48 protein-coding genes, 3 tRNA genes and 4 pseudogenes (2 of these 55 cut by a window edge) are annotated in these 57,671 nt (G+C 65.1%); 18 read left to right on the top strand and 37 right to left on the bottom strand.

Annotated features, from left to right (window positions below; all coding sequences use genetic code 11):
- Both kdpA and kdpF read right to left on the bottom strand, forming a co-directional pair.
- Positions 1-172, bottom strand: partial view of a potassium-transporting ATPase subunit KdpA gene (kdpA, locus tag CFOUR_RS05225; RefSeq protein WP_085957875.1) — the 5' portion only. 1,466 nt of this gene lie to the left of the window's left edge; the window shows 172 of its 1,638 coding nt (coding positions 1-172); the start codon lies at positions 170-172; its stop codon lies off the left edge, out of view.
- A 7-nt stretch (positions 173-179) separates the two neighbouring features.
- On the bottom strand, positions 180-266 hold the full coding sequence (kdpF, locus tag CFOUR_RS11365; protein WP_085957874.1) for a K(+)-transporting ATPase subunit F: 87 nt from the start codon (positions 264-266) through the stop codon (positions 180-182).
- Positions 267-448: 182 nt separating this feature from the next.
- Here kdpF and CFOUR_RS05220 point away from each other — a divergent pair, with 182 nt between their 5' ends.
- From CFOUR_RS05220 to CFOUR_RS05195, 6 genes are all read left to right on the top strand, one after another.
- Positions 449-892, top strand: a complete 444-nt coding sequence (locus CFOUR_RS05220) for a MarR family winged helix-turn-helix transcriptional regulator (protein WP_085957873.1) — start codon at positions 449-451, stop codon at positions 890-892.
- A gap of 44 nt (positions 893-936) precedes the next feature.
- Positions 937-2,145 (top strand): MFS transporter, encoded by a 1,209-nt coding sequence (locus CFOUR_RS05215; RefSeq protein WP_230471835.1) that lies wholly within the window; start codon positions 937-939, stop codon positions 2,143-2,145.
- A 22-nt stretch (positions 2,146-2,167) separates the two neighbouring features.
- Positions 2,168-2,782: a hypothetical protein gene (locus CFOUR_RS05210; RefSeq protein ID WP_085957872.1), complete on the top strand. Its 615-nt coding sequence runs from the start codon at positions 2,168-2,170 to the stop codon at positions 2,780-2,782.
- A gap of 117 nt (positions 2,783-2,899) precedes the next feature.
- A complete protein-coding gene (locus CFOUR_RS05205; RefSeq protein WP_085957871.1) occupies positions 2,900-3,799 on the top strand; it encodes an ABC transporter substrate-binding protein in 900 nt (299 codons plus the stop codon).
- Positions 3,800-3,801: 2 nt separating this feature from the next.
- Entirely contained in the window at positions 3,802-4,767 is a 966-nt protein-coding gene (locus CFOUR_RS05200; protein ID WP_085957870.1) for an amino acid ABC transporter permease, read from the top strand.
- Positions 4,767-5,540: an amino acid ABC transporter ATP-binding protein gene (locus tag CFOUR_RS05195; protein ID WP_085957869.1), complete on the top strand. Its 774-nt coding sequence runs from the start codon at positions 4,767-4,769 to the stop codon at positions 5,538-5,540. The genes CFOUR_RS05200 and CFOUR_RS05195 overlap by 1 nt, the downstream gene beginning before the upstream one ends.
- A gap of 148 nt (positions 5,541-5,688) precedes the next feature.
- On the opposite strand, the gene CFOUR_RS05190 is transcribed toward CFOUR_RS05195, so the two are convergent.
- The 7 genes from CFOUR_RS05190 to CFOUR_RS05160 are packed head-to-tail and all read right to left on the bottom strand — an operon-like array spanning position 5,689 to position 12,763.
- Positions 5,689-6,426: a sulfite exporter TauE/SafE family protein gene (locus CFOUR_RS05190; RefSeq protein WP_085957868.1), complete on the bottom strand. Its 738-nt coding sequence runs from the start codon at positions 6,424-6,426 to the stop codon at positions 5,689-5,691.
- The gene (gene coaD, locus CFOUR_RS05185) at positions 6,426-6,902 is read right to left on the bottom strand and encodes a pantetheine-phosphate adenylyltransferase (RefSeq protein ID WP_085957867.1); all 477 of its coding nucleotides are present in this window, start codon (positions 6,900-6,902) and stop codon (positions 6,426-6,428) included. The genes CFOUR_RS05190 and coaD overlap by 1 nt, the downstream gene beginning before the upstream one ends.
- Entirely contained in the window at positions 6,903-7,481 is a 579-nt protein-coding gene (gene rsmD, locus CFOUR_RS05180; RefSeq protein ID WP_085957866.1) for a 16S rRNA (guanine(966)-N(2))-methyltransferase RsmD, read from the bottom strand.
- 18 nt (positions 7,482-7,499) lie between these two features.
- Positions 7,500-9,602, bottom strand: coding sequence for an ATP-dependent DNA helicase RecG (locus tag CFOUR_RS05175; RefSeq protein WP_085957865.1), 2,103 nt, complete (start codon positions 9,600-9,602; stop codon positions 7,500-7,502).
- A complete protein-coding gene (locus CFOUR_RS05170) occupies positions 9,603-11,135 on the bottom strand; it encodes a DAK2 domain-containing protein (protein ID WP_290180179.1) in 1,533 nt (510 codons plus the stop codon). It lies immediately after the preceding gene.
- A 24-nt stretch (positions 11,136-11,159) separates the two neighbouring features.
- The gene (locus CFOUR_RS05165; RefSeq protein WP_230471834.1) at positions 11,160-11,801 is read right to left on the bottom strand and encodes a uracil-DNA glycosylase; all 642 of its coding nucleotides are present in this window, start codon (positions 11,799-11,801) and stop codon (positions 11,160-11,162) included.
- Positions 11,801-12,763: a thiamine-phosphate kinase gene (locus CFOUR_RS05160; protein WP_290180176.1), complete on the bottom strand. Its 963-nt coding sequence runs from the start codon at positions 12,761-12,763 to the stop codon at positions 11,801-11,803. Before CFOUR_RS05160 ends, CFOUR_RS05165 begins: the two co-directional genes overlap by 1 nt.
- A 34-nt stretch (positions 12,764-12,797) precedes the next feature.
- On the opposite strand from CFOUR_RS05160, the gene CFOUR_RS05155 reads away from it, so the two are divergent.
- Positions 12,798-13,733 carry a DUF3515 domain-containing protein gene (locus CFOUR_RS05155; RefSeq protein ID WP_290180174.1) on the top strand — a complete coding sequence of 312 codons (936 nt, stop codon included), beginning with the start codon at positions 12,798-12,800 and terminating at the stop codon, positions 13,731-13,733.
- 9 nt (positions 13,734-13,742) lie between these two features.
- Here the strand turns inward: CFOUR_RS05155 and CFOUR_RS05150 are convergent, their stop codons facing one another.
- Together CFOUR_RS05150 and CFOUR_RS05145 are read right to left on the bottom strand one after the other, a co-directional pair.
- Complete coding sequence (locus tag CFOUR_RS05150; protein ID WP_230471905.1) at positions 13,743-14,753, bottom strand: D-alanine--D-alanine ligase family protein; 1,011 nt, start codon at positions 14,751-14,753, stop codon at positions 13,743-13,745.
- A 51-nt stretch (positions 14,754-14,804) separates the two neighbouring features.
- Entirely contained in the window at positions 14,805-15,803 is a 999-nt protein-coding gene (locus tag CFOUR_RS05145; RefSeq protein WP_085957860.1) for an NAD(P)H-dependent glycerol-3-phosphate dehydrogenase, read from the bottom strand.
- Positions 15,804-15,895: 92 nt separating this feature from the next.
- Here CFOUR_RS05145 and CFOUR_RS05140 point away from each other — a divergent pair, with 92 nt between their 5' ends.
- From CFOUR_RS05140 to CFOUR_RS05130, 3 genes are read left to right on the top strand one after another with little or no spacing between them, the layout of a single operon-like run.
- Positions 15,896-16,906, top strand: a complete 1,011-nt coding sequence (locus CFOUR_RS05140) for an NUDIX hydrolase (RefSeq protein ID WP_085957859.1) — start codon at positions 15,896-15,898, stop codon at positions 16,904-16,906.
- Positions 16,907-16,928: 22 nt separating this feature from the next.
- Complete coding sequence (locus CFOUR_RS05135) at positions 16,929-17,393, top strand: YbjN domain-containing protein (RefSeq protein WP_085957858.1); 465 nt, start codon at positions 16,929-16,931, stop codon at positions 17,391-17,393.
- 3 nt (positions 17,394-17,396) lie between these two features.
- Positions 17,397-17,861, top strand: coding sequence for a hypothetical protein (locus CFOUR_RS05130; protein WP_085957857.1), 465 nt, complete (start codon positions 17,397-17,399; stop codon positions 17,859-17,861).
- 4 nt (positions 17,862-17,865) lie between these two features.
- Here the strand turns inward: CFOUR_RS05130 and leuD are convergent, their stop codons facing one another.
- Together leuD and leuC are read right to left on the bottom strand one after the other, a co-directional pair.
- Positions 17,866-18,456, bottom strand: a complete 591-nt coding sequence (leuD, locus tag CFOUR_RS05125) for a 3-isopropylmalate dehydratase small subunit (protein ID WP_085957856.1) — start codon at positions 18,454-18,456, stop codon at positions 17,866-17,868.
- A gap of 13 nt (positions 18,457-18,469) precedes the next feature.
- Positions 18,470-19,891 (bottom strand): 3-isopropylmalate dehydratase large subunit, encoded by a 1,422-nt coding sequence (gene leuC / locus CFOUR_RS05120; protein ID WP_085957855.1) that lies wholly within the window; start codon positions 19,889-19,891, stop codon positions 18,470-18,472.
- Between the two features lie 59 nt (positions 19,892-19,950).
- On the opposite strand from leuC, the gene CFOUR_RS05115 reads away from it, so the two are divergent.
- Positions 19,951-20,649: an IclR family transcriptional regulator gene (locus CFOUR_RS05115; protein WP_179154839.1), complete on the top strand. Its 699-nt coding sequence runs from the start codon at positions 19,951-19,953 to the stop codon at positions 20,647-20,649.
- 37 nt (positions 20,650-20,686) lie between these two features.
- On the opposite strand, the pseudogene CFOUR_RS05110 reads toward CFOUR_RS05115, so the two are convergent.
- Both CFOUR_RS05110 and CFOUR_RS05105 read right to left on the bottom strand, forming a co-directional pair.
- Positions 20,687-21,835 (bottom strand): annotated as a pseudogene (locus CFOUR_RS05110) (type III PLP-dependent enzyme domain-containing protein); the annotation flags it as partial.
- A 1-nt stretch (position 21,836) separates the two neighbouring features.
- Positions 21,837-21,989 (bottom strand): annotated as a pseudogene (locus tag CFOUR_RS05105) (pyridoxal-phosphate dependent enzyme); the annotation flags it as partial.
- A gap of 40 nt (positions 21,990-22,029) precedes the next feature.
- On the opposite strand from CFOUR_RS05105, the gene CFOUR_RS05100 reads away from it, so the two are divergent.
- Both CFOUR_RS05100 and CFOUR_RS05095 read left to right on the top strand, forming a co-directional pair.
- On the top strand, positions 22,030-24,621 hold the full coding sequence (locus CFOUR_RS05100) for a YhgE/Pip domain-containing protein (RefSeq protein WP_290180170.1): 2,592 nt from the start codon (positions 22,030-22,032) through the stop codon (positions 24,619-24,621).
- Positions 24,618-26,807: a YhgE/Pip domain-containing protein gene (locus tag CFOUR_RS05095; protein ID WP_085957852.1), complete on the top strand. Its 2,190-nt coding sequence runs from the start codon at positions 24,618-24,620 to the stop codon at positions 26,805-26,807. The genes CFOUR_RS05100 and CFOUR_RS05095 overlap by 4 nt, the downstream gene beginning before the upstream one ends.
- Before the next feature lie 88 nt (positions 26,808-26,895).
- On the opposite strand, the gene CFOUR_RS05090 is transcribed toward CFOUR_RS05095, so the two are convergent.
- Positions 26,896-28,590 (bottom strand): alkaline phosphatase D family protein, encoded by a 1,695-nt coding sequence (locus tag CFOUR_RS05090; protein ID WP_290180168.1) that lies wholly within the window; start codon positions 28,588-28,590, stop codon positions 26,896-26,898.
- Positions 28,591-28,726: 136 nt separating this feature from the next.
- Between CFOUR_RS05090 and CFOUR_RS05085 the strand changes: the two genes are divergently transcribed.
- On the top strand, positions 28,727-30,637 hold the full coding sequence (locus CFOUR_RS05085; protein WP_290180166.1) for a fibronectin type III domain-containing protein: 1,911 nt from the start codon (positions 28,727-28,729) through the stop codon (positions 30,635-30,637).
- A gap of 52 nt (positions 30,638-30,689) precedes the next feature.
- On the opposite strand, the gene CFOUR_RS05080 is transcribed toward CFOUR_RS05085, so the two are convergent.
- From CFOUR_RS05080 to gltX, 12 genes and pseudogenes are all read right to left on the bottom strand, one after another.
- Complete coding sequence (locus CFOUR_RS05080; protein ID WP_230471832.1) at positions 30,690-33,392, bottom strand: diaminopimelate decarboxylase; 2,703 nt, start codon at positions 33,390-33,392, stop codon at positions 30,690-30,692.
- A 53-nt stretch (positions 33,393-33,445) separates the two neighbouring features.
- A complete protein-coding gene (locus tag CFOUR_RS05075; RefSeq protein WP_290180165.1) occupies positions 33,446-34,405 on the bottom strand; it encodes a pyridoxal-phosphate dependent enzyme in 960 nt (319 codons plus the stop codon).
- Positions 34,406-34,415: 10 nt separating this feature from the next.
- A pseudogene (locus CFOUR_RS05070) lies at positions 34,416-34,990 on the bottom strand (HD domain-containing protein).
- 83 nt (positions 34,991-35,073) lie between these two features.
- Positions 35,074-35,892: a PhzF family phenazine biosynthesis protein gene (locus CFOUR_RS05065; RefSeq protein ID WP_290180163.1), complete on the bottom strand. Its 819-nt coding sequence runs from the start codon at positions 35,890-35,892 to the stop codon at positions 35,074-35,076.
- 63 nt (positions 35,893-35,955) lie between these two features.
- A tRNA-Glu gene (locus CFOUR_RS05060) sits at positions 35,956-36,028 on the bottom strand.
- A 67-nt stretch (positions 36,029-36,095) separates the two neighbouring features.
- Positions 36,096-37,160, bottom strand: a complete 1,065-nt coding sequence (locus CFOUR_RS05055; RefSeq protein ID WP_085956557.1) for an ABC transporter ATP-binding protein — start codon at positions 37,158-37,160, stop codon at positions 36,096-36,098.
- On the bottom strand, positions 37,157-38,770 hold the full coding sequence (locus tag CFOUR_RS05050) for an ABC transporter permease (protein ID WP_101706418.1): 1,614 nt from the start codon (positions 38,768-38,770) through the stop codon (positions 37,157-37,159). The genes CFOUR_RS05055 and CFOUR_RS05050 overlap by 4 nt, the downstream gene beginning before the upstream one ends.
- Positions 38,771-38,776: 6 nt before the next feature.
- Positions 38,777-39,832 (bottom strand): ABC transporter substrate-binding protein, encoded by a 1,056-nt coding sequence (locus CFOUR_RS05045; protein ID WP_101706335.1) that lies wholly within the window; start codon positions 39,830-39,832, stop codon positions 38,777-38,779.
- A 244-nt stretch (positions 39,833-40,076) separates the two neighbouring features.
- Positions 40,077-41,321 (bottom strand): alpha/beta hydrolase, encoded by a 1,245-nt coding sequence (locus CFOUR_RS05040; RefSeq protein ID WP_230471715.1) that lies wholly within the window; start codon positions 41,319-41,321, stop codon positions 40,077-40,079.
- A gap of 100 nt (positions 41,322-41,421) precedes the next feature.
- Positions 41,422-41,494, bottom strand: a tRNA-Glu gene (locus CFOUR_RS05035).
- Between the two features lie 29 nt (positions 41,495-41,523).
- Positions 41,524-41,595: transfer RNA gene (locus CFOUR_RS05030), tRNA-Gln, on the bottom strand.
- A gap of 158 nt (positions 41,596-41,753) precedes the next feature.
- On the bottom strand, positions 41,754-43,247 hold the full coding sequence (gene gltX / locus CFOUR_RS05025; RefSeq protein WP_085956558.1) for a glutamate--tRNA ligase: 1,494 nt from the start codon (positions 43,245-43,247) through the stop codon (positions 41,754-41,756).
- 766 nt (positions 43,248-44,013) lie between these two features.
- Between gltX and CFOUR_RS05020 the strand changes: the two genes are divergently transcribed.
- From CFOUR_RS05020 to CFOUR_RS05010, 3 genes are all read left to right on the top strand, one after another.
- Positions 44,014-44,445 carry an alpha-amylase inhibitor gene (locus CFOUR_RS05020; RefSeq protein ID WP_230471716.1) on the top strand — a complete coding sequence of 144 codons (432 nt, stop codon included), beginning with the start codon at positions 44,014-44,016 and terminating at the stop codon, positions 44,443-44,445.
- Positions 44,446-44,830: 385 nt separating this feature from the next.
- Positions 44,831-45,259 (top strand): hypothetical protein, encoded by a 429-nt coding sequence (locus tag CFOUR_RS05015; RefSeq protein WP_230471717.1) that lies wholly within the window; start codon positions 44,831-44,833, stop codon positions 45,257-45,259.
- A gap of 47 nt (positions 45,260-45,306) precedes the next feature.
- Complete coding sequence (locus tag CFOUR_RS05010; RefSeq protein WP_290180159.1) at positions 45,307-46,164, top strand: hypothetical protein; 858 nt, start codon at positions 45,307-45,309, stop codon at positions 46,162-46,164.
- 43 nt (positions 46,165-46,207) lie between these two features.
- On the opposite strand, the gene CFOUR_RS05005 is transcribed toward CFOUR_RS05010, so the two are convergent.
- Positions 46,208-47,278: a CE1 family esterase gene (locus CFOUR_RS05005; protein WP_290180269.1), complete on the bottom strand. Its 1,071-nt coding sequence runs from the start codon at positions 47,276-47,278 to the stop codon at positions 46,208-46,210.
- A gap of 94 nt (positions 47,279-47,372) precedes the next feature.
- Here CFOUR_RS05005 and CFOUR_RS05000 point away from each other — a divergent pair, with 94 nt between their 5' ends.
- Entirely contained in the window at positions 47,373-48,488 is a 1,116-nt protein-coding gene (locus tag CFOUR_RS05000; RefSeq protein WP_085956564.1) for an isochorismate synthase, read from the top strand.
- On the opposite strand, the gene CFOUR_RS04995 is transcribed toward CFOUR_RS05000, so the two are convergent.
- The 8 genes and pseudogenes from CFOUR_RS04995 to CFOUR_RS04960 all read right to left on the bottom strand — a co-directional run.
- Positions 48,489-49,280: a fumarylacetoacetate hydrolase family protein gene (locus CFOUR_RS04995; protein ID WP_085956565.1), complete on the bottom strand. Its 792-nt coding sequence runs from the start codon at positions 49,278-49,280 to the stop codon at positions 48,489-48,491. It abuts the gene before it with no gap.
- A gap of 46 nt (positions 49,281-49,326) precedes the next feature.
- On the bottom strand, positions 49,327-49,884 hold the full coding sequence (locus tag CFOUR_RS04990; protein ID WP_085956566.1) for a 3'-5' exonuclease: 558 nt from the start codon (positions 49,882-49,884) through the stop codon (positions 49,327-49,329).
- Between the two features lie 3 nt (positions 49,885-49,887).
- Complete coding sequence (locus CFOUR_RS04985; protein WP_085956567.1) at positions 49,888-51,753, bottom strand: DUF294 nucleotidyltransferase-like domain-containing protein; 1,866 nt, start codon at positions 51,751-51,753, stop codon at positions 49,888-49,890.
- Positions 51,754-51,795: 42 nt separating this feature from the next.
- On the bottom strand, positions 51,796-53,256 hold the full coding sequence (locus tag CFOUR_RS04980; protein WP_290180155.1) for a dehydroquinate synthase/iron-containing alcohol dehydrogenase family protein: 1,461 nt from the start codon (positions 53,254-53,256) through the stop codon (positions 51,796-51,798).
- A gap of 10 nt (positions 53,257-53,266) precedes the next feature.
- Positions 53,267-54,283: a 3-isopropylmalate dehydrogenase gene (locus tag CFOUR_RS04975; protein ID WP_085956562.1), complete on the bottom strand. Its 1,017-nt coding sequence runs from the start codon at positions 54,281-54,283 to the stop codon at positions 53,267-53,269.
- Between the two features lie 53 nt (positions 54,284-54,336).
- Positions 54,337-55,278 (bottom strand): annotated as a pseudogene (locus CFOUR_RS04970) (hydroxyacid dehydrogenase); the annotation flags it as partial.
- A gap of 48 nt (positions 55,279-55,326) precedes the next feature.
- On the bottom strand, positions 55,327-56,181 hold the full coding sequence (locus CFOUR_RS04965) for a hypothetical protein (RefSeq protein ID WP_085956568.1): 855 nt from the start codon (positions 56,179-56,181) through the stop codon (positions 55,327-55,329).
- Positions 56,181-57,671: the 3' portion of a DUF262 domain-containing protein gene (locus tag CFOUR_RS04960; RefSeq protein ID WP_085956569.1), read on the bottom strand. Its footprint extends 291 nt past the window's final position; 1,491 of the gene's 1,782 nt are visible here — the last part of the coding sequence; its start codon lies beyond the right edge, outside the window — the gene reads right to left on this strand; its stop codon occupies positions 56,181-56,183. The genes CFOUR_RS04965 and CFOUR_RS04960 overlap by 1 nt, the downstream gene beginning before the upstream one ends.

The following is a 57,671-nucleotide window of genomic DNA, read 5'->3' as shown; positions in this document are numbered from 1 at the left end:
GCATTTCGTTGTCGGGGTTGACGCCGATGAGTTTGTAGACGACTTTCTCCGCGGCGTTGTGCTTTTTGTCTGTGAAGCACTTGTACATGTATATGCCTACAGGCACCCGGGCGACTGCCAGCAGAAGGGTGACGAGCAGCAGTGCGCAAATGGTTTGAATTGCAAGCGGCATGATGTCCTCAGAACTTCTCCGGATTGAGCAGGGCATACACCAGGTATGCGAGGACACCACCACTGAGTAAGAGACCTATGAAATCTTGAGCCATGCCCTTAAATCAACCACCCGAAGACGTGCTTTCGCGCCCGCCTGATCGATTCTTAAGGCCTCTTAACGGTGTTTTAACGCCTGGGCTTCATGCCCCCTCCGGCTTGCCCAGCCGGGAATCCCGGACTGGGCGGTTCCTAGGCTCATTTTCGAGAGTACATAGCCTTCCTATATAGTTTGCCTATGCACCACGACGAGGAACTTGCAGAGCTCGCAGTCAACCTGGTTGCCGCCAGCAGCCACTTCGCGCGGGCAGCCTTCCAAGCCTCCGAATTCACGCTGTCCTATGTATCGCTGCGCGTGCTCGCCACCCTCGACCGCGAACCGGGGCTGAGGGTTGGGGAACTCGCGATCCGCGAGGGCATTACACAGCCATCCATGAGCCAGGCGGTCAAACTGCTCGTCGACGGCGACCTGGTCAGACGCACCCCGTCTGCGGAGGACGCACGCGCGAGCGAGCTGACCGTCACGCCGACGGGCCATGAAGTGCTGAGCAACTACCGCGAGATCTCCGCCCGCGAAGTGGTGCCGACGTTCAAATCCTTACCGCCGAGCGACATTATGGCGCTCCAGCGGGCAGCCGAGCTGCTCCCGAAGCTGACGCAGGCCCTGCGGCGGCAACATTGAGAACCCAAGCGTAAATAACGACAACAAACCGAAGGAGGTCGCGCGTGACAGACGCGCCGCATACACCCGAAAACAATTCAATCCTGAAACAGCCCATCGCCGTGTGGGCCTTGGCCTTCGCCTGCGCCGTGTCGTTCATGGGCATCGGCTTGGTGGACCCGATCCTGCCCGCCATCAGCCGCGAGCTGGACGCCACCCCGACCCAGACGATGCTGCTGTTTACCAGCTACCTGCTCATTACGGCACTGGCTATGTTCTTCAGCGCGTTTATCTCCTCGCGCATCGGAGTCAAGACCATGCTTTTGATCGGGTTGGCACTGATCGTCGTCTTCGCGGCGTTGTCGGGCGCTGCGGGTTCGGTCGACGCGATCATCGGGTTCCGCGCTGGCTGGGGTCTGGGCAACGCGCTGTTTATCTCCACGGCGCTGGCGGCCATCGTCGGCGCGGCGTCGGGGCACGCGGGCCAGGCAGTGATCTTGTACGAAGCCGCGATCGGCGTCGGTATGGCCGTCGGCCCCCTCGCCGGCGGCGTGCTGGGTGAGATCAGCTGGCGCGCCCCCTTCTACGGCACGGCGGTGCTGATGGCGGCCGGTTTCATCGCGATTGCAACACTGCTGGCTAAGGCCGAGCGCAAACCGGAACCCGTCGCGTTGACGGCAGGTCTCGCCGCAGTCAAAGACCCGGCCCTCCTCACGCTCGGCTTGGTGGCGTTTTTCTACAACTTCGGGTTTTTCACCCTGCTCGCCTACTCGCCGTACCCCATCGAGGAAGCTGCCGCGCTGAGCGGGCGCAACTTCGGCGCGACTGAGCTGGGCTACGTCTTCTTCGGCTGGGGCCTGGCACTGGCCGTCTCTTCGGTGTTCATCGCACCCCGCCTGACCCGCGCCTTCGGCCTGATTCCGGTGGTGGTGACGGTGCTTCTCGGCTTCAGCGCGGTCCTAGCCGGCCTCGGCTTCGGCGCCCACCAGCTGGGAGTCGTAGTGGTCCTGGTCATCCTCGCGGGTTTCTTCAGCGGCGTGTTCAACACGGTGCTGACCGAGGCTGTCATGGAGGCGACGGAGATGCCGCGAAACGTGGCCTCGTCGAGCTATTCGGGTATGCGCTTCCTCGGCGGCGCGGTGGCGCCAGCCGTATCCGGTCCACTGGCTGCATCTCTGGGTGCTGGCGTGCCGTACTGGTTTGGCGCAGGTTCTCTCGTGGTGTCCCTGCTGATTCTCTTTGCCGGGCGCAAGACGCTGCATCGCATTCTCTAACGGATTGGTTAAGATACGCCCCATGCGTAAGTCTCTCATCGCCGGCTCTACCGCCGGAGCACTCGTCCTCGCAGGCTTGACGGTCCCTGCGGCAACCGCCGAAACGAAGCCCACGGGAGCAAATGCTGACACCGCTGCAGCCCTGAAGGACGCCGCGGATGCGTTTGAGAAGCTCTCCGCCCAGGAGAACTCCTCCAGCTCTTCCGATAAGGCCTCGAAGAAGAACAAGCCGCGGAAGCCGGGCGATCCGTCCCCTTCCCTGGAGTGGCTCGACCAGGACCCGGAGAATGACCCGCTCTACATCGACCCGGAGAAGAACCCGCTGAAGGAGGTTTCTTCCTCCGACATGTTCCTCGAGTGGACCGACGGCATGGAGGAAGGCGAAGGCAAAGAGGTCGTCCAGGCGTGGGCACGCAACTCCTCTGTTCCGGACACCGCTAACCCGGTTGAGCTGTGGAAGCAGGAAGCTCAAGGCTCGTCGATGATGTCTTCGGGCCTGTTCACCGGTGATTTCGCGCAGTCTTCCGCAGGCTCCAGCCAGGCGACGTCCGTGCTCATCCCGGTGTTTTTGGGTGTGTTCGTGCTGGGCTCCTTGATTGAGCTCGTCATGCGCGGCGTGCGCATGGCCTCGCAGTAGCAGAAAGCGTTTGCTTAGCGACGGCCCCAGGGATGACCTTGGGGCCGTCGATACGTATTTGCAGTCCGGTGTAATATACGATTCGTTGTAAATATTCATCGTGTATTTGGAGCCGGTATGCAACACACCACCTCCCTGCGCGTCGCCGCGTGCCTTGCCGCGACCACGCTGCTCGCGGGATGCGTGACCAACGAGGAGGGCGGCACTCCTGACGGCTGGGAACCTATCGTCCCGGACGCGGTGCCCGAGATCGCGGCGATGGTGCCGCCGGAAATCGCGGCGGACGGCGTGCTCAATGTAGGTACGAACCCGCCGTTCGCGCCCTTCGAGTTCAAGGATTCCCACGGCGAACTCATCGGCGTGGAACTCGACCTCGCCCGTGCCGCCGCGGGCGTAATGGGCATGGATTTCCAGGCGGAAGACATGGACTTCGCCATGATCCTGCCGGCTGTTTCGGCCGGAAGCCTCGACGCTGGCGCGGCCGGTTTCACCGACAACGAAGAACGCCGCCAGTCCTACGACTTTGTCAATTTCCTCTACGCGGGCGTGCAGTGGGCCGCACAACCGGGCTCGGGCGTGGACCCCAACGACCCTTGCGGCCTGACTGTGTCTGTGCAGCGCACCACCGTGTCCGAAACAGACGACGTGCGCCCCAAGTCTGAGGAGTGCGTCGCGCAGGGCAAAGACCCGATCACCGTGCTTGCGTTCGACACCGCGGATAACGCCGCGCTGGCCACGCTGGTCGGTCGTGCGGATGCGTACAGTGCGGACTCTCCTGTAACCGCCTGGGCGGTCGAGCGCTCCAAAGGCGAGATGGAGATGATCGGAGAGATGTTTGACGCAGCTCCTTACGGCTTCGCGGTTCCAAAAGGCTCACCGTTGGCGGACGCGATGGCGGCGGCGATGCAGCACCTCATCGACACCGGCGAATACGCCCGGATTCTGGATCAGTGGAACATCGACACCGGCCTGCTGGACCAGGCCATGATTAATGAACAACCTCTGGGAGGACAGTGAGCATGAGCACCCCCTATTCCAAGTACAAGGCGAAACAGGGCGAGCGCACCCGTCCGGAGCGCATTCAGGCAAAGCCGCTGCGCCACCCGGGTCGCTGGGTGCTCGCGGCACTGCTCGTGGCGCTGGTGGTGTGGTTTGTCGTCGGCGCGGCGCGTAACGACGCCTACGGTTGGGACACCTACTTCGACTACCTCCTCGATACCCGGATCGCCACCGCGGCGTTGCACACCATCGCCATTACGGTGCTGGCCATGCTCATCGGCCTCGCCGGCGGCGTGCTACTGGCGGTGATGCGCATGAGCCCGAACCCGGTGTTTAAATCCGTGGGATGGATCTTCCTGTGGATCTTCCGCGGCACCCCGGTCTACGTCCAGCTGATGTTCTGGGGCCTGATCGGCGCCATCTACGACACCATCAACCTGGGCTTCGCCGAGATCCCACTGGAGCCGTTTACCTCGTCAGCCTTCACGCTGGCCGTGGTGGGCCTGGGCTTAAACGAGGCCGCCTACATGGCGGAGATTGTCCGCTCCGGCGTCTCCGCGGTCCCGGAAGGCCAGGTGGAGGCATCTAAGGCGCTGGGCATGAGCTGGGGCCAGACCATGCGCCGTACGGTGTTGCCGCAGGCGATGCGCATCATCATCCCGCCCACCGGCAACGAGTTCATCTCGCTGCTGAAGACTTCCTCGCTCGTGGTGGCTATCCCCTACTCCTTGGAGCTGTACGGCCGTTCCATGGACATCGCCGCCGCGCTGTTCGAGCCGGTGCCGATGCTGCTGGTCGCCGCCACCTGGTATTTGGTGATCACGTCGCTGCTCATGGTGGCGCAGCACTACCTGGAGCGCTACTTCGACCGTGGCGCCACCCGCCAGCTCACCGCCCGCCAGCTGGCTAGCTTGGCCGACGCGGAGGGCACCATCCCCAACAACGTTGAAATCGTGGAAGAACCGCAGAAGAAGGGGCAGCGCTAATGACCGTCAAGCAGACTCCGATGATTCAGGCCGTGGATGTGTGGAAGTCCTTCGGCAACCTCGACGTGCTAAAGGGCATCGATTTGGAAGTGGCTCCCGGCGAGGTGGCGTGCCTCATCGGCCCCTCCGGCTCCGGCAAGTCCACGCTGCTGCGCTGCGTGAACCACTTGGAAAAGGTCAACGCGGGCCGTTTGTACGTCGACGGCGAGCTCATCGGCTACAAGGATCGCGGCGGTGTGCTGCACGAGATGAGTGCGAAGGAGGCCGCGAAGCAGCGCCGCGACATCGGCATGGTGTTCCAGAACTTCAACCTCTTCGGCCACCGCACGGTGCTGGACAACATCATCGAGGCGCCGGTGCATGTGAAGGGCCAATCCGTCGCGGAGGCGAAGGCGCGCGCTCACGAGCTGTTGGAAATGGTCGGTTTGGGCAACAAGGCGGATGTCTACCCCATCCAACTCTCCGGCGGCCAGCAGCAGCGCGTGGCCATCGCGCGTGCGGTGGCGATGGACCCGAAGCTGATGCTTTTCGACGAACCGACTTCCGCCCTGGACCCCGAACTCGTCGGCGAAGTCCTGCGCGTCATGCGCGATCTCGCCGATCAAGGCATGACCATGCTGGTGGTCACCCACGAGCTGGCGTTTGCGCGCGAGGTGGCGGACAAGGTCGCGTTCATGGACGGCGGGCAGGTCATCGAGTACGGCACCCCCGAACAAGTGCTGGACAACCCGCAGCACGAGCGCACCAAGGCGTTCGTGTCCACCCTGTTTTAATCAGGTTTTCGCCTGGCACCGGCATTCTCGGCGCGGGTCAAAACCGGCCGCTCGTAAAATCTGACGCGGCCGAAACTCGACCTGGGCAAACGGACCGCGGAAATAACCTGGTCGTCAACTTTTACGAGGCCAACCTACGCCACCGGCGCTAAGCCAATAGCCCGCGCGCGAGGGTCGTGGCCCCGCCGGCGAAAGCTAAGCCCAGCGCTATTGTGTGCGCGGTTGTCGCCGGCACCCGCGGTGCTAGCCGCTTGCCCAGCGCAATGCCCACCGCCAACGCGGCGAGGGTGGCAACCCACAGCTCAGCCTCGATTGCGGACACGTCCGCCGCGCCGGTGAAGTGCTTGACGGTAAACGACAGCGTCCCGGCGACGAGGAAGATCGGCTGCAACGTCGCTGCATAGACGCGCTGCGGCCACCTCGCAGCCTCCGCGTAGACCGTAATGGCCGGCCCCGCGACGCCGGCCAAGGTGTTCATGAACCCGCCGACCACGCCAGAAACCGCCGCCGGCACTACCCCTTGGACGCGAGGTACGTAGCGTTTGCCCAGCGTCACCACCGACAAGGCAAGCAGCAGCAGAGCCCCGACTGTGACGAGGAGGATGTTGGTCGGCGCGTGGGCCACCACCCAGGCGCCGGGAAGCACGCCGGCAAGAAGCGCTGCCGCAATCGGCGCGAACTTTCTCCAGTCCACGTCGGCGCGCATGCCCCATGTGTTCGTCGCCGCGTTGATTACGGCGAGCAGGTTGACCAGCAGCACGCCGTCGACAGGCCCGAGCAACAGCGAGAGCACCGGCGCGGCGATCAGCCCCACGCCCATCCCTGAGATGCGTTGCAGGGCCGCGCCCACCGCCACGGCGATGCCGACGCCGCAGACGACGAGCACTAGCGGAACTTCTCCTGCATCGCCTCGCGCACGATGTCCGGCACCAAACCTGTGACGTCGCCGCCGAACTTGGCCACTTCTTTGGTCAGCGAGGAAGAGATGTAGCCGTATTTTTCGTCGGTGAGCAGAAAGTACGTGTCCACGCCGGTCAGGCGGCGGTTCATCTGCGCCATGGGCAGCTCGTACTCGTAATCGAGCGAGGAACGCAGGCCCTTGACCAGCGCGGTGATGTGGTGTGCCGAGGTGTAGTCCACCAGCAACCCGCCCCAGCTATCCACGCGGACGCCGGGCAAGTGCCCGGTGGCCCGGCGGATCAGGTCAACGCGCTCATCAACAGAGAACAGCCCGGACGTCTTCGTCGGGTTGCCGGTGACCAGCACCACCACCTCGTCGAAGTGGCGCGAGGCCCGGGTGACAATGTCCAAATGCCCGTTGGTGATCGGGTCGAAAGAGCCGGGGCACACTGCAGTAGTCATCTAGTCCTCCACCTCTGGGTCTTCGTATACGGCCATGTCCATGCGCGCGATGCCGTACAGGCGCTTTTTCAGCTTCTGGCCCGTGGGCGTGAATTCTTTCGGCCACGCGGTCTCAGGGCTCTCGCGGTGGCGCTCCACGACGACCACTGCGCCGTGGCGGAGTGTGGGCTTGAGCGCCTCGACCATTTCAGCGACAGCCTCATCTGCGAGCTCGTACGGCGGGTCCGCGAGCACGATGTCGAAGTGGTTGCGCGGGGCGCGGGCGAGGTACGTCGACGCCTTCACCGGCTCGATGACGGTGTTGGGGTGGCCGACCACGTTGGCGTTGTACTCGATGACGCGGACAGCAGCCGGGTTGCTTTCCACCAGCACCACCTCTGCCGCGCCGCGGGAGGCGGCCTCAAGCCCGAGTGCGCCGGAACCGGCGAACAAGTCCAGCACGTTCATGTCCACGAAGCCGAAACGGACCTGGAGGGAAGAAAACAGGCCTTCGCGGGCGCGATCGGACGTGGGGCGCGTGCCCTCTGGCGGCACCTTGATCTTGCGGCCGCGGGCCTCGCCGGAAATGATGCGGTTCATGCGGACAACTCTAACGCGCTAGCTCTTGTCCAAATACTCGAAGTCCTCGGCAACGAAGTGCGAGGTTGCTGCACGCGCGTATTCGAGGTTGTCCGCCACCAGCCGCTCGGCGTCGTCGTAGGCGCGGCGAACCAGCTCGAAGTCCTCCACCAGGTTGAGCAGCTTCAAGGTACGGTGCCTGCCCGACTGCTGCCGGCCCAAAACGTCACCCTCGCGGCGATTTAAAAGGTCGAGCTCCGCCAAGGCGAAGCCGTCAGTGGTCGCGGCGACCTGGGACACTCTCTTGAACGACGGGGTGCCTTCCTCCGCCAGCGTGTGAAACAGGCACAGTGATTGGTTGCCGCCGCGGCCCACGCGACCGCGCAGCTGGTGCAGCTGGGAGACGCCGAAGTGCTCGGATTCGCGCACCATCATCACCGTCGCGTTGGGCACGTCCACACCGACCTCGATCACGGTGGTGGAAACGAGCACGTCCACCCCGCCGGCGGCGAAATCCGCCATCACCTCGTCTTTCTCCTCGCCTTTCATCCGCCCGTGCAGGACGGCCACGTTGAGGTCCTCAAACTCTGTGGCGGACAATTCGGCGAAGACTTCGAGCACGCCGCCTTCACCTTCGATGCGGGGGCACACCACGTAGGCCTGGTGGCCCGCGGCGACATCCTCCCGGATTTTCTCCCACGCCCGTGCGACCCAGCGCGGCTTGAATTCCGGCACCACGGCGGACTGGATCGGTTTGCGCCCGCCCGGCAGCTCGCGGAGGGTGGAGACGGCCAGATCGCCGAACACGGTCATGGCGATCGTGCGCGGGATGGGTGTCGCCGTCATCACCAGAAGATGCGGCGTGGTCTGCCCCGCTTTTGCGCGCAGCGCGTCGCGCTGCTCCACCCCGAAGCGGTGCTGCTCGTCCACCACCACTAGCCCCAACTGGAAAAACTCCACGCCGTCCTGGATCAGCGCGTGGGTGCCCACCACGATGTCGGCTTCGCCGGAGACGATCTTGAGCAGCGCCTCCTGCTTCTGCGCTGCGGTCATGGATCCGGTCAGCGCCACCACCCGCGTGGGCAGCCCCGCGTTCATGAGCACGCGGGTCATGGAGCGCGCGTGCTGCAACACCAGCACCTCCGTCGGGGCGAGGAAGGCGCACTGCGCGCCGTTGTCCACCGCCTGCAGCATGGCAATCAGCGCCACGATGGTTTTGCCTGAGCCCACCTCGCCCTGCAGCAGCCGGCTCATGGGCACGGTCTGCGCCATATCGCGCGTGATGTCGGCCACCACTTGGTCTTGCCCTGCGGTCAGCGGGAACGGCAGGCGCGAAACCAACAGGTCTTGGTCCCGTCCCACCACCCGTGGCAGGGCCGTCGCCGAACGCGCCTGTGCGTCTGCGCGGCGCACGCCCATGGCCAGCGCCACCGACAGCGCCTCGTCGTACTTCAGGCGCTGCAGCGCGCGCTCCGGCCCCTCCGGCCCCGGCTCGTGGATCTGGTGCACCGCCGAGTTGAGCGGGAGAAAACCGATGGGGGTAAAGCCGAGAGGCTCGTCGATAGGCGGCAGTGTCTGCAGCACCTTGTGCACCGCGCCCATGATGGTCCAGGTGCTAACGTTTTTCACCGCCGGGTAGAGCGGCAGCCACTCGCGCCCGCTCATGATCTGCTCAATGTCGCCGAAGTGGCCGAGCTGCTTCAGGGAGCCGGTGGCTTGCGTCGGGCCGTCCAGCAGCACGAAGTCCGGGTGCGTCAGCTGTGGCTGGTTGCGAAAGACGTCGTATTTGCCCGTGAGCATCACGCGCCTGCCCTCTTTGAGCACGCGCTGGGCGTAGTGGGAGCCGAAGAAGGTGGCCAGGAATACCTGGCGGCCGTCGTCGACGTGGACCTTATAGATGGGCCGCTTCGGCTGCTTGTCGTTGCGGTACTGCTGCGTGGCTGTGACGGTGCCGATGACGTTGAGGGTGTCGCCGGGCTGCACGCCCGCCAGATCTGCGCCCGTGCCGTAGTGCAGGTAGCGCCGCGGGTAGTGCCTCAGCAGCTCGCCGCAGGTGTGGATGTCGAGGTGCTTGCCTATCGCCTTCGCCTGCTTCAGCGGAATGACCAGGTTGAGCGGGCGGGTGTCCTCGAAACCCAGCATCTACTCCACCCCTATCTCCGCGCAGGCTTGCAGTCCGTCCGCAGGATAGACCATCACGTCCACCCCCAGGGTCCCCGCGAGTGCCTCGAGCGCCTCCGCGTCCAGCTCGCCGGGGTCGAAAAGGATGCTCACCTGTTCCCCGCCGTGCTCGAGCAGCCGGCGGCAGGCCCGCACGACCGCGTCCATGGGCTCGTCCGCGATGAGCAGCGTCTCTCCGCGCGCGGTGACCACCACATCGCCCTTGGCCACCGCCCCGCCCTGGGTCAGCGCGCCCTTTTCGGCGCGAAACGCCAGCGCGGTGCGCATCTCGCCGGCAGCCTCGGACATGGTGAAGGCAGCGGTGGCCAGCGGCTGCGCGGGATCGTGCACCGACAGCGCCGCGATGCCGGAGACCAAACGCACGGTCGGCAGGATGGTGATGGACTGCTCCACAGCGCGGGCGGCGTGCTCCACCTCGGCGAGTTCGGCGTTGCTGAGCTGGCCGTTGGGCAGCACGATCACTTCGTCGCTGCCGGAGCGGGTGATCGCGTCGAGCATCGCCGCCGCCACGTTCGGCCCCGGCGCTACCGTCACCGCGCCTGAGGCGGCGTAGAGGGAGGTCACGGACCCCGGCGGGGTGACCGCGATGATGAGGCGCTCCGGCTCCCCCGCCGCCGCGCTGCCGGGCAGCACCTCCAGGCGCAGGTCGCTGACGCCGCCGGCGGCGTACGCCGTCTCAATGACGTGGCCGGCTTCGCGCGAGTGGATGTGGACTTTGCCCTCACCCTCGTTCAAGGGCGCGACGATCAAGCTGTCGCCCAGCTCGCTCAGCTGGGCCTTGAGCGCGTCCAGGTCGCCGCGGAAGGTGAACATGACTTCCAGCTCGCCTGCAGCCCCGTGGCCTTCGGGCACTTGCTTGACTGCGTCCTCCGGGATCCCCTGCCCGGCCGCCGCGTCCGCCAGACTCTCCAGCACCACAACGAGTCCTGCGCCGCCTGCGTCCACCACTCCGGCCTGGCGAAGCTCCGGCAGTTGCGTCCGGGTCACCTGCAGCGCCTCGCGGGCGGCTGCGGTGGCGGCGGAAACGACGCGGTGAAGCGGGTGTTTCGCGTGCGGCTGCGCGGCCTCGGCGGCGGCCCGCAGCACGGAGATAATGGTGCCTTCCACCGGCTCCGAAATCGCGCGGCTGACAAACTCGACAGCGTCGTTCAGCGCGACGGCCAGCATCTCGCCCTCTGTCGCACCGTGCTGGGCCGCCTGCGCGAAACCGCGCATAATTTGGGAGAGCACGACGCCGGAGTTGCCGCGCGCGCCGCGCACCGCGCCGACGGCTAAGGCCTCGGCCACCTCGGTCAGGCTCGCGCCCGCAGGCAGCGCGGCGGCCTCCTCCACGGCGGCGGCCATGGTGTGCGCCATGTTCGAGCCGGTGTCCGCGTCGGGGACGGGGAAGACGTTGAGCTCGTTGATCTGGGCGCGGTTGCGGTCCAGCTCGCCCGAGGCGTGCTGTGCCCATGCGAGCAGGCGTGCGCCGTCGGAAAGCGGGGATGCAGACATGCTGAGAGAGTTTACAGGTTCTGCTTAGAGCGCCCAGTCCACCGGCTGAGCACCCATTGCTTCCAGCGCCTCGTTCGCGCGCGAAAACGGCCGGGAGCCGAAAAATCCCCGCGACGCCGACAGTGGCGAGGGGTGCGGCGATTCGATGCGCGGAGTATCTCCGAGGAACTTCGCCGCCGACTGGGCATCGCGGCCCCAGAGGATGGCCACCAGCGGAGCGTCGCGAAGCACGAGCGCCTCAATCGCGGCCTGCGTGATGTCCTCCCACCCCTTGCCGCGGTGCGATGCGGGCTTGCCCGGGCGAACGGTGAGCACTCTGTTGAGCAGGAGGATCCCCTGCCTCGACCAGGAGCTCAAGTCCCCGTCCGCGCGCGGCGGGACGCCCAGGTCCGCCTGCAGTTCTTTGTAGATGTTCACCAGCGAACGCGGCGGCGCCACCCCGGGCTGGGTGGAGAACGCCAAGCCCATCGGGTGGCCGGGTGTGGGGTATGGGTCTTGGCCGACAATGAGCACCCGCACGGCATCGAACGGGTCTGCAAAGGCGCGCAAGATGTCGTGGCCGCGCGGCAGGTAGTCGCCCTCTTTACGCAGGAAATCCCCCATCGCGTGGATCTTGTCTTCCACCGCGGCCAGCGGCTCTTGCCAGGATTCGTGCACCGGAAGCATCAAAAGCTCTCCCATCCATGTGTCGTGGCGGGCGCGGCGCCGTCGATGCGCACGCCCGGCTTGCGCGAGACTTTGCCGATGGACCGGAACCCCACCGGCGCCGAGCCCTCCGTGGTGCCCACGAGCGTGTGGTCCTCCCCACCGCCGAGCACCCAGTCCCACGGATCCACGCCGAGCAGCTCGCCTGCGGCAACAAGCAGCGCATCCGGCGACAACGCGTTGGAGGCCAGTTCGATGCCGACGCCGGACGCCTCCGCGAGCTGCGACAGATCGCGGATGAGACCGTCCGAGTTGTCCGTCATGGAGCACGCCTTCGCCGCGCGCGCCACCACCCCGCGCCCCGGGGTCAGCTCCGGCACCTGGTGCGCGTGGACGAGCGGCTCGAGCTCGCCCGGAATCTCCACCCCGGCCTGCAAGAGAGCGAGACCGGCGGCGGAGTAGCCGATGCGGCCGTGGGCGACCACGCGTTGGCCCGGGCGCGCGCCGTCCAGTGTCAGCGGCGGGCGGTTGCCGCCGAGCGCGCCGATCGCCGTGACGGTAACCACCAGGTATTCGCCCGCGGTGACGTCGCCACCGACGAGCTCGCAGGCGTAGTCCGCGGCCATTTCGCCCACGCCCCGGGCGAGCTCCTCGAGCACCCGGGCGGGCATGTCTGCGGGGGCGGACACGGCCATCAGCGCCGCGATCGGGCGCGCCCCCATCGCCTCGATGTCCGCGAAGTTCTGCACAGCCGCCTTCCGGCCCAAAAAGTACGGCGTGGTTGTCTGCTCCGTGAAATGGCGGCCCTGGACCAGCATGTCGGTGCTGGCCACCACCCGCGAGTTCGGCGCGGACTGCGCCAGCACGGCTGCGTCGTCGCCGTTGAGCGCGGACGGCGCCTGGGCGCGGATCAGCGAGATGACGTCGCGCTCGCCGAGTTCCCCCAGCGTCGGACCTCCGGTGGGAAAGCCTGTCTCGATCACGTCGTGGTGAGCCCTTTCACTACACTTTGCCGCCATGGGTTCCACGGCGCACGATGCACAGATTAACCGCACCACCATCTACATCAGCCTTGGGCTTGCGTTACTGCTCGTCCTCGGCGTCCTGGTGGGGGCGCGCACCTACTTCAACCGGGTGGCGTTGCAGCCGGTGGCCATGACGCAGCTGCCCGCGCCCGAGGCGGGTTCCCCGGAGTGCTCTTCGCTTCTCGACGCCCTGCCGGACCGCCTCGCCGGCCTTAAGCGCGCCGAGCTGGCCGATCCTGCTCCCGAAGGCGCCGCCGCGTGGCAGGCCTCGTCCACCGAGCGCATCACGCTGCGCTGCGGCGTCGACTCGCCGGCCCAGTTCACCCCCTACGCCGAGCCGCAGGATCTCGGCGGTGCGCGATGGCTGCGCGTGGACGACGCCACCCCCGGCTCTACCCTGGCCACGTGGTACCTGGTGGACCGCTCCCCCGTTCTCGCTGTCACCGCCGATGCGCAGCAGCTTGACGACGGCATCCCTCCGGTAGCCGACCTCGACACCGCAGCGCTGACCGGCCCTGCCCCGAAGACTCAGCCCGCGCCGCTTGCTGGCCTGGAGGCCGCTGGCACTGACACCTCTGCGAAGTGCGACGGACTGCTCGCCGCCTCCCCGGACGCCATCGCCGAGGGCTACTCCCGCGTCGACGCCGAAAGCCCGCAGACCGTGGCCTGGTCCGCACCGGGCCGCGACGCCATCGTGTTGCGCTGCGGCGTGGCTGCGCCGGAAAGCTACGGCCCGGGCGCGCGCCTGGACCAAGTCAACGGCGTGCCCTGGTTCGAAGACGTCAAGCTGGCCAACGGCACCACCGCGTCGACCTGGTATGCGATGGGGCGCGACGTGCAGGTAGCTGCCTCGCTGCCGCAGGCGCAGAGCAACGAGGCGATCACGAACCTGAGCAACCTGATCGCGGAGCACACCGCGCAGCAGTAAACGCCGCGACTAGCGCAGAGCGGTGCGGATCAGCGTGTCTAAAAGCTCCGGGTAGTCCAGTCCGCTCGCGGCCCACACCTGCGGGTACATCGAGATGGCGGTGAAGCCGGGCATGGTGTTGACCTCGTTGAGCACCGGACCGTCAGCCGTGACAAAAAAGTCCACCCGCGCCAGCGACTTGCAGTCCAGCGCCTTGAAGCACGTCACCGCCATCTCCTGCAGCTTGGCAACCAACTCCTCGGAGTACGGCGCCGGGATCGTGGCGGTGACATCGTGCTCGAGGTACTTCGTTTCAAACCCGTAGAAGCCCTCGGCGGAGTCTTCTGTGCCGTTGAGCTTGGCGGGCACGGACGCGGCGATGGTGCCGTCCGGCCGCTCCAGCACGCCGACTTCCACCTCGTCGCCGAACAGCTCCGCCTCGACGATGACCTTGCCGTCGGATTCCAGCGCCAGCTGCACCGCCGCGTCCAGCGCGTCCCAGCTAGTCACCTTGGACACGCCGATGGACGAGCCGCCGTTAGCCGGCTTCACAAACACCGGCAGCCCCAGGTACTCGCGCTCGGAGTCGGTCAGCTCGCGGGCGCCGTCCAGAATCACTTCCCGTGTGATGGGAATCCCGGCGGCCGCCACCAGCTTTTTGGTGTATTCCTTATCCATCCCGCAGGCCGACGCCAGCACACCCGGGCCCACGTACGGCACGCCTGCCAGCTCCAGCAGCCCCTGCACGGTGCCGTCCTCGCCGTACTTGCCGTGCAGCACCGGGAAGACGGCATCGACGGTGGTGAGGGTTTCGCCTGTGGCAACGTCGTAAAGCATTCCCCTGCGCTGCGGGTTCAAGGAAAGCGCCACTTCGCGCCCCTGCTTGACGACGGGCAGCTCCGCATCCTCCGCCGGGTTGGTCACTCCCTCAACCCACACGCCGTCTTGCGTGATGCCGATCGGGAACACCTCGTACTCGCTCGGCATGTGTGCCATGACCGAGTCGGCGGAAATGCAGGAAATGGAGTGCTCGGTGGACATGCCACCATACAAAACAGCAATGCGGATCACGGGAGGACAGCCTACCGCGCGCTACTCCGCTTTCTTGCTGCGACCCATCAGCGCGGCGATCGCGTCGGAGACCTTCATGCCTTCGTGGCACACCGCGTACACCGCCTGGGTCAGCGGCATCTCCACCGAGTTTTCCTCCGCGAGCTGGAAGATGCTGCGCGAAGACATCACGCCTTCCGCCACCTGCCCCTTGGTGGCCGCGCGGGCCTCGTCAATGGTCGCGCCTTTACCCAGCGCGGCGCCGAACGTGCGGTTGCGCGACAGCGGCGAGGCGCAGGTGGCCACCAGGTCGCCCATACCGGCCAGCCCGGCGAAGGTCCGCGCGTCAGCGCCCAGTGCGTCGCCGAGGCGGGTGGTCTCCGCGAGCCCACGGGTGATCAGCGTGGCCAGCGTGTTGTCGCCCAGGCCCTGGCCGGCCGCCATGCCGCAAGCGAGCGCGATGACGTTCTTGGTCGCGCCACCGATCTCGCACCCCACCACGTCCGTGTTGGTGTACGGGCGCAGGTAGCCGGTGGCGCAGGCGGCTTGCACCAACTTCGCGCGGTTTTCGTTCGTGCAGGCGATCACGGTCGCGGCAGGTTGCTCTTCCGCGATCTCGCGCGAGAGGTTCGGCCCGCTGAGCACCGCGATGCGTTCATCGTCCACCCCGGTGACCTCGGCGATGATCTCGCTCATGCGCATGTGCGTGCCGGACTCCACGCCTTTGGAGATGGACACCAGGGTCGCGTCCCCGGGCAGGTGCGGCGCCCACGCGGTGAGGTTGTCGCGCATGGTTTGGCTGGGCACGCCAAATACGGCGATGGCGGCGCCGTCGAGCGCCGCGGCGGCGTCGGAGGTGGCCTGGATGGATTCCGGCAGCGCGATGCCGGGCAGATACTCCGGGTTTTCGTGCGTGTCCTGGATCGTGCGCGCGAGCGTTTCCCTGCGCGCCCACAGCGTCACGGGGTTGCCCGCGTCCGCGAACACCTTGGCGAGGGTGGTCCCCCAAGACCCGGCGCCCAGTACTGCCACGTTGACCATCAGTGCGTCCTCCCAGCGTTTTTCAACCGCTACAACGTACCACCCCCGCCCGCACCTAGCGCGCCCGCCGAGTGTGCGACACAATGGACCCTATGCCTAATAACGACGGCCATCTGCATGAGCAGGACAAGGACACCCGCGGGGAGATGTTCCTCACCGGACGCCTGCAAGAGATCCCGAATGACCCGCAAGGTGAGTTCAAGCGCACGACGCTCGCCGCCGGCGCGGTGCTGTGGCGCGGAGATCTGTCGGCCCCCGATTCCTTGGAAGTGGCGTGCATCCACCGCCCGCACTACGACGACTGGTCCCTGGCGAAGGGCAAGCTCGACCCAGACGAGTCCCTGGTTCAGACCGCGGTGCGCGAGATCAAGGAAGAAACCGGTTTCGACGTCCGCCTGGGCAAGCTGTTGGGCAAGACCGTCTACCCGGTGAAAAAGACCACGAAGGTGGTCTACTACTGGACCGGCGAGGTCGTCGGCGGCGAGTTCACGCCCAACGACGAGGTGGACGAGATCCGCTGGCTGCCGATTGCCCAAGCGTGCGAGCTGATGACCTACGACTTGGACCGCCAGGTGCTGCGCAAGGCGAAGAAGCGCTTCGGCACCCCGGCGAATGCGCGCGTGCTCTACGTGCGCCACGCCCGCGCACACCAGCGCGAGAAGTGGTCCGGCGACGACAACCTGCGCCCGCTGGACAAGAAGGGCCGCCGCCAGTCTGAGATGCTGGTGCCGCTGCTCAGCGCGTTTTCGCCGGAGCGGATCTACTCCGCGGCTCCCGAGCGCTGCCAGTCCACCGTCGCGCCGCTGGCGGACGAGCTCGGCTTCGACGTCGCCGTGGACGAGCGCTTTGGCGACGACGCGTGGCTGACCGACATGGTGGGCGCCCAGCGCGCCTTCACCGAGGTGGTGGCCGAGGGCGGCACCTCGGTGGTCTGCGCCCAAGGCGACATCATCCCCGGCATGCTCGCCTGGCTCTCGGCCCAGGGCACGTTGCCCATTGACACGAAGATCAACGCGAAGAAGGGCTCGGTGTGGGTGCTGAGCTTCCACGACGGCCAGCTCACGGGCGCCGACTACATCCCGTCCGCACTGCCGGTGCTGTAGCAAAGAAAGGAACGGATTTTCAATGACCTCTCCAACCCCCACCGCGTTTCCGCCGGTGACACAGGAACGCATCGCCTCCACGCTTGAGTCCATGGATCTGAAGTACTTCCAGGAAGACGGCGGCGAAGTCCGCACCGCCTTCCCGGGCTTGGTGGTGTTTTTCGAGGTAGAGCGCGAGGGCTTCAAGGCCACGTCCAGGTGGATGGCGGTAGTGGACCAGCCGGAGGACGTGGAGAAGCTGCGCGAGATGGCAAACGTGCTCAACCGCTCCCTGCCGCTGGTGCGCGTGCACCCGGTACTGCGCGAGGACGGCACTGCCATCGCGATCATGGAGGCGCCGTTCTTCTCCGGCGACGGGTTTGCGGACCAGCAGCTGCGCGAGATGTGCGAGTACTTCTTCTCTGCCATCCACCACGTGGCGGGCAAGCTGCGCGAGGCCTTCCCGGGCCGCGAGGAATCTTTCACCGACGGCGCTGAGGAGGCGTAACCCATGAGCACCAACGACACTTTGAAGCCCCTGTCCCTGCAGCGCGTCAAGGACGTGTTTGCCAATCAGGGCTGGCAGTACGATGACGCAGGTGAGTTCGCCATTCGCTCTGGTTTCATGGGCATCGGACTGGAGATCTCCCACATCGAGCCGAACGTCAACATCATTTCTTCCGTGGCGGTGGATTCCATCGGCGTGGACCGCTACAACGACATCCGTACCTGGACCGAGCAGTACAACTACACCAAGGCCTACCCAACCGTGACCGCGCTGAAGGATGACGACCGCGGCATCGCGGCGCTGGGCGTGGCCTACAGCTTGCCGGGCCACTGGGAGTACACGGACGACCAGTTCGAGTCCCACATCCTCACCGGCATCCAGGGTGTGGTCTCTGCCTCCCGCGATTTCCTCGCCGAGTTTGCGCCGGAGATCACCCAGCGCATCGACGAAGCGGCGCGGGAGAACTAACCCCCTAGCGCACGGCCGGCTTGAACGCCGGCCGTTTCGCTTCGTATGCGTCGATGGCGTCCTCGTCGCGCAGGGTCAGGCCGATGTCGTCTAAGCCCTCCATCAGGCGCCAGCGGGTGTAGTCGTCCACCTCGAACACGAAGGTGTTGTCGCCGACGGTGACTGTGCGGTCCTCCAGCGAGACGGTGGCGGTATCGCCGGGGTGCTGCTCGAGGTGCTTCCAAATCAGCTCGATGTCGGATTCCGGCAGGATCGCGGCTAAGAGTCCGGCCTTGCCGGAGTTGCCGCGGAAGATGTCGGCGAAGCGGGGGCTGAACACGGCGCGGAAGCCGTAGTCCATCAGCGCCCACACGGCGTGCTCGCGGGAGGATCCGGTGCCGAAGTCGGGGCCGGCGAACAGTACGGAGCCGTTTTTGTATGCGTCCTGGTTGAGCACGAATCCGGGCTCGTTGTCGCGCCAGTTGGAAAACAGGCCGTCGTCGAAGCCGGTACGGGTCACCCGCTTGAGGTAGCGGGCGGGGATGATCTGGTCGGTGTCCACGTTTGAGCGCGTCAGCGGCACGGCGACACCGGTGTGGGTGGTGAATTTCTCCATCTGAGTGCTCCTTTTACAGGTCTGCGGGGCTGGCGAGGTGGCCGGCGACTGCGGTCGCCGCGGCGACGAGCGGGGAAACGAGGTGGGTGCGCCCGCCCGGGCCCTGGCGGCCTTCGAAGTTGCGGTTGCTTGTCGACGCGCTGCGTTCCCCCGGCTTGAGTTGGTCCGGATTCATGCCCAGGCACATGGAGCAGCCCGCGGTACGCCACTCGGCCCCGAAGTCAGTGAAGATCGTGTCCAGACCCTCCTCCTCCGCCTGCTGCTTGACCAGCGTGGAGCTGGGCACGACCAGCATGCGGGTGTGCTCGGCGATGGTGCGGCCCTTGACCACCTCGGCGGCGGCGCGCAGGTCCTCGATGCGGGCGTTGGTGCAGGAGCCGAGGAAGACGGTGTCTATGGCGATGTCGCGCAGCGGGGTACCCGGGGTCAGCCCCATGTAGTCGATTGCCTTGGCCGCGGCTTGCTTCGACGTCTCGTCGGTGAAGTCGTCCGGGTCCGGCACGTGTTCTCCCAGCGGCAGGCCCTGGCCGGGGTTAGTGCCCCAGGTGACAAACGGGGTCAGGCTCGCGCCGTCGATCTCGACGACGGTGTCGAACGTTGCGCCGTCGTCAGTCGGCAGCGTTTTCCAGTACTCCACCGCCGCGTCCCAGTTCGCGCCCTTCGGGGCGTATTCGCGCCCCTCGACGTAGTCGAACGTCTTTTGGTCCGGTGCGACCATGCCGGCTCGCGCACCGGCCTCGATGGACATGTTGCAGATGGTCATGCGCGCTTCCATGGACATCTTCTCGATGGCCTCGCCGCGGTACTCGATGATGTGGCCTTGTCCCCCGCCGGTGCCGATCTTGGCGATGATGGCCAGGATCACGTCCTTCGCCGTCACACCTTCCTGCAGCTCGCCGGTGACTTCGACGGCCATGGTCTTGAATGGCTTCAGCGGCAGGGTCTGGGTGGCCATGACGTGCTCGACCTCGGAGGTGCCGATGCCCATCGCAATCGAGCCGAACGCGCCGTGGGTTGAGGTGTGCGAGTCGCCGCACACGATGGTCATGCCCGGCTGGGTGATGCCCAGCTGCGGCCCGACGGTGTGCACGATGCCCTGTTTGACGTCGCCCATCGGGTGCAGCGTGACGCCGAACTCCTCGCAGTTCTTGCGCAGGGTGGCCACCTGGGTGCGCGAGGTCGGCTCCACAATCTCGGCCAGTGCGCCGATGTTGATGCCTTCAGTAGGCACGTTGTGGTCCTCGGTGGCAAGATGCAGCTCCGGGTGGCGCATCGTGCGGCCAGCCATGCGCAGCCCCTCGAAGGCCTGCGGCGAGGTGACTTCGTGCAACAGCTGGAAATCGATGAAGATGAGGTCGGGCTCGTCGTTGTCCCCCTTGCTCACCACATGGTCGCGCCACACTTTCTCCGCCAACGTCAGCGGTTTCTCCGCCATAGGAACCTCCTTCGCGCTTCTCCCCTATTCCCACATAATGAGATGGTAGGATTCGAACTGTGAGACAGTATAACGAAGGATCAGGCATCAAAGTGCTCGACCGCGCAGTGGCCATCGTGGCCGCCGTTGCCAGCGGCGACAAGTCGCTGGCCGAACTCAGCGACGCCACCGAGCTGCCCCGCGCCACCGCCCACCGCATCGCCACCGCCCTCGAGGTGCACCACGTGCTCGCCCGCACAGAACACGGCGAGTGGACACTCGGGCCGGCCCTGCCCAGCTACACCGGAGGCCCCTCGCCGAAGCTGCTCGGCGCGGCAGCACCTGTGCTGCGCGACCTGGTGGCAGTCACCGGCGAATCCGCCCAGCTCTACCAGCTCACCGGCTCCACACGCACCTGCATCGCCGCAGAGGAGCCGGAAAGCGGCCTGCACAACGTGGTGCCGGTGGGCTCCCACTTGACCCTCACCGCGGGCTCCGCCGCCCGCATCTTCGCCGCCTACAGCCCCGCACACACGCCTGTCGACGCACCCTTCAAGGACGCGGACCTCAAGCAGGTGCGTGACGACGGCTTCGCCGAATCCGTCGCAGAGCGCGAAGTCGGGCTCGCATCGGTGTCCACGCCGGTGTTCCAACCGGACGGCGTGCTGGTGGCTGTGCTGTCTATATCCGGTCCGGCCGAGCGGCTCGGACCGAGCCCCGCAGCCAAGTGGGGCGCCGCGCTCAAGGACGCCACCGCTCGGCTGAGCGCCGAGCTCTAGCCGAGCTCCGGCCTGACACTGGGGGCGCCAACGGGCGTCAGCGAACGCCGATGTTGTCCAAGCGCCCCGCTGGCCACACCACGTTCTTCGCCAGCGGGATCTGGTGCGACGCGCTCTCCAGGATGTGCATGAAGTACCCAGCGGTGTTCGGGATCGCGACGAGGTCTCCCGCCGCCACACCGCGGGGAAGCGGATCTTCCGCCGCAGAATCAGTTCGCCCTCAATGCAGTAGGCGCCGACCAAGAACGCCTCGATCTCCTCGCTCGGCGGGGTCCGCTTGACCAGCTAGGGGTCGATGAGGAAGTCATCCGAGGTCGTGCGGCACTGGGGTGCGGTTCATGGCTAGGCCCACCAAGGGCACGCCGTCGAAACGGGTCTTGGTGAAGGCGACTTCGGCAAGGGTTAGCCCGCAGCCGTCGACAAGCGAGCGCCCCGGCTCAAGATGCAGACGCAACCCGCGCTCGCGCAGCGCCTCTGCGACGCCGCCGGAGAGTACCTCGGTGAGCCACGCGCCGCGTGTCGGCTCCTGCCAGTACGGGTACGTGTTGCGCAATGGGTCGGACTTCCAGGTAAAGGGCTCGGCGTAACCGCTGCGCTGCAGCGCGATCGCGTCCTGGTACGCGCGCCATTGCGCCTCATCCGCCAGGTAGGACATGGGCACACCTCCCCCAATGTCCACGAACGCGGGCGCGTGGCCGGATGCAGCCAGCGCGTCAACAAGCCGCATACACTCGCGCAGCGCGGACGCGCGGTCCGCCGCCGCGTAGCCGTGCAGGTGCGCGTGGAATCCCACGACCCCGAGGTTTCGGCGCGGCGTGCGAAAGTACTCCGCCCAGGCGTCGAGGCGCTCGCCGAAGCGGGTCGGCGGCATCGTGCGCGGATCCGGGGCGAGCCGGGGCACGACCTTGGCCACCGCGCCGCGCGCGGTGGCGAGCCGAGCGATGCGCTCCGCCTCCGCGCGGCTGTCCGCAGAGATAACCACCGCGTTGTCGATGGCCAGGGCCAACAGCCGGTCGGGCTTGATCGCCGCGGAGCAGATGATCCGCTCCCCGGGCATCCCCCGCTCGAGCACTTGGCGCAGCTCGTTCTCGCTGGCGACGTCGACGCCGTGGCCCATCTCGCGCGCCTCGTCGGCGAATACCAGCGCCTTGTTGGCTTTGCGAGCGAAGAACACCTTCGTCCCCACGCAGAGCCACGCCCAGGTTTCTGGAGCTCGACTCCACAACGACGCTGCCCGGTCCGAGCACGCCCCGCTCGAGGGCGTCGGCGACGAGGGCGCGGGCTGCGCGGTTCTTGGCGCTGCCGCCGGGGTTGAAGGACTCGAGTTTGGTCCAGACCCGGGCGTTTCCCTAACCCTCCATTCGAGGGTACGCTCGCCACGTGAGAAAAAGCGGGCAGATTCTTGGACGGGACATTCGTCGCCTGCTGCGCGTTCCCCGGGCCTTCATCATCATCGTCGGCGTGCTCATCACCCCCGCGCTTTACGCGTGGTTCAACATCAACGCCTTCTGGGACCCCTACGCCCACACCCAGAACATCCGCATCGCGGTGGTCAACAACGACCGCGGCGCCTCCGCCGAGCGCGTCGGCGAGGTCGACGTCGGCGAACAGATCACCGAGCAGCTCAAGGGCAACGACAAGATCGGGTGGGTGTTCCTCCCCGAGGACGAGGCCCGCGACGGGCTCATGCGCGGCGACTACTACGCCATGTTCCTCATCCCACCTGAGTTCAGCGAGGACCTGCTGAGCCTGGTCAGCGGCACCTACACGCAGCCAGTGCTGGAGTATTACGTCAACGAGAAGAGCAACGGCGTCACCCCCTCGATCACCGACGCCGGCGCCTCCGCCGTCGACACGGCCGTGTCCGAGGCCTTCAAGAAGAAGGTCGGCGAGGCCGCGGCGACCGAACTGCGCAACACGGGGTTCGCGTCGCGCGATGACGCCGAGGAGGTCCGAGGCAAGGCCTCCGGGAGCTTCGGCCAAATCGCCGCCGACCTCGACGCCTCCCAGGGGCGGGTGGCCACGATGAAGCAGAGCATCAGCGGGGCGCGCCCGATCGTCGCCGAGCTGAACACCCTCGTCGGCTCCGTCGACGACACCCTCAGGTCCGTGGACTCCTCCCTCGGCGAGGCCGAGGGGATCATCGCCGATCTGCAGAAGTCCTCCGCCGGTTTCAGCGCCGACACGTCGACCGCGCTCGTCGAGTCCACCAACGCGCTCAGCCGCGGCGCCGCCTCCGCCAACGCCTCCATCGCGGAGGCGACGGGCCAGCTCGGCACCGCCCAAGGGCGGGTGCGCTCCGCCGTCGGCGAGGTCGACGGCGTGGTCAAGCAGGGCGAATCCGTCGCCGCGCAGCTGCGCGCCATGTCGGCCGGGGCCGCCCTATCGCCCGAGGTCCGCGCTCAGCTCGACGCCGCGGCCAGCGCGCTGGAAGAGCGTACCGCCGCCTCCCGCGCCGTCCTCGACGGCCTGAACAACGTGGACCGCAGCGCGGGCGCCGCGCTGGCGTCGATAGGCGAGCTCGGTGACTCCCTCGGGGCCGCGACCGCCGACTCCAACGCCGCAGCGCGCGACGCGAGCAAGCAGCTCGGCGAGTCCGTGCCCGCGATCAACGCCTCGCTCGCGCAGGCCTCCGGCAGCGTCGCCTCCGTGCGCGGCGCGCTGAGCAGCCAGCGTGCCCTGCGCGAGGAAACGACCTCCCTGCTCGCCGGGGTGGACAACCAGCTCGCGGCCAGCCTCGGCATCCTCGACGAGGTCTCGGGCAACCTCGGCACGCTTGCCGACGGCGCCCGCTCCGCCCAGTCCGACATCAACGCCCTCCTGGCCACCTCCGACTCGGAGGCCCTCAACACTGTCACGAACCTCAACTCCGCGAAGATCGGCGAGTACATCTCCTCGCCCGTCACCGTCGAGCAGCAGGCTGTATTCCCCACGGAGAACTACGGCAGCTCCATGGCCTCCTTCTTCACCAACCTGGCCCTGTGGATCGGCGCGTTCGTGCTGACGATCATCTTCCGCGTCGAGGTCGACACCGAGGGCTTCCGCCGCCTCACCGTCGGCCAGGCCTACCTCGGCCGCTTCCTCCTCTTCGCCACGCTCTCGGTGCTCCAGGCCGTCGTGGTGACGCTCGGCAACGTGGCCTTCGGGGTACAGATGCAGTCCGTCACGGCCTTTCTCGCCACCGCAATCGCCATCGGGGTCGCCTACACGGGGATCATCTACTCCATCGTCTCCGCGCTCGGCCACATTGGCCGCGGCATCGCCGTCTTCCTCGTCGTCATCCAGATCCCGGGCGCGTCGGGCCTCTACCCCATCGAGCTCATGCCCGACTTCTTCCGCCGCATCTACCCCTTCCTCCCCTTCCGCTACGGCATCGACGCGATGCGCGAGACCATCGCCGGGTTCTACGGCCATCACTACCTCCGCTTTTTGGCGATGCTTCTCGCCATGTCCGCCGCGGCCTTCGCCCTGGGGTGGCTGTTCCGACTCACCTCCTCGCACGCCAACCTCCTGTTCAACCGCCAGCTGGCGCGCACGAACCTGATCACGAACGAGAAGGTGGAGGTCATGGGCTCGCCCTACCGCGCGTCCGACATCATGGCCGCCCTGTCGGACCGGGATGAGTTCCGCGGGGGCGTCGAGAAGCGGGCGCGGATGCTGCGGGAGAACTACCGCACCCTCATCTTCGGCGGGATCGGCGCGGGCGTTGTCGGCATCGCCATCATCACCCTGCTCACCATGCTCCTGCCCACCGACAAGACGATCATGCTGGCCATCGTCGCCGCCTGGTCGCTGCTGGTCGTCCTCTACCTCGGCGCGGTGGAGTACTTCACGCAGAGCCTCGTCGACGCCGAACAGGTCTCGCGCCTCGGCGAGGCCGAGCTGCGCGACGCCGTGATCCACCGCCACGACTCCGCCGGCACCAGCATCACCATCGGGCCCGCGGATGCCGAAAGCGAGGACACCAAATGAGGACCGTCTTCTCCATCGCCTACAACGACCTGCGCCGGCTCTACACCAACGTCATGGCAGGCATCGTCATGGTCGGCCTGATCGCCATCCCCTGCCTCTTCGCCTGGTTCAACGTGCTGGCCACGTGGGACCCATTCGGCAATACCGAGCGCCTCGAAGTGGCGGTGGCCAACACCGACCGCGGCCACACGAGCGATCTCACCCCGCTGGCCGTCAACGTCGGCGACATGGTCCTCTCCCAGCTCTACCGCGACGACTCTATGGACTGGGTCATCACCGATGCCGACGACGCCATCGAGGGCGCGAAGTCCGGTGAGTACTACGCCGCCATCGTCTTGCCGCCCACGCTGAGCGACGACATGTTCACCTTCTACGCCGACGACGCCGAACCCAGCCGGATCGACCTTTACGTCAACGAGAAGAAGAACCCCATCTCCCCGCTGCTCATCGCCAACGGCACGCAGGGCGTCACCGCCCAGATCAGCGCGTCGTTCACCAGGGCCCTCTCCGAGGTGTCATTCGGGGTGATCGAGACGGCCTCGGACTACTTCAACGAGGCGGAGACCCAGCAGGCGCTCGACTCCATCGAGACGCGCACCGCCAGCGCCCGCGACCAGCTGCTCTCCAGCGCCCGCACCGTCGACGCGCTCGCCTCGCTCACAGAGTCGAGCGTGCCGCTCGTCGACAGCGCCGAGCGGATCTCCGGGGCGCTGGGCGACTCTCTCGGGCAGGTCCACCCCGTCGACCTCGGGGTCACCGGGGCGAGCCTCGGCGGAGACGGCGCGGCGCTTGCGGCGGCGCTGGGGGCGACGTCGGTGAGCTTCGCCGCCGTGAGCGAACGTGTCGACCAGCTGCTGGCGGACTCCTCCGCCACCTCCCAGGCCACCGCCGCGAACCTGACGGACATCGCCGCGCGCGTCGACGTCCAGGTGAAGCAGTACACGGCCCTGCGCGACACCATCAACGGGCATGTCGCCCCGGCGCTTCCCCCCGACGCCCAGCCGGGGGTGCGCGCGGTTGTCGGCGACCTCAACGACGCCATCGCCCGCCAGACGGCCGTGCGCGACCGACTCAACGACGCCGCCGCGCACCTCACCGCCGGGCAGGGCGGCCGGGACGGGAAGAACGCGGACCGGCAGGAGATCGAGGACTCGATCGCCCGGGCCCGCGAGGCGATGGACTCGGCCAAGAATTCCTACGACGCCGGGATCCGCGCGCGCCTCGAGGCGCTGTCGGGCTCGCTGGACAACGTCCGGGCGAACGTCGACAAGGCCCGCTCGGACATGGACGGCGTCTCCTCGGCCCTGGCCAACCGGCCCGGCTCGCTGCGCGACACCCTCGCAGCCTCCGGTTCGGACCTGCGCGACACGGCGGAATCCCTGCGCGCCAACGCGGCGAGGATGCAGGAGGCGCAGCGGTCGATCGCGCAGGCGCGCTCGAATGGGGACCTGACGAAGCTGGCCGACCTCGTCTCCAGCCACCCGGAAGTGCTCGCCGACGCCCTCGTCGACCCAGTCAAGGTGGAGCGCAAGGAGATCTTCCCCCGCGTCAGCTTCGGCGCCGGCATGGCCCCGCTCTACACGGTGCTCGCCCTGTGGGTGGGCGCCCTGTTGACGTCGGTGGCCGTGCGCACGGACGACCGCTCCATCGAACAGAACGTGGTCGATCCCGGCCGCCTCACCGCGGGCCAGAAGTACTTCGGCCGCTACCTGACGTTCGTGACCACCGGCCTGGCCCAATCCACGCTCCTCATGGCGGGGCTCATCGTCTACGTGGGCATCGAGCCCGCGCACCCCTTCCTCCTCTTCATGGCGGGGTGGGTCTCGAGCCTGGTCTTCCACCTGATCTGCTACACGCTGGTGCTCTCCCTGAGCAACGCCGGCAAGGCCGTGGGCGTGCTCATCCTGGTGCTCCAGGTCTCGGCGGCGGGCGGCGCCTACCCGCTGCAGCTGCTGCCGGGCTGGGCGCAGGCGATCAGCCCCTGGCTGCCCGCGACCTACTCGATCCGCGCTATGCGCGCCGCGGTCTTCGGCACCTACGGCTGGGACTTCTGGCGAGCCCTCGGCAGCCTCGTCCTCTTCGTGCTGCCTTTCCTCTTCCTCGGCCTCTGGCTGCGCCACCGGCTGCGCCACGCGATCGGCCGCATGGACGAGGCGGTCGCCCAGACCAAGGTGATGATGACGTAGGCCGCCCGCCTACAGCTCGATGGTGCCGCGCACGCGCGCGGTGACCAGCCCGCCCACCCAGATGTCGCGGCCGTCGTCGATAAGCAGATTATGCCTCGACGAACCCCTCGCCCATGCGCCACTGGCGCTTCTCGCCCAAGCTGACAGAAGCGTCCGGGTCCTCCACGTCCGAGACGCGGTAGTAGAGCATGTCGACATAATCGCGGTGGATGCTCGCCACGCCGTAGCCGTGCGCGTCAAAATCGATGTGGCTGACCCACGGGTTGGCATCCCGAATCGTCTGCTCCACCAGCAGCGACGTGGGGTTGTCCTCCTCGTGGTACGTGCCGAACGCGCTGGTGAGGATCTCATCCACGTTGGGCGCGGAGATTGAGGTTGTGACCATCTCGCATCCGATCTCGCCGAAGCCGGACGGCGAGGCGATCGAGTTCGCCCACTCCGAGTGAATGTCGCCGGTGAGAAACAGCGCGTTCGACTCCTGCTCGTCCAACATGGTGAGCAGGCGGTCGCGCTCCGCGGCGTAGCCGTCCCACTGATCCGAGTTCACCGCGATGCCCGTCGCACGCTCCTTCATGTAGCCGGCAGCGATGTTGGCCTTCTCATTGTCCGGAATGGTGACAAAGCGCATCGGCGAGACCATCACCGAATTGCCCAGCACGTCCCAGCGGGCGGTGGACTCCTGCAGCTGCTGCGCCACCCAATCGAACTGCTTCTTACCCAGCATCGTGCGGTCGTCGTTGGCGAAGTTCGCACCGGTGGTTTCCGCGTCGCGGTAAGTGCGCAAATCCATCATGGTCAGCTGCGCCAAGTCGCCGAACGTGAAGCTGCGGTAAAGCAGCCGCTCCTCGCCCGCGGACTGCGCGCGCACCGGCAGCCACTCAAAGTAGGCCTGCTTCGCGGCACTCAAGCGTTCCGGCCACTCGCCCTCCACACGGCCGTCGGTGTGGTTCTCAGCGCCCTCGAACCAGCTGTTGTTCGCCGTTTCGTGGTCGTCCCAGATGACAATCCACGGGCACGCCGTGTGCGCGGCCTGCAGGTTCAGGTCCGTGCGGTAGCGGCCGTGGCGCTGGCGGTAGTCCTCCAGCGTGGAGATCTCCCATTCTGGGTGGTGCATGCGCGCGACACCGCTTTTACCTGCGTACTCGCCGGTCGGGTACTCGTAGATGTAGTCGCCCAGAAAGACCACGTGGTCGATCTCGCCCGACCGGGCGCGCTGGGCCATGTCCCCGTAGGCGGCAAAGAAGCCGGATTCCCAGTTCGCGCACGACGCGATGGCGAGGTTGAGCTGATCCAGCTCAGCGCTCTGCTCCGGCGCAGTGAGGGTGCGCCCCACCGGAGAGGTGGCGCCGGCGTGTTCGCCGCTTTTCACGATGAAGCGGTAGAAGTACTCGGTAGCCGGCTTCAGCCCGGTCGGGTCCACGTGGACGGTGTGGTCCGAATCCGCCGACGTCGTCACCGTGCCGGTCTGCGGGCGCGAAAAGTCCTCGGAATCAGCAATTTGCCATTCCAGCTCCACATCCTCGCCGAGCCCAGAGCCGGGCAGCGCCTCGCGCGAGGGGGTCACGCGAGTCCACAAAATCACGCGGTCCGGCAGCGGGTCGCCGGAAGCGACGCCGTGGAGGAACGGAAGGTCCCACTGCTGCGCGGGCGTGGGCACCTCCGGCGTGGAAACCGTGCCCCGGCGGGCGGCGTAGGCACCGCCGGTACCGATCGCGGTCGCGGCTGCGGCCGCTGCGACAGTTTGCAGGAAAATTCGTCGATTAACACGGAACTTTGCGCTCATGCAGCCTACTTTCAACTGGGGATGAGACCACCGCAAGAATTGCAGCGCGATGTCAGGCAAAATTCACCTCCAATTCACCAAGGTGTCCCCACGCTGGTAACCGGCTGTTCAATCCTGGTCATTTAAGTAGGCGGGCATGACCATCTTGCGCACACGTCCTTCGAAGCCGCTGCGCCGCAGCGCTGTCGCCACCGCTGTAGTTATCTCCCTGTTCGCCCCCGTGACCACCGCAGTCGCAGCCGACGCACCGGCGGGCGCGGTCAACACCAAGATCAGCCGGGTCGTGCTCGGCATCGGCTCGGACGCCACCGAAGCCAACGTTGCGTGGCAGTCCAAGACCAGCGAGCTGCAGTACTTGGAGTACTGGCCGGCGGATAACCCGAAGGACGTGACCAGCGTCGAGTCCCCGAAGGGGCCGTACAACGCTGCCATCTTCTACCCCCACGAGGCCACGATGACCGGTCTTTCCCCGGAGACCGAGTACGTCTACCGGGTGGGCAACGACGAGCGCGGCTGGAGCGAGCAGCGCACCTTCACCACCGGCGCCGATACCGATACGTGGAGCTTTTTGGCCATGGCTGACGCGCAGATCGGCGTGGACGCAAAGATAAGCGAGCAGGCCGCCGCGTGGAACAAGGCAGTCGACGTCGCTACCGGCGAGCACCCGGACTCCGCCTTCCTCATGCACCTGGGCGACCAGGCTGAGGGCTGGGGTGCGCCGGTGAAGCAGCTGGAGGCCTTCACCGCTCCGGAGCAGCTGCAGAAGTACCGCCTGGCTGTGCTCAAGGGCAACCACGAAACCTACGCCTCGGACAGCCACTTCCAGGACACCTACTTCCTGCCCAACGAGGTGGACGACACCGCAAACTACTTCTTCAACTACAACAACGTCCTGTTTATCGGCCTCGATGGCAACCGCTCGAGCGCCGCCGACATCGACACCCACGCACAGTTCGTCAACGACACCATCGCCGCACACGGCGCAGACGCAGACTGGGTCATCGTGGGCATCCACCAGGCGCCGTTTTCCCAGGGCACCCACTACACCGACAGCGACGTGGTGGCGCTGCGGGAAAACCTCACCCCGAAGCTGTCCGAGGCCGGCGTGGACATGGTGCTCAGCGGCCACGACCACATCTACACCCGCTCTCACCTGATGAACGGTGTGGACCCCGTCATCCCGGAGGGCGCCTCCAAGTCCGGCGACGTGCTGATCCCGGAGGACGGCGAGGTCCTCTACGTCACCTCCACCACCGCCACGGGCGGCAAGTACTACGACTTCCAGGACGAGTCTGGCGAGAAGCACCCGTACATCCGCGAGGAGCGCGCCCACGATCTGGCGCACAAGTCCACCGCCCGCTGGCGCCAGGATTACAACCCGGATTACACCAGCATCGACGTCTCCCCGACAGAGCTGAAGCTGACCACCTACAACATCAACACTCCGTACGTGGTGGATCAGGTCACGCTGCAGAAGAAGGACGCTGACAAGCCGACCACTTCCACCACGCCGTCCGCCGCGGAAAGCTCCACCCCGGCGACCACCACCGAAGCCCCGGCAACTTCCACCCAGGCCGACAAGCCCGACGCGGAGACCATCACCACGACGAAGACTTCCGAGAAGGTGGTCACCTCCACCGAAACCTCGGTGGGCACCGCTACGTTGACGGAGACCTCCACGCAGACTTCCCCGGTGACGAAGGTTGTGGAGAAGACGAAGACGGTCCCCACCACGGTGCGAGAGACTGTGACCAAGACCGAGCAGGTCACTGTTCCGACTACCGTCACGAAGCACGCGGACCCGAAGGCCACGGATCCGAAGACCACCGAGCCGAAGGCCACGGATCCGGAAACCACCGAACCGAAGCCCACCGATACCAAGCAGGCTGAAGGCAGCTCCGAGCAGAGCTCCGGCGGCAGCAGCACCGCCGGCATCATCCTGTCGGTGCTGGCAATCCTGGTTGGGCTGCTGGCTGCGGTCTTCGCGGTCCTGTCCCACGTGAACCCGCAGTGGGTTCAGGAGCTGCGCGACCGGTTCAACATCTAACCCCACGCGAACACCCCGCCCCCGCACTCGCGGCGGCGGGGTGTTCGAGTTTTTAGGCGCGGTCGATTGCGTCGAGCTCCCCTGCCGGCCACACCACGTTCTTGGCCAGGGGGATCTGGTGGGAGGCGCTTTCCAGGATGTGCATGAAGTACCCTGCCGCATTCGGGATGGCCACGATGTCGCCGGCGGCAACACCGCGCGGGAAGCGGATCTTACGGCGCAGGATCAGCTCGTCTTCGATGCAGTACGCGCCCACCAGGTACGCTTCCAGCGGCGAAGAGTCGGGTGTGCGTTTCACCAGCACCGGATCCGTCAGATAGTCGTCCGAGGTGGTGCGACACTGCGTGCGGTTCATCTCCAGGCCCACCAGCGACAAGCCGTCCGAGCGGGTTTTCACAAACGCGACCCGTGCAAGGATCACGCCGCAGCCGTCCAGCAGCGAGCGCCCCGGCTCCAGATGCAGCCGCAGGCCCCGCTCGCGCAGGCCCTCGGCCACGCCGTCTCTAAGCACCTGCTCAAGCCATGTCCCGCGCGTCGGTTCTTGCCAATACGGGTACGTGTTTTCCAGCGGGTCGGCTTTCCACGTCATCGGCTCGGCATAGCCAGCGCGCTGTTGTCCGATGGCGTCTTGCCAGTCGCGCCACTGCTGCTCGTGCTCGAGGTAGCGCATGGGCACGCCGCCTCCGATGTCAATGAACTCGGGGTTGTGGCCGGCGTCCGTGATGGCGTCGATAAGCACCATGCACTCGCGCAGCGCTGCGGAGCGGTCTGCGGCCGCGTAGCCGTGGAGGTGGGCGTGGACACCGACGATGCGAATGCTTTTCGACGGCTCACGCACATGCCCCACCCAGTCCCCCAGCCGCTCGCCGAATCGCGTCGGCGGCATCGTGTCCGGGTCCGGAGCCAGGCGCGGTGCGACGCGGGCGGTGAGACCGGACGCGGCAGCGAGCGCATCGATCCGGTCGTACTCCGCGCGGTTGTCCACGGAGATGACCACGCCGTTGTCGATGGCCAGCTGCAGCAGCCGGTCTGGTTTGATGGCGGCGGAGAGGATGATGCGCTCGCCTGGCACATCGTGGGCGAGCACCTGGCGCAGCTCGTTTTCGCTGGCGACGTCCACGCCGTTGCCGGTGTCGCGTGCGGTGTCGGCGAAGACGAGGGCCTTGTTGGCTTTACGGGCATAGAACACCTTGGTTAACACGCCCGCGCGCCGGCCGGCTTGAACGAGCTCGTCGATGTTGGTCTGCATGGGGGCGGGGTTGAGCACGTTGACGGGGCTGCCGAACTGCTCCAGCAGCTGGTGGCAGCGCTCCGGGTCTGCCAGCAACGCGTCCGACCAGTCGAAGTGCTTCGGCTCCAGCGGCGGCAGGCCGTGCACGCGCTCCGGGTTTTCCATCGCACGGGCGCTGACGCGGTCCGCCCAGCGCGGTATGACGTCCTGCTTGGTGCGCTTGAATGTGTCGTGGCCGAGGATGAGCCCCTCGTTCATCCGCCCTGCCGCGGCGAGGTGGGTTTGCCCGACCAGCGTACCGTCTGCTGCTACGTGCAGGGCGCGCGTGTCGCCGTAGCGTTGCCCGATGCCCTGCTCCACCAGTGTGCCGACCAGCGTGCCGTCGACCACCCCGGGCGGGGCGAGCACCGCGTCGATGACTGCGGTGGCGCCGACCTGACCGGCGAGCTGTTTGAGGTCTTCCTCCCCACGCGCGATCAGTTCGGTGCCGATGCGGCCCTTTGCAATCATGTCCACGATCACCTCCGCGGACTCGACCGGCGGGCCGAACGCGACGCGCTCCATCGTGGAGGTGAAGGAGTCGAAGTCCCTGCCCCCGAGGGTGTCGCGGCCGCCGAAGGAGGCACGGTCGATCAACGCGTCGTAGGTGTCCCGGAACGCAAGCGCCACGGCAAGAGCTGGTGTCCAGGGGCGCTGGCCGCGCGCGGCTGCTATCGACGTGCGCAGCTCTGCCACCGGGTCCCCAGTGAAGTCCTCGCCGCGCAGCACCGCGCGGATGTCCTCCGCGCTGCCCTCGCCGCTGGCGATCCGCAGGATGTGCTCCGCGCATTCTGCGAGGATGCCGGTCAGCTCGTCCAGGCCGGCGCACTGCAGAATCTTTTGCGACGCAAGCTCGATGTAAGGCTCCGCCGTTGTCTTCGCTTCCCCTTCGAGGTAGGCCTTGACCTCCATGAACCGGCCGGAGCGCGTGACCGGGTAGAACACTTTCGCGTCGGCATACTTCACTACGTCGATAAACGTCAGCGCGGCGCCGCGGACGAGTGCGACGTCGTCTTTTCCTACAACGTCCAGGTTGGACGCGGGGTACACCGGCGCCACCACGGTGAGATCGCCGAAGTCCTCGTGGGCCAGCGAGCCGGGCCAGTCGTGCGCGTGGCCGGTGGCGATGAGGGCTTCGTCGAAGTGCTCGCCTTGGACGATTACGCCGTCGGCAGAAGGTTCGACTGCCTCGACTTCTTCTATGCGGTGGGTGAGGCTACAGCGCGGCGGCAGGTGCCGCGCCACCGCGTGCCACGAGGCAAGCAGGTGCTCGCCCACACAACCACGGCTGGGAAATTCGCCTGCGATCTCGTCGTGCGGATCCAGAGGCCCGAGCTGCGTTTCCACAATGCTCTTCGGCGCGTTGAGGATCCAGGCGTCTGGCACGCTCTCGCCGAACGCGCCTGGTGCGGATGCCTCCGCAATCGGCCGGTCGTTGAACACGGTCAACTCGATCGCCGCACCGCGCTGCCGAGCGCGTTCCATCAGTGCCTCCGCAGCCCAAAGTCCACGAGGGCCGGCCCCGATTACCGCTACCTTCACTTCGCGTCTCCGATCTGCGCGTCTGCCCACTCGTCGTTGTAGACGGTGTCGAGGTAGGCACGGCCGTCGTCGTGGAAGACGGCGACGACTTCTTCTGCCGCTCCCTCTTCGAGCAGCTGCGACACCGCCCACGCCACCGCGCCACCAGACGCGCCCGGCGCAAAGCCTGTGGAGCGCGCCAGCGAACGCGCGGCGTGCACCGCATCCGCCGCCTCGACCTGCACCACCCGGTCCGGCGCCACCTCCTTGGACAGCTCCGTCACCACGCCCGCGCCGTAACCGGGGAGGATGCGCTCACCGCGCGCGCCGCCGAACAGCACGGAGCCTGCTGCGTCGACCGCCACGACCTTGGTGTCGTAGCCGTGCTCCCTGATGTGCTGGAGACAGCCACCGACGGTGCCGGTGGTACTCACCGCCACCGCCAGCATTTCCGGCGCGTGCCCGAGCTGCTCGACGATCTCGCGCATGGTGCCCTGATCATGCGCGTCGAAGGCCGCGCGGTTGGAGTATTGGTCCAGGTTCACCGCGCCGAGCGAGTCTTTCAGCTGCGCGACAAGGTTGCGCCGCGCCGTGAGCCAGTCTCCCGTGTCCGGGTCCGGCTCGGTCACCGGGTGCAGCACCGCCCCGAGCGCGGCGATCATCGAAAGCGTCGCCTGGTTCGTGCGCGGGTCCACCACGCAGTGGAACTCCCATCCGCCGACGACAGCTTCGCGCGCTAGTGCGATTCCCAGGTTGCCGCTGCTGGATTCCACGGCCACCGCTCCGGGGTACAACAGCCCCTTCGCGGTAGCGTCCAACACCATCGCGCGCGCCGTGCGGTCCTTGGCACTCCCGCCCGGATTGAATGATTCAAGCTTGCCCCACACCCGGGATTGGTCGGAGAATCCGGCGGACATGTCCACAAGGGGTGTGTTGCCGATAGCGGAGAGAAGGTCAGAATCAGAGGACGCATTCATGCGTTCCACCTTATGCGCTCCGGCTCTCCAACCGAGCTACCTGCTTGGATAGTTCTTCGGCCAGCGGGTTACCTGGCAATCGTTGTTGTACAACCTCAGCCACAGAGCGGTACCACCACAACTGGCGTTCCTTACCGGAGTTGAACCGCTCCCATAACTCGTCCCCAATGTCGTCGAGGTCGGCGTGAATGGACAACAGGTTGTGCAGCTTGTCCGCAGCTGACACCAGCACGCTGCCATCTTCAGCCCGACGCAGGTGGGCAAGGTACGCGTCTGAGCGCTCCTGCCAGCTGGACAGCGTGCTGTTTTTGTCACACCGCGCACAAGGTCCACGACACGCTCTCCGAATTCGTCCGCCATCCGCTCCGCGCTGTACGCCTCTGGTACGTCCTCGATGATGTCGTGGAACAGCGCCGCAATGAGCACGTCCTCATCGTCGGTGGCCTGGGACACTAAGTGCATAACGCCGAAAACGTGAGAGACGTAGGGAATGTCGGTGCCTTTGCGCACGTGGCCGCGATGCGCCCATGCTGCGGTGTTGATTGCTCGAATAAGTCGCGGGGACGCGACAACGTTAGTGCTCATAGATGAACCCTTTCTGCCTGGAACATCTCTCACCGTACAAACACCGCCGACGCCACCCATTCCGCTATAGAACAAGTGTTTTACTACACCTTTAGGGTGCCCCGCACCCGCACCACCGCGCGGCCGCCCACCCAGATCTCCTCGCCGTCGTCGACGATCTCGACCCGCCCGTCGCGCCCCAGCGCCGTGCCCTGCGAAACCGTGTAGCGCTGCGGCACGTCCCCGCGTCCGCGCAGCCACTGCGCCATTGCGCCGTTGGCGCTGCCGGTCACCGGGTCCTCAAATGCCGGGTTGAAAGCGCGCAGCTCGTAAGCCGGGTCTTCAGTACCGGTCAGCGCCGCAAACGCCACCTTCAAGTCGCTTCCCTCCGGCCGCTCGAGTGCCCGCAGCGTGTCCACCGAATCCAGCAGCGCCAGCTTCCAGCCGGGGCCGTTGTCGCCGTAGGAAGCGTCGATAAGCATGTGCTTGGCGACGCCAAAGGCCTCACGCACTTGCGCCTTTTCCTCCTCACTGAGAGGGTCGGACCGCTTGAGCGGCGGGGTGGCGAAAGCGAGTGTGTCGCCGGTGATGCGCACCTCGACGTTTCCTACCCCACACTCCTGAATCACGCGGCCCTCGCTGCACGTCTGGTTGCCCTGCTCTAGCCAGGCCCGCGCGGTGCCGAGCGTGGGGTGGCCGGCGAAGTCGTACTCTTGTGTGGGCGTGAAGATGCGCACTCGGTAGTCGGCTTCGGCGTTGGTGGGTGCGAGCAGAAACGTGGTCTCGGAAAAGTTCGTCCACGACGCAATGGCCTGCATTTGTTCACCGCTCAAACCATCCGCGCCGCAGATCACCGCGAGCGGGTTGCCAGTAAACGCGCCGGTAGCGAACACATCAATTTCGAAGAAATCCAAGGAAGTCACCCGCCCCACGCTACCAACGCAAAACCCTCCGACCCGGAAGTCCGGATCGGAGGTTTCACCTTGTACCCCGTACGGGATTTGAACCCGTGTTACCGCCGTGAGAGGGCGACGTCCTAGGCCGCTAGACGAACGGGGCGCGCTCGCTTGTTTGCGACTTGTTAAAGATAAAGCACGCTACCGTTTACCTACAAATCGCCTGGTAATCAGTCATTTTTTGCGGGATAGACTATCGGCGATCGCACTACGACACCGACCGCGTCGCCAACCGCCGGGACGTTACGAGCTGATGCCCTTCCCCGGAACTCGACGCCGTCGACGTCAATGGTGAGCGAGTAGCCGGAGATCTCAAACAGGGCCGATGTGACTCGGCCTGCCCGAGCTCCTTTCTCCCCCGGCGACGTGATTTCGACCGACTCCGGCAAGACCGCGACGGTGACATCGCCTGCTGCCTCGCCGCCGTGGTCGCCGACCAGCTCCACATCCGCGAGTGCCCACTCCAGCGACGCTGTGTCGGTCACAACTCGCCCCCTGACGCAGCGCCCGTTAAGCAGCGTCGCGTCAGCGATGAAGGAGGCCACCCACGGCGTAGCTGGGTGTGCGATAACCTGCTGCGGCGTTGCAAACTGTTCGAGTTTGCCGTCTCGCAACAACGCTATGCGGTCCGCGATTGCGAGCGCTTCTTTGCGGTCGTGGGTGACGTGCACCGTGGTGAGCGACGACTGTTTGGTCAGAGAGACAAGCTCCCTGCGGAGGCTGTCCCGCAGAGGTTCGTCCAGGGCCGACAAGGCTTCGTCGAGAAGCAGTACGCGCGGGGTGGACACAATCGCACGCGCGAGAGCGACACGTTGCTGTTGCCCACCGGACAATGTCGACGGCTTCCTGTCGCCGTACCCGTTCAGGCCCACAGTATTAAGCGTTTCCTCTACGCGCTTGTGCTGCTCCTGCCTTCCCACCCCTGTGCGCTTGAGCGGGTACGCGACATTGTCTCTCACGCTCATATGCGGCCACACCGCGTGCTGCTGGAACACCATCCCCATCTGTCGCTTCTCTGGTGGCATGCGAGTCACATCCGCCCCGTCAAGCGAAACCGTGCCGGTTGACGGCGCCACAAACCCCGCCAACGTACGGAGCAACGTAGTTTTTCCTGATCCGGATGGGCCAACCAACGCCACGAACTCACCACTTTCGATGTGGAGGTTAATGTCGTCCAAACCAACAGCGCCGTCTGGGAAAACTACGCCCAGCTTCTCTATCGAGATGTCGCTCATCGGGACTCCTTTGTGGGGTTACGAACGGTCAAAGCAAGGGCGACAACACCGATGACCGCAAACATCAGTGCGAGCGCTGACGCCTGGTTGTAGTTTCCGGACTGCTGCAAGTTGAATAGCTGCACGCCGATCGTGGTAGTACCCGGTGCCACCAACAGGATCGAGACCGTCAATTCACGAACCGCGGTAACGGCGACAAGTACTGCGCCTGAAATTGCTGCCGGCACAGCCATCCGACCGGAGGTGTCCGCGATTGAGCGCACTTTTCCTGCTCCGGAGATGCGCGCCGCTTCCTCTACAGCGACCGGGATTTTGCTCATCGGCGCACGCACGGACTGCAGCACCAATGCGGTAAACGCGCAGATGTAGGCAAGCAGGATTACCCAACGGGTGTTGTAGAGACCGGTGTACCTGCCAACGATCAGCCACCCGACACCGATGATCAGGCCAGGCAAAGCGGCCGGCAGTAACGTGACGAGGGACAACGGAGTGTTTGTCCGTGCACGGGTCCGGGTAACGAGGATGCCGATTGCCCAACCGAGCAGCCCGCAAAGCAGCGCTGCGCCGACCGCGAGAACCACGGAGTTGGCAAATCCGTCGATGACTCGCGGGTTGCTCAACGTCCGGCGAAAATTCTCCAACGAGATGGTTTCGAACGTCAACGGCACACCGGGTGCGGGCAAAAGCGCCCGGTACGCTAGGCCGAGAATCGGCCCGAGAGTAATGGCGAGCGCCACCGCCCAAGACACCGCCGTCACCGGCACCTTGGCAGCACCCAACGAAAGTTTAGTTGTATCGGAGCCGCTCACACTCGAAGAAGCTCGGCGCGCTACCGCGTAATCTGCCACTACAGCGATGATGCCCAGCAGCATCAGTACGGCACCCACAGTGGAAACCACTTGCAACGGGTTGCTCACCGTGCCGGATTCCATGAATCGGTAACACATTGTCGCAAGCGTTTCGAACCGCACCGGGGACCCTAGAATCGACGGGATACCAAAATCTGCCAGGTTCGACACTGCCGTGAGTGTGAAGGCACTCAGAAGAGCTGGGCCCAGCAGCGGGATTGTCACCGTCCGCAGAACCGTTGCACTGCCCGCGCCGCTTACGCGCGCTGCAAGCTCAAGGTCCGAAGGGATCTGTCGGAGCGCCGCGGCAATGATCACAAACACCACGGGGTACGAGTGCAGCGTCATCAAAAAGACGATGCCGTCGGCACCATACAAATCCCACAGCGGGCGATCGAACAATGCGTTGAGCCCTTGGTTTCTGCCGAAAAGTTGCAGCCACGAAATTGCGCCGACAAACGGTGGGACAAGAAGCGGAGACAACAAAAGCAGGCGCAGTCCTGTCGCTCCCCCAACATCGGTGCGTTCCAGGATAATCGCGATAGTTCCGCCGATGAGCACCGCGCCTAGCGAGGACATGACGGTCGTAAACACCGAGTTCCACGTCGCCCGCGCAAGGCCTTGCTCAATAAGTACCGGGAATTGGTTCCCACCGAAAGCCAGTGAGACCACCAGCGCAAGCGGGACGATGAAAATCGCCGCGGCCACCATCCATACCCCAATTCGGGCGAGGTTGAGCCCCGGCGAAGCGGAACGCTGCATTGCCACCTAGTTCATTGCGTTCTGGAAGAACTCCACAGAACGCGCGCGATCGTCGGTCAGCGTTTTCAGACCTGCGTCCATAAGCGCGATGTCATCGAGCTCCGGGGCATCGCCTGGCGTGCCCACTCCTTCGATGATCGGCAAGTAGTTTTGCTCCACAGCGAGCTCCTGCCCCTTCTTGGACAGCACGAAATTGATGAACAGTTCAGCTGCAGATTGGTGTTCCGAATCTGCGAACACTGCGATCGGTTCGGTGATGTACGGAGAGCCCTCGGAGGCGTATACCTCCTTCACAGGAGAACCCTGCGCTGCAAGATCGCGCACGAGGTAGTCGACGACCACGCCCACCGGGTGGCCGCCTCCAGCGATTTCTTGGGAAGTCGGACCGTTGGACGCTGCGATCATCGGTGCGTTTCCGCCCAGCGCAGTAACCCAATCCTCTCCGAGCTTGTCGTTGTTCATCCACACCGTGGCGTTGTAGGCAGCGGCGCCGGAAACGGCAGGATCCGGCATGACAATCTTGTCGCGGAACCGCTCATCCGTCAGGTCCGTCCACGACTGCGGTGCATCAGCTTCGTTGATGACCGAGGTGTTGTAGGCGATCACTGTCGGGATTATGCGGGTGCCTACGTAGTAGCCCTCCGGATCGGCTGCGCCGTCGAGAACCTCATCAGTTTCGACATCATTGAATTTCGCGAGCAGATCATCCGCTTTGAAAGCTTCAAAAGTCGGCGCGTCCGCAGCCCAGATAAGGTCTGCTTCTACGGAGCCGGATGTCTTTTCCGCTTCGATGCGCGCTTTCAAATCCCCTGTACCTGCACGGTAGACCTGCACGTCCACCTCCGGGTGTTCCTCGTTGAATGCGGCGACGATCTGGTCGACTTTTTCCTCCGGCTCAGAGGTGTAAATCGTCAACGAGTCCGAAGCAGAGTCCTTGGCTGCCTCGCCGGTAGTTTCGGTGCTGGAAGCAGCGTCTTCCGTCGGCTCGGAGCAGCCAACGAGGGAAAGAGCGACCACTCCGAGCGCGGCTGCTACAGACACAGACTTTCGTGTGAATTGCATGAGGAACTCCTTCGGACACGGTAAAAACCGCGCCTACTTTAACACCGCCGTGGGGCGCTCGCTGGGTGAACAATCTCAGCAATCCTGGATCGCTAAGCGCAGGAAATTGATACTTCTCGACGAACCCAAGGTCGCCGCCGTTTCCCTCTGCGGACGCTGGAGCGATGACAAGCGGACCAGCGGTGGTAGCCACCGAGCGCAGAGCGCCACCGCGCATCAATGTTGCGGTCACGTACAGTGTGGATCACTCGCTTGATCCGGAAGATCCCTTTTCAGAGCCTCCCACCGGCTGCGGCGCCTCTTCCGGAAGGGGCGCCTTGGTCACCGGAGTCTCCCGCTCGAACGGTTGGACGTCGAGCGCGGGTCCGATCACACCCCAGCTCTTGCGCATGGACTTCTCAAACAGCCCCCAACTGTGCGTGCCTTCCACCTGCGGGTACCACTCCACGTCCAGGCCCGCGCGCTGCGCTTGGTCTACAAAGTAGTCGGAGCAGGCGTAGGAGGCCGCCTCAATCGCGACGGGCGGCCCGATCCGCTCCGAGGAAGTTTTCGTGTCATCGATCTCACCCGGCACGCCTTGCGCCGCCGAGACGAACAGTTTCGTGTCCTCCAGCGCGCCGAGGTGCAGCACCGGCGAGTGCGCCTCCCACGCGGGGTTGCTGGACAGACCCCACATCTTGGTCGCGTCCGCGCCGTTGAGTTTGAGCGCCTGGCGCACGTAGGTATCGCCCAGCACACCGGAGGTTGCCGGGCAGCCAGAGTAGGACGCGGCAGCGCGGAACCGTTCCGTATCCAACGACGCGATGTGCAAAGCGGGCCCGCCGGACATTGAGATACCTGCGATCGCGTCGCGCCCGTTGCCGTGGAAATACTCGTCCATTAGCGGCGGCAGCTCTTTGGTGAAGTAGGTCAGCCACTTGTTGCGGCCAGTCGCCTCGTCCTCGCGGTACCAATCGGCCTGCATGGAGGACACGGAGCCAATCGGGGTGACCACGTTGACCAGTTTGTCTTGGAAGAAATCCTGGTAGTCCGACGAGTTGCGCCACGACCACCCGTTCGCCGCTCCGTCTGCGCCCATGAGCAGGTAGAACGTGGGCCGCGAGGTATCGTTGTCCGGACCGCCGGGCAGGATGACCTCGTTTTTGACCTCTCGGCCCATGGCGTGGGAGTAGACCACGACCTCGTACACGTCGTTTTCGATGTGCGTGACCGATTTCAGCGTCGCCGGGCGCGCGTCGGGGTCAGGGAAAGTTTCGCTGACATTGCTTAGCGACGACCCATTGCTGCTCGCCCCCTCATACATCGAAGAGCCGAACACTCCCCCGCCAAGGGTGGCCAGAAACAGCGCCGGCACTGCCAGGATCGGGATTGCGGAAAACAGACTCGATGCCGCTGCGGGGACACTGGAAGCGTCGATAAGGCTCGAACCGCTCTGCTGAATCCGTCCGCTCAATAGCGACGACAACGACCACACCATGCGATTAACCATAGTTCGCGAAAGCATGTCCACGGGGCGGTGGAATCTTCTGAGAGGCAACCCGCACAACAAAAACCTCCGATCCAGCAGGTGGATCGGAGGTTTACTCTTGTACCCCGTACGGGATTTGAACCCGTGTTACCGCCGTGAGAGGGCGACGTCCTAGGCCGCTAGACGAACGGGGCATTAGGACACAGAACTTAAAGCTCTGCAGCTGGCCTACCAGGACTCGAACCTAGAATGACGGTACCAGAAACCGTTGTGTTGCCAATTACACCATAGGCCATCGTTTTTCAGTTCTGACCTGCGCTTTCCCTTTCGGTCCTGCGCCTGTCCGGCTGAACAACGTGGATTACTATAACCATGAAACGTTAAAGCAACCAAATCCCCAGGCCACCGCGCAAAAAGCGGTGGCCTAAAAGGGGTAGAACAACAGCGCTGTAACTACTGCGCGACCTGGTACGGGGTCACGGCCCGGGCAGCGCGCAGGCGCTTGAGGGTGGACTCGCGGCCGAGCAGCTCCATGGACTCAAACAGCGGCGGGGACACGGCAGCGCCGGTGGCACCCACGCGCAGGGCACCGAAAGCGACGCGCGGCTTCAACCCGAGGTCGTCGATAAGCGCCTTGTTCAACGCGGCCTCGATGTTGGCCGTGGTCCACTCCCCTTCGCCGATGGCTTCCAGGGCGACAATGCCAGCGTCGAGCGGCTCGATCGCGGTGTCTTTGAGGTTCTTCTTCGCGCTCTTTTCATCCAGCTCGAGGTCCTCATCCGCGATGACCAGGAACTTCAGCAGGTTCCATGCGTCGGACAGCACCTTGATGCGCGTTTGCACCAGATCTGCCGCGACGGCGAACTTGTCCGCCGGGTAATCGTCCGGGAACTCGGTGTACTCGGTCAGGTATGCGCGCAGGCGGTCGCGGAAGTCCTCCGGGGCCAGCAGTCGGATGTGGTCGGCGTTGATGGCCTCCAGCTTCTTCTGGTCGAAGCGCGCGGGGTTGCCCAGCACGTCGGAGACGTCGAACGCCTCCACCATTTCCTCGACCGTGAAGATGTCCTGGTCTGCGGACAGCGACCACCCCAGAAGCGCCAGGTAATTGATCATGCCTTCCGGGATGATGCCGTTGTCGCGGTGGTTGAACAGGTTGGATTCCGGGTCACGCTTGGACAGTTTCTTGTTGCCCTGCCCCATCACGAACGGCAGGTGGCCGAACTCGGGGGTGAACTCGGCAACGCCGACGCGCTTGAGCGCCTCGTACAACGCCAACTGACGCGGCGTCGAGGAAAGCAGGTCCTCGCCGCGAAGGACGTGGGTGATGCCCATCAGCGCGTCGTCGACCGGGTTCACCAGCGTGTACAGCGGAGCACCGTTGGAGCGGGCAACCACGTAGTCCGGCTGAGTCTCGGACTTGAAGGTCACCTCGCCGCGCACCAAGTCGTTCCAGGTCCAGTCCCGGTCCGGCATGCGCAGGCGCCACACCGGCTTACGGCCTTCCGCCTCGAACGCGTCGATCTGCTCTTGCGTCAGGTCGCGGTCGAAGTTGTCGTAGCCCAGCTGCGGGTCGCGGCCGGCAGCCTTGTGACGCTCCTGGACCTCTTCGTTGGTGGAGTACGCCGGGTATACCTCGCCAGCCTCGATGAGCTTGTTCAAAACGTCCGCGTAGATCTCAGAACGCTGGGACTGGCGATAAGGCTCATGCGGGCCGCCCACGTTGATACCTTCATCCCAGGTCAAGCCCAGCCACTCCAGCGACTCGATGATCGCCTGGTAGCTCTCCTCCGAGTCACGCGCGGCATCCGTGTCCTCGATGCGGAAGACAAAGGTGCCTCCAGAGTGGCGGGCTTGCGCCCAGTTGAACAGTGCCGTGCGTGCCATGCCCACGTGCGGGGTTCCGGTAGGTGACGGGCAAAAACGTACGCGCATTGAAGAGTCAGTCATGTGCGCAATCGTAGCGCGCAGAGCCCATTGCCTATCGACGTCCTCCGGTGCACCACCGAAAGGAGCATGGCAATAACCGCTGCACCGCCTATCCTCCCGGCAACGTATTTGAAAGTTCAACTGGCTCGAGCCCCCGAGAGGGTGTCCGATTGGACAAGTCAACTCAACTAGATCCTCTTGCGTCCAAACTGACCCTGCCAACGACGCCCAATACGGCGACGCCTCATTCTCTAGGGCGTGCCCCACCGCAACTGGTGCCGCTACCGCAACCACAAGAGCCTGTCACGGACGATCGATGTGGCGGTGCCGAAACTCCGTCACGGCCCATCCTTCCCTTACTACTCGAGCGCCGATCACGCGCAAAGAGCACGCAATCGACTCCGATTCGGCGGCCAGCCTGTCAGAATCCAAAGCCCTGCGAATGCCGAAAGAACTCGACGAGATGGTCACCGTTTCGAAAAATGCCCGCTCGATATCTACGGTTTCGGCTACCCGTCCCGTAACATGCTCAGCTTGAAATAGGCGCGGGCGACCCGATAGTTGTCGCTGGAGCTATTCTCTTTTCTGTACAAACCTGAGATGGGAATGGTGCCAGCACGAGTTGCAAATGGATATAACGAGGGAGACCCTCCGGAAAACTGGCGAGCAATGAAACATACATTGTCTACATTTATCTATCCTCCCCTCTACATTACCCTCGGACACGCTTCTAGTTCAGGTGGCCGGATAGAGACGACCACGCCCCGAAATCGGAAGGAGATCTAGATTGAACCCGATTCGTTCAGCTGCAATATTCGCCCTAACCCTAGCGACTACGCTCGCAATTCCTGCGAATGCGCAGGCCAACGATAGACCCACTTCACTATCAACGAATGCAGCTACGGAAACGGACCTGGCCCCGGGTGAAAGCATCTCTTTTCAAAAGGGTGATGTAGCCAAAGTTGAATTTATTCCAAACGGCCTGCCGGAGAAGGGGCAAGCTAGGGCGGCCGGTTTAACAACTGCACCGAACTGCATTGTCGCGAAAGCAGAAAAGGGATTTGTTCAAGTGGAAAACAATTGCGGCGGCGATGAACCGCAACGCGTGAAAGTGACTCTGGCTTTTGGCCCTGACAAAACTTGTAAATCAATCGAACCTGGCTCACGTACTAATCTTGGCCCTGCCATCGGACGAATCGATGGGGTCTATCTCTGCTAGAGAACAAGAGAAGGAGAAAGCATAAAGATGTCGCGCCGTAGATTCTGTTCAGCAGCGGTAGTAGCTCTCACCGTTTCCGCCATTCACGTCCCTCACGCAGACGCTCTAGGCAAAGATGATCCTCGTTACAGAGATAGTATCGGGACTTACACGGTGAAATGCCAGGTACACCAAAACGCTCCCGATAACCCTATTTCCGGTTTCACGTTTGGAAATCACTCCAAGGATCCTGAAGCGGCTGAAAGTGACGCAAACTCGTTCGTCTCCAAGTTCGGCCCGAACCACGCAAAGCGTCATTGCAAAACCCAGAAGAAGTACACCCCTCGAGGCGCTTACACAAAATCGATGAGACCTATTTAAATCGACGTGCAGATAAGGAACCATTATGGATGAGACATCTACGTGGTGTTTTTTCACAAAATTCGTGTGTCGGTACGACCAACTTGATGAAGCAAAAGCAAGGCACCAAAGATGTGTCGATGTGGTGCGCGAAAAAAACAGAGTGCACTTCTCGTCTGAACAGGCATACCAAGCTGGACACAGTGAACCAACTTTTGAACTCCTCCTGTCAGAGATCATCCCACCGAGCGAGGAGCTAAGCCCAGAAGAGGAAGCGGAGTACTCAGTATTCTTCTTCGTAACTGTTGCTGATGTTCCCTGTGATCCCAATGAAGTCGATGATGCGGTGCGACTATTATCAGCAAAACTTGAAATTGATTTCGAGTCAGGGATCCCTGCGAAGTTCCCAAGCCGCACACGCGGTATTCGTGTCAGCGAAACCGGTCATGAAACTGAGCAATGCATCTACCAATAGGGGTAATCACCCCTATTCACCTTGCTAAGCTGGCCACCCTAGACTTTGTGTCTGCTTTAAATCGAGTCGAAAGTAAGAAGCAGCAACACCACCCCGGGACAGAACCGGCACAACATTATGCGGCCGCAGAACCGGCACAACATTATGCGGCCGCAGAACCGGCACAACATTATGCGGCCGCAGAACCGGCACAACATTATGCGGCCGCAGAACCGGCACAACATTATGCGGCCGCAGAACCGGCACAACATTATGCGGCCGCAGAACCGGCACAACATTATGCGGCCGCAGAACCGGCACAACATTATGCGGCCGCAGAACCGGCACAACATTATGCGGCCGCAGAACCGGCACAACATTATGCGGCCGCAGAACCGGCACAACATTATGCGGCCGCAGAACCGGCACAACATTATGCGGCCGCAGAACCGGCACAACATTATGCGGCCGCAGAACCGGCACAACATTATGCGGCCGCAGAACCGGCACAACATTATGCGGCCGCAGAACCGGCACAACATTATGCGGCCGCAGAACCGGCACAACATTATGCGGCCGCAGAACCGGCACAACATTATGCGGCCGCAGAACCGGCACAACATTATGCGGCCGCAGAACCGGCACAACATTATGCGGCCGCAGAACCGGCACAACATTATGCGGCCGCAGAACCGGCACAACATTATGCGGCCGCAGAACCGGCACAACATTATGCGGCCGCAGAACCGGCACAACATTATGCGGCCGCAGAACCGGCACAACATTATGCGGCCGCAGAACCGGCACAACATTATGCGGCCGCAGAACCGGCACAACATGGTTTTGTAAAACTCGGCCTAAAACAAAACCCAATACCCCCAGGCCCCCTCACCACTGTGGCCGAGTTTTACAAAACCGCGCCTTGACAGGCGCCCCGGGTCGCGCCCCGGGAGGCGCCTAGGCGGTGCGCTACTTGGAGTGGCGGGAGAGGAACGACCACATTTCATCGGCGGCGGACGGCGAGTACCACCAGTAGTGGTTGGAGCCGTGCACCTGGATCACTTCCACGCCCTTGCGGCAGCCGCGGGCGGAAACGCGGGTGGCGTTGGGCAGCGGTGCGCGGTCCAGGCCCAGCCCGCAGCCATTGCGTGCCGCGTAGGAGCCGAACATCTCCGGAACAGGGAGGACTCGCTGTCCCCGTCGGGTGGTGCCGTAGTACGGGGTAAGTGTGTCGTTCATGCCATGCAAAGCCAAGAACGCGACCGGAATGTTCTGGCATCCCTGGTTCACCGGCGCGTAGTAGGCGCCGGAAACGCCAGCCACGCCCGCGAACAGGTCGGCCATGTGGCAGGCGGAGACTGCAGCCATTCCGCCGCCGGTGGACATTCCGGTGGCGTAGATGCGTCGGCGGTCGATGTTGTAGTAGCGCTCGACATCGTTGATCATTGAGCGAACGAATGCGATGTCCTGCCCCGGACGGGTTGCTGCGGTTGGCGAGCCTTCCCAGGAGGCGCCGATGGCGCGCGGGTACACGATGATGGCGTCGCGGCCGACAGAGGATTCGCGGAGGCGGGAATAGTTGCGGAAGTTCTCAGTGGAGTCTTCGAACGCGGAGTAGCCCACCATCACCGGGGTCGGGTTCGCCGGGTTGTAGCCTCGTGGAATCCAGACGAGATAGCTGCGGCCAGCAGCGTGGATTTCACCGTTGGTGCCGTTGGCAACAGGCGCGGGAGCTTGCGGGGCCCAGGGGCCACGGGGAGCAAACCCCGGAGCCGGCACAGGCGCGACTTGCGGGGCCGGGAATGGGTTTCGCGGCAGTGAGGATCCGCCGGGGATGGAGTCGTTTGCCATCTGGACAAACTTGTTCCATTCGGCGTTGGCCTGGTTCGTAGCGTCTGCAGCCGCGCGGTTGGCGTTGTTGATTGCGCCGTTGACCTGGTTGTTGATTTGCGAGGACATGTCCTGAGCGCTGGCTTGCACAGGAGCGACGGCACCACTCGCCAGGAGCAGAGCGGCGAGGCCACCCGCGATAGTCTTCATAATTTTCACACAGGCAACAATAAAGTCACCTTGAAGCACCTGCAATATATGCGGACGTGCGTACATGAACAGGGGGAAGATAAAGTAACCCCACATGCCCACCTCCAGACCCGACAGCGCCCCAGATTTTCTGCTTTCACGGGGCGACGGCTCCGTGCGCACTCAGGGTGCCAAGCGCACCTTCGACGATGCCTGGAAAGCCGCTGACGCAATCGCGCGCGGCGAGGAAGAGATGATCGTCGGCGCTTTGCCCTTCGACCAAGACTGCCCCGCCGCGCTCACCGTTCCGGAGCACATCATCCGCGAGCCTGGCGCGCTCGAGCCTCACCCCTACTACCGTGTGGGCGAGGGCTCCAAGCTCAGCGCAATGCTTGTCGACGTCGACCCGTCCCCGGAAGAACACTTCCGCAGGGTCGAGGCCGCCATCTCCACCATCCAAAGTTCCGCTTTGGACAAGGTGGTGCTTGCGCGTGCGGTGGATATCGCCTTTGATCCCCCGGTCGACCCCCGCCTGGTGGCGGCGCGACTGATCGATTTGTCGTACACCCACGACGGCTTCATTGCGGACCTGACTCCCGCCGGCCGCACGGGCCATTTCCTGGTCGGGTCGTCGCCTGAGGTGCTCGTGCGCCGCCGCAGCAACCGCGTGTGGTCATTCCCGCTCGCAGGCTCGGCGGCGCGCGTGCCGGCGGACCCGGCTGCCGACAACGCCGCCGCGCAAAGTCTCAACGATTCTGCAAAGGATCTGGACGAGCACCGTTTTGTGGTCGACCACATCCGCCGCGTGCTGTCGCCCCTCTGCAGCGAGTTGCACATCCCCGAGCGGCCGAAACTGGAAAAGACCAGCGAAATGTGGCACCTGGCCACCCCGATTGAAGGCGTGTTGAAGGATCCGGCGCCGACGGCGCTGGATTTGGCACTGAGCCTCTACCCCACCCCCGCGGTCTGCGGCACGCCCCAGGCTGCGGCAGAGGCGCTGATTACCACCGCCGAATCTGACCGCGGCTTCTACGCCGGAACGGTCGGCTACACCGACGCAGCCGGCGACGGCGAATACATGGTGGCCATCCGCTGCGCGGAGGTCAACGCCGACGGCACCAGAGCCCGCGCCTGGGCGGGCGGCGGCCTGACCGCCCATTCGGACCCCCAGTCCGAGCTCGACGAGACGTCGGCCAAGCTGCGCACCATCATGCGCGCACTCGGCCTGTAGTTAGGCGCGCTCGACCGGGTTGCCCAGCTTGCCGATGCCCGGGATTTCAACCTCGATGAAATCGCCCGGGACCATTTCGGCGGTGCCAGCGGGTGAACCGGTTGCGATGACGTCGCCAGGCAACAGCGTGAAGGACTCGGAGACCCACTCCACCATCTCGCCGACAGACTTGATCATCTGGTTGGAGTTGGAATCCTGCTTGGTTTCGGTCACTCCCTCGTGGGTGTGGTGGGCCTGGATGGGCAGGTTGGCAAAGTCGAACTTTTCCAAGTCCGTCTCAATCCACGGGCCGATCGGACCGAAGGTGTCGATGCCCTTGGCGCGGGCCCACTGACCGTCGGCGAACTGAAGATCGCGCGAGGACACGTCGTTGATGATGGTCACTCCGCGAATGACGGATTTCCAGTCTGCAGCCTTGACATTTTTGCACGGCACCCCGACTACGAGCGCGAGCTCGCCCTCAAATTCCACACGGGTGGCGTACTCCGGGATCTTGATGGCCGCACCGGGGCCCACGACGGCCGTGGAGGGCTTGATAAAGATGGTCGGCGGCAGGTGCTCCGCAGACTCCTTAAACACCTCGGCCACGTGGTCGGCGTAATTGCGCCCCACGGCGACCACCTTAGACGGCAGCGTCGGCGCAAGCAGGCGCACGTCCTCCAGGGAGTACTCTTTGCCGGTGTACTCGGGGTCGGTAAACGGGGTGCCGGCGATCGCTTTTGCGGACTTCCCCTCGTCGTCGATGACTGCGAACGTCATCCCTTCCGGTGTTGCAATTCGTCCAAAACGCATGTGACAGAGCATACAACCCTTACCCAAAAGTGGCGTTACTCGGATCTCATGTCAGCGCGAGGTACAGCTCCGCGCAGGCAATGGCATCGGTGAGCGCGTTGTGGTTGGCGTAAGCCGGCAGGCCGTAGCGCTCGCGCACCCGGGCGAGACGGAGGTCCTCGCCGCGCGGGTAGGTCCCCATGCGCTCCATATGGCGGCGCTCAAGAACCAGGGTGTCCACCACCTCACTGTCGTGCAACCGCCAGGAGGTGCCGCGAACTTCGGTGTGCAGCTGGGACAAAAACCCGGTTTCCATCTGCGCGAAGTGCGCGAGCAGCTCACGCCCCTGAATCGCGCCCAAGAACGCCTCCAGCACCTCCGCCGGTTCGCGGCCGTGCTCGGCGACATCGTCGTCGGTCACCCCGTGCAAAGTCGCGGAATCGCCCACCTGTGCACCGCGCAGCACGAAGTACTGTGCCGCGGAAAGGTCGATGACGCGCCCGTTTACCGGCACCCAGCCCACGGACACGAGTTGGTGGCGAGCGGGTTTGAGCCCCGTCGTTTCTACATCCACGGCGAGCAGGCAGCCAGGATCGATCTTTCGCTTCTTCGGCCCGAAGAACATCTATTACACCGCCCTGGTCGGGTACGCGGTGGTCAGCGCGTTCTGCAGCGATTTGATCACCCCGAACGCGTCGCGCAGCGCCGCTCGGTCGCGTTCGGGCAGCTGCTTCGGGTCGACGTGGTAGTTAGGTTGTTCCCCCGCGCGCACCTGCGCGGCCTGGTGGCGCATGGCCAGATCGGCGAGGTACTCGTAGGCGTCGAGCAGATCCGCCGCTCCCTTGGCCGAGACCGGTCCGCCCGCGGCGGCGTTCAGGCGCGAGATAGTGTCCACCTCGTCCGCGCCGGCCGCGATGGCGTACAGCCGGGCCATCTGCACCACCGCTGCCGTGCCGCCGCGCTTGATGTCCAGCGTGTGGGCGTATTCGCCGCTACGCTCGACCACGAAGCCGCGGAAGAACCCCACTGGCGGCTCCCGAAACGTCGCGAGCGCGGCGAGGTGCGTGTGCAGGCGCCGAGACCGGTGGGCAGACGAGAGTGCGGAAGCTCGCACGCGCGCGGCCATCTCCTGCCAGCCCTCGCCGTAGCCGAATACCGCCCGGAAGTCGAAGAACACTTGCGCATGCAGCAACGCGTCCGGCTGCGGAGCGGTAACCCAGCCGTGGAAAACGCGGTCCCACTGCTGCACCGTCATGCGCCATTTCGGGTTCATCGCCATCATCTCGCCCGGGCACAGCGTCTGGCCGGCGCGGTCGAGCCCCTCGCAGATAAACGTGCTGAGCTGGTCGAAGTACTGTCCGTGCGCGGCGGGATCGTAATCGTCGGCAAGCACCAGCGCATTGTCCTGGTCGCTGGCCGGGCCCATCTCCCCACGCGCCTGCGAGCCGACAGCAACGAAGGCGAAAGGCACAGGAGGCGGCCCCAGCTTTTCGACGCCTAAAGCACCCAACCTCCTCGCCACCGCGTCCGCGATCGAGGTGAGCAGGCGCTGCGTCTCCCCGGCCGACGCGCCGCGCTCGAAAAACCGCACCGCTACCCTGCCCGCGTCCCTGTAGGCACCCTCAAGCTCGTCCAGGCAACTGCGCGCCACATCCGCCGCCAAGTAGATCGGGTCAGCCTGCAACAGGCGCATGATGTCCGCCGCGGTGACTACGCCGAGCACCTCAGACTGGTCGGCGACCGGCAGGTGGTGGATGCCCAATTCGCTCATGGTCAACATCGCCTCGAACACGAGCGCGTCAGGCGCGATGGTGCGCACCGTGGTGGTCATCACTGAAGAGACCGGCCGCGCCGGATCAATCCGGCGTGCCACCACCCGCGAGCGCATGTCGGCGTCGGTGATGATGCCCGCGATGCCGTCGTCGCCGGTGAGGATCAAGCAGCTGACCTCCTCGGCGTCCATTAGCTCCGCGGCTTCCGCGATGCTCACGCCGGCATCTGTGTCCACAGCTGCGCGACCGGCGAAGATCTCGCGCAGCGGGGTGCGCAGCACGTCGGTGGCGCCGCTGTCGCGGACTTCTTCGGCGGCGGCGCGCACTCGTCGAGAAGCAGTTTGGAAAAAGCGCCCCATGTCGGGGAACCGCTCCAGCAGCTGCGCAAACGCATCGCGCGGGAGCATGAGCAAAATACTGTCTTCGACCGCCTGCATGAGGTAGGCGGATTCCCGCTCGCCCACCAGCGTGGAGTAGCCGAAGTTCAAGCCCGCTTCACGACGGTCTAAAAGCATGCCGCCGTCACTGACAATGTCCACCGCTCCGGAGCGGATCACGTACAAGGTGTCGTTGGGCTGGCCCACCTCTATCACGGTGTCGCCGCGACGGACGTAGGTGATGCCCATCCGGGCGGGAAGGGCCCGCAGGGTCTCCTCGGGCAGCGTCGAAAACGGCTCGTGCTGGGCGAGGAAACCGGAGACCTCTTCAAGCTCCACACTCATGGAGCAACCATACCGTGGCGCGCGCCACGGCTGGGACTGTTTTTACTGGTAGCTCACAAACCAGGGGCGTGGATGCACGTCGCGGTACGTCTGCTCCGGGGAGAAGGTGGGGAAATCCTCGTCGAAGAAGTTCTTCCACGCCATAAAGAAGTTCGGGTCCAGCCCCTGGCGCAGCACGTCCCAGGTCTCGAACTTCTGCTGCGGGTCGCCGTGGCCGTCTGCGTGCAGCACCCAGGCCAACTCCGGCTGGCCGGTGACAATGTTTTCGCGGTCCGGGAACATCGCCGCGTTGAACTGGTGAACGACCAGTGCCTTCTGCGGCAGATTATTCTCGCGCACCAGAGTGGCGAGCCAATCCGCCACCTCATTGACCTCGCCGGAGGTGGCGCTGCCGACGCGAGACAGCGGGGCCTCACCCGGGTTGAGCTTCCACTCGGCGTCCAGCGCGAGTCCCACATTCGGGCGCTTGAGCAGCTCCTCGTACAGCTTCGCCTGCTCCAAGAAGCTGCCCTGACCTGGCTGCAGGTCAATCACGGCGTAGCCTCCAGCATCGACGATCGCGTCGACGTAGGGCACCAAGTCCTCCATCGGCGTCTCGTTGGAGAAGTTGCCATCGTCGCCCGGGCCGCCGGAGGCGACGGTAGCGATGATCTCGAAAGCAGGGACGACCGGCTGGTCGTCGAACGGCTGGTAGTCAGTGGCGTACTTCTTGGCCAGCTCCACCGCCGCAGCCGGGTCCTGCTCGCCCATCACGCCCAGATCCGGGCCGTAGGGATGGCCGTACAGCGCCACCATCCGCCTGCCCGGGAAGACCAGACCGCCGCCGCCCGGCAACTCACCGTTGTCCGCCAAAGCCGCGCGCGCCTGGAAATTCTCGTTCGAGCCGAACTGCCGCCCCAGCGCGAGCGTGTCCTGCTCGGTGACAGTGCGCATGCTCTCCTGCGTCGCGCGCGGATCCGGCGCCGCGAGCACCTGCACGTCCGCGCCAGCCGCGCGGGCGGTGGCCACGGATGCGCGCGAGGACAGTGCGGTGGCAAACATCGGGGGCATGGCCAACTCGCTGGGGCTGCCCGGCTCCAGGGAGGCAATCGCGGCGGCGTCACCCGCCGGCTCGGCGGAGGCGACCGCGTCCACCTCCTCTTCCTCGCCCGGCACGTTGATCACGCGGCTTGCGCCCAGGCGCTCCACCTCGGCGTCAACGGCCGCGTCCGCGCCGTCGTGACGCGTCAGCATCGGCGCGCCGAGCTTGACGGCAACAGCCGCAGCCTTGAGCTGCTGGTCGCGCTCCTTGCCCGAAACCACCACCGTGTCAGCCTTGTCGAAGAGACGTTTGGAGACCTCGACGCCGGTGCCGTCGGTGTCCTGGATGACCTCGTCACCATTCGTCTCGAGCGACTTGCCGCCGCCGAGCGAATCTGCGATTCCTCCCTCAGAGTCGCTGCAGCCGGAGATTAGCAGTGCAGTCGCGGCGAAAAGGGCGGGAATTGTGCGGGTCACATGCATGCGCACCACCCTACTGGAGGGCCGCGGCGATCCTGTCACCTACTTCGGCGGTTCCCTCCTTGGCGTCGCAACGCTGCGCCACATCGTCCTCGACCACCTGCTCGATGCGCGCGGCGTTGTCTTCGTCGCCCAAAAACCGCAGCATCATGGCCACGGACAGGATCATCGCAGTCGGGTCGGCAATGCCCTGGCCCGCGATGTCCGGGGCGGAGCCGTGGACCGGCTCGAACATGGACGGAAACTCCTTGGCGGCGTTGATGTTTCCGGAGCATGCCTGCCCCACGCCACCGGCAACCGCGCCGGCAAGATCGGTGAGAATGTCGCCGAAGAGGTTGTCGGTGACGATGACGTCGTAGCGCTTTGGATCTTGCACCATGTAGATGGTGGCGGCGTCGATGTGGTTGTAGTCCACCTCCACCTCAGGGAACTCGGCCTGCAACTCGTCGACGACGCGCTGCCACAGCCCCCCGGCGTTGACCAGCACGTTTGTCTTGTGCACGAGCGTGAGCTTCTTGCGCCGCGTCATGGCCAGCTCGAAGGCGTAGCGCACGACGCGCTCCACACCGAAGTAGGTGTTCTGGGACACCTCGCTTGCCACCTCGTGCTCGGTGCCTTGGCGCAGCGCCCCACCGTTGCCGGCGTAGAGGCCCTCGGTCCCTTCGCGAACGACCACGAAGTCGATCTCCCCGGGATTCGCCAGCGGGCTGACTGAGGACGGATAGAGGCGCGACGGACGCAGGTTGACGTAATGGTCGAGCTTGAAGCGCAGTGGCAGCAGCAGGCCGCGCTCGAGCACACCCGCCGGCACCCGCTCGGGGTCGCCGATCGCGCCGAGCAGGATGGCGTCGTGCTCCTTCAGCGCGTCCAGGTCCGCGTCCGTGAGCAGCTCGCCGTTGCGCAGGTAGCGGCGCGCACCCAAGTCGAAGTCCGTGGTCTCCACGTCGTCGCGGACGGCGCCGAGCACCTTGAGGCCTTCTGCCATGACCTCTGGGCCGATGCCGTCTCCAGCCAGCACTGCAATTTTCATACCCTGGAACCCTTCTCTCACATCGTAGGACGGGTTCCACACTATCACCCGCCGATGGCGCCCGGGACGGGTTCTCCGCGAAGCGCGCACAACACCGCGCGAGCCACATCCACACCTGCCCGTGCCTGCGCCTCGCGGGTCTGCGCGCCGAGGTGCGGCGTGAGCACCACGTTGTCCAGACCGAGCAGTGGCGAATCCTGCGGCGGCTCCTGCGCAAACACGTCGATGCCCGCAGCGGCGAGCGGGCCGTCGCGCAGCACTTCCGCCAACGCCGCCTCGTCTACTACCCCGCCGCGGGACGTATTCACCAGAATCTGCCCGGGTTTGGCCGAATGCAGCAGCGCAGCATCAAACAGCATCTGTGTCTCCGGCGTTTTTGGCACGTGCACGGTGACAAAATCCGCACGCGCCACCAGCGCCTCCAGCCCGGAAAACTCGACGCCGAGGCGCTCGGCGGCCTCCTGGTTTGGATGCGGGTCATAGGCGATGACATCCGCCCCGAAAGCCGCCATGCGTTCGGCGACGAGCTGGCCGACACGGCCGAAGCCGACGATGCCAAGTGTCTTGCCGTAAATTTCCGTGCCTTGGAACCTTGAGCGCTCCCACGCACCTGCGTGGGTAGAGGCGTTCGCAGCCGGGATGCGGCGCGCCGCGGCGAGCAGCAACGCGATGGTGTGCTCGCAAGCGGAATGGATGTTGGCGGTTGGCGTGTTGGCCACCACGATGCCGCGGCGCCCGGCAGCCTCCACGTCGATGTTGTCCACCCCCACCCCGGCGCGGCCTATCACCTTCAGCTTCGGCGCAGCGTCGATGACCTGCGCATCCACTTCGGTGGAGGAACGCACGATCAGCGCGTCAGCGTCGCGCACCGCTTTGAGTAGTTCGGCCCGGCGACTTCCGGCGACGCGGCGGATCTCCGTCTCATTGCCGAGCGCCTGTTCGGCTTCGGGGGCAAGCGGGTCCGCGATGAGCACAATGGGTGCGTTGGAATGCACAGGATCTCCTCAACGACTGATAGATAAATCGCCGCTTATTCTATTGCGCTAGTAGGCCGCTTCGGCCTCGCGGATACGCTGCGCCAGTTCCTCGGAAGTGCCGAATTGGCTCCCCAGGGCAACGAGCGGCCGCTGCGCCAATCCGGCCATGGCGAACAGGGTCTCCTCACTGCGCCGGGGGTCTGCCAGCGGCACCACGGTCACATTCGCGCCGTAGCTGCGGGCGTTTGCCACCGCCGCTATGGAAGTTTCCCAGGTGGCCACCACCCGAGGGGCCATGTTGGCGTCGCGGCGCGATTGGATGGGAAACGGTTCCGGGGTGGCCGCCGGCAGCACTACCGGGTCGTCCCACGAGGCGCGCAGCCAGGTTGGCTCGAGCTGGTACAGGTTGGAAACCTCACGCACCGCGTCTTCGGGGGTATTCACCGTGCGCTCTTTGTAGCGCAGCGCGGTCATTTCCTCCAGCGAGCGCAGGCCCCCCGGATCGCGGCGCACCCGCACCGCTCCCGAGGACGGCGCGATGGTCACGTCCCCGACCGTGAGCACTGTGACGGTGTGCATGTCCGCGATCATCCGCATGTATTCGGCGTGGCGGCTGGGGTCGTACACCATCATCGGAGCGTTGGTGGTCACCGCGATGGACGCTGCCCGCAGCTGCGCCTCAACGGAGGTGTCACTCAACACGAGCGTTTCAGAGGACGGGAAAAACAGCTTGGTGGTTTTGATCCCCAGCACGTCGTCGACCACTTCCGGCTCGGGCGCAAACAGCTTTGCCACGTGCCTGGACTGGTTCACGCCGCGAGCACGCTCGAGCGGGCTGAGCTGCGCTTCGGGAGCGCAGGCGGAAAGCAGGACGGAAAGCGCCACCGCAGCAGCACCTGCGGCAACCTTGCGTGAGCGCACTAGGCCTCACCCGGTGCCCAGTCCCGCACGGCTGCGCGGTCCATGGCGTATTCGATCATGCCCACGAAACGCTGCCGGCGGTCTGCGATGAAGCCCTCCCAGTCGGAGGCGAGCAGTAGATCCGGATCTATCTCGTGGCCTTCCAGCATCGCGTCGAATTCGTCGTCTTCCAGCAGGGACTTCGACTGCAGCCGCGGCAGGTACCGCTTCGGCTCGTTGTGCTCGATGACCACGTCGGTGCGCCTGCCCATGGGTGTGCGGTTGAGCACCGACAACGCCAACTGCGGGTCCGCCTCCAACGCGCCGGTGGCGGCAAGGAATTCGGGCGGGAACACCTGGCGGAAGCGCGGTTGCAGCTGCGACACGCTTTCGGCGGTAAACGGCTCTGCGGTGCGCCAGTCGCGGGCACCTCGTGCCATGAGCAGGGAGTACAGGCCGCGATAGACACCGCTGTCCGGACTGGCGCTGCGCAGGCGGGATTCGTGAAATCGCGCGTCCGCCACTGTCCGCGGCAGCTCGTCGGTGTCGCCGCGCACCCACGGGGTGACCTCAGTTACGTCTAATCCGATGCGGATGGTCGGGGCGTGCGAACCGTACAGCTCGCCGAACACTCCGCACCAGAACCAGCGGTTGAGGCGGTCAGCAGCATCCGGGCGGGCCAACGCGTCCGCATCTTCGGCCAGGCGCGCCAGGATGACGGCCAGCGGAATGAGCTGCTCCGGGTACGGCACTTGGCCGGCGGAGACCACACGCCGCTCCTCCAAGAAGGCCGCTGCCGCACAGAACCCCTCCACCATCTCGTCGGCGTGGCCGAGGTACTCCTCGAGCGTGATGTTCAAGATGTCGCCGCGGTGCCCCAGCGCAGGCCCGCGGCGGCTGGTCAGCAGCAGCGACAACGCGCGCAGGAATCCCACGCGCCCCACGCTGTCCAGCACGGGGTGCTCGCGCAGCTGCCGCTCGACCCCCGCCCAGTGCTCGGCCAGCACGAACTCCTCGTTTTCCGCCGCGAACACCGCAGTCAACAGCTCGAATACGTCCATCTGCACGCCGGCGGAATTGGCAAAGGCGAAAATCTGGCCCACACCGGCCTGGGTGGTTTCCCGGTCCACACGGATAACGGGGATGTCGTACGCAGGCAGCTCCTGGGTGACCTGGTTGATAAAGCGCTTGGCGGCATCGCGCAGCGATTCGTCCTGGGTTTGCGCAGCCATGTCCACCAGCAGCTCGTTGCCTTCTTTCCACAGCAGCATGCTCACCGGGATGACACCGTGTTCGATATAGGCCTCGCGCGTATCCAGCTCACCGTCGACGGCGGGACCGAAGTGCGAGCGCACCCGCCCAGTCTCGTCCACGGCGAACAGAGCTTCCACCGGCATCGGGTCTGCAGCTACCGCTGTGCGCACGTCCACCATGAATCGACGCCGGATGGGGCGGCCGAGGAAGTCCACGGTCTTGATTTCACCCTTGAGTTCACCGTCCCCCTTGAAGGC

This window comes from Corynebacterium fournieri (assembly GCF_030408775.1).
Taxonomy (GTDB): Bacteria; Actinomycetota; Actinomycetes; order Mycobacteriales; family Mycobacteriaceae; genus Corynebacterium; species Corynebacterium fournieri.
Note: the sequence above shows the minus strand (reverse complement) of the source record. Positions and strands in the feature narration are given on the sequence as shown.

Coding starts and splice junctions, on each gene's coding strand:
- kdpF (WP_085957874.1), bottom strand. CDS start 266: ATGGCTCAAGATTTCATAGGTCTCTTACTCAGTGGTGGTGTCCTCGCA.
- CFOUR_RS05220 (WP_085957873.1), top strand. CDS start 449: ATGCACCACGACGAGGAACTTGCAGAGCTCGCAGTCAACCTGGTTGCC.
- CFOUR_RS05210 (WP_085957872.1), top strand. CDS start 2,168: ATGCGTAAGTCTCTCATCGCCGGCTCTACCGCCGGAGCACTCGTCCTC.
- CFOUR_RS05205 (WP_085957871.1), top strand. CDS start 2,900: ATGCAACACACCACCTCCCTGCGCGTCGCCGCGTGCCTTGCCGCGACC.
- CFOUR_RS05200 (WP_085957870.1), top strand. CDS start 3,802: ATGAGCACCCCCTATTCCAAGTACAAGGCGAAACAGGGCGAGCGCACC.
- CFOUR_RS05195 (WP_085957869.1), top strand. CDS start 4,767: ATGACCGTCAAGCAGACTCCGATGATTCAGGCCGTGGATGTGTGGAAG.
- coaD (WP_085957867.1), bottom strand. CDS start 6,902: ATGACTACTGCAGTGTGCCCCGGCTCTTTCGACCCGATCACCAACGGG.
- rsmD (WP_085957866.1), bottom strand. CDS start 7,481: ATGAACCGCATCATTTCCGGCGAGGCCCGCGGCCGCAAGATCAAGGTG.
- CFOUR_RS05175 (WP_085957865.1), bottom strand. CDS start 9,602: ATGCTGGGTTTCGAGGACACCCGCCCGCTCAACCTGGTCATTCCGCTG.
- CFOUR_RS05170 (WP_290180179.1), bottom strand. CDS start 11,135: ATGTCTGCATCCCCGCTTTCCGACGGCGCACGCCTGCTCGCATGGGCA.
- CFOUR_RS05165 (WP_230471834.1), bottom strand. CDS start 11,801: ATGCTTCCGGTGCACGAATCCTGGCAAGAGCCGCTGGCCGCGGTGGAA.
- CFOUR_RS05155 (WP_290180174.1), top strand. CDS start 12,798: ATGGGTTCCACGGCGCACGATGCACAGATTAACCGCACCACCATCTAC.
- CFOUR_RS05150 (WP_230471905.1), bottom strand. CDS start 14,753: ATGTCCACCGAGCACTCCATTTCCTGCATTTCCGCCGACTCGGTCATG.
- CFOUR_RS05145 (WP_085957860.1), bottom strand. CDS start 15,803: ATGGTCAACGTGGCAGTACTGGGCGCCGGGTCTTGGGGGACCACCCTC.
- CFOUR_RS05140 (WP_085957859.1), top strand. CDS start 15,896: ATGCCTAATAACGACGGCCATCTGCATGAGCAGGACAAGGACACCCGC.
- CFOUR_RS05135 (WP_085957858.1), top strand. CDS start 16,929: ATGACCTCTCCAACCCCCACCGCGTTTCCGCCGGTGACACAGGAACGC.
- CFOUR_RS05130 (WP_085957857.1), top strand. CDS start 17,397: ATGAGCACCAACGACACTTTGAAGCCCCTGTCCCTGCAGCGCGTCAAG.
- leuD (WP_085957856.1), bottom strand. CDS start 18,456: ATGGAGAAATTCACCACCCACACCGGTGTCGCCGTGCCGCTGACGCGC.
- leuC (WP_085957855.1), bottom strand. CDS start 19,891: ATGGCGGAGAAACCGCTGACGTTGGCGGAGAAAGTGTGGCGCGACCAT.
- CFOUR_RS05095 (WP_085957852.1), top strand. CDS start 24,618: ATGAGGACCGTCTTCTCCATCGCCTACAACGACCTGCGCCGGCTCTAC.
- CFOUR_RS05090 (WP_290180168.1), bottom strand. CDS start 28,590: ATGAGCGCAAAGTTCCGTGTTAATCGACGAATTTTCCTGCAAACTGTC.
- CFOUR_RS05085 (WP_290180166.1), top strand. CDS start 28,727: ATGACCATCTTGCGCACACGTCCTTCGAAGCCGCTGCGCCGCAGCGCT.
- CFOUR_RS05080 (WP_230471832.1), bottom strand. CDS start 33,392: ATGGAACGCGCTCGGCAGCGCGGTGCGGCGATCGAGTTGACCGTGTTC.
- CFOUR_RS05075 (WP_290180165.1), bottom strand. CDS start 34,405: ATGAATGCGTCCTCTGATTCTGACCTTCTCTCCGCTATCGGCAACACA.
- CFOUR_RS05055 (WP_085956557.1), bottom strand. CDS start 37,160: ATGAGCGACATCTCGATAGAGAAGCTGGGCGTAGTTTTCCCAGACGGC.
- CFOUR_RS05050 (WP_101706418.1), bottom strand. CDS start 38,770: ATGCAGCGTTCCGCTTCGCCGGGGCTCAACCTCGCCCGAATTGGGGTA.
- CFOUR_RS05045 (WP_101706335.1), bottom strand. CDS start 39,832: ATGCAATTCACACGAAAGTCTGTGTCTGTAGCAGCCGCGCTCGGAGTG.
- CFOUR_RS05040 (WP_230471715.1), bottom strand. CDS start 41,321: ATGGTTAATCGCATGGTGTGGTCGTTGTCGTCGCTATTGAGCGGACGG.
- gltX (WP_085956558.1), bottom strand. CDS start 43,247: ATGACTGACTCTTCAATGCGCGTACGTTTTTGCCCGTCACCTACCGGA.
- CFOUR_RS05015 (WP_230471717.1), top strand. CDS start 44,831: ATGGATGAGACATCTACGTGGTGTTTTTTCACAAAATTCGTGTGTCGG.
- CFOUR_RS05005 (WP_290180269.1), bottom strand. CDS start 47,278: ATGAAGACTATCGCGGGTGGCCTCGCCGCTCTGCTCCTGGCGAGTGGT.
- CFOUR_RS05000 (WP_085956564.1), top strand. CDS start 47,373: ATGCCCACCTCCAGACCCGACAGCGCCCCAGATTTTCTGCTTTCACGG.
- CFOUR_RS04995 (WP_085956565.1), bottom strand. CDS start 49,280: ATGCGTTTTGGACGAATTGCAACACCGGAAGGGATGACGTTCGCAGTC.
- CFOUR_RS04990 (WP_085956566.1), bottom strand. CDS start 49,884: ATGTTCTTCGGGCCGAAGAAGCGAAAGATCGATCCTGGCTGCCTGCTC.
- CFOUR_RS04985 (WP_085956567.1), bottom strand. CDS start 51,753: ATGAGTGTGGAGCTTGAAGAGGTCTCCGGTTTCCTCGCCCAGCACGAG.
- CFOUR_RS04980 (WP_290180155.1), bottom strand. CDS start 53,256: ATGCATGTGACCCGCACAATTCCCGCCCTTTTCGCCGCGACTGCACTG.
- CFOUR_RS04975 (WP_085956562.1), bottom strand. CDS start 54,283: ATGAAAATTGCAGTGCTGGCTGGAGACGGCATCGGCCCAGAGGTCATG.